This is a genomic window from Myxococcus sp. AM010, from assembly GCF_013372585.1.
In the GTDB taxonomy this organism is placed as follows: Bacteria; Myxococcota; Myxococcia; order Myxococcales; family Myxococcaceae; genus Myxococcus; species Myxococcus vastator.
On sequence record NZ_JABXEO010000045.1, the window covers coordinates 1 to 56,431 of the forward strand.

The 56,431-nt window shown below is 68.9% G+C and carries 48 protein-coding genes and 1 tRNA gene (1 of these 49 cut by a window edge); 28 read left to right on the forward strand and 21 right to left on the reverse strand.

The annotated features are described in order from the left end of the window. Positions 1–1,371, reverse strand: a 1,371-nt coding sequence (locus tag HV826_RS20580; protein ID WP_255217322.1) for a CpaF family protein, incomplete at its 3' end; no start/stop codon positions are given. A gap of 178 nt (positions 1,372–1,549) precedes the next feature. Here HV826_RS20580 and ung point away from each other — a divergent pair. Both ung and HV826_RS20590 read left to right on the forward strand, forming a co-directional pair. Continuing rightward, positions 1,550–2,227 carry a uracil-DNA glycosylase gene (gene ung / locus HV826_RS20585; protein ID WP_176418783.1) on the forward strand — a complete coding sequence of 226 codons (678 nt, stop codon included), beginning with the start codon at positions 1,550–1,552 and terminating at the stop codon, positions 2,225–2,227. Positions 2,228–2,296: 69 nt separating this feature from the next. After that, positions 2,297–3,109: an acyl-CoA thioesterase II gene (locus HV826_RS20590; RefSeq protein WP_176418734.1), complete on the forward strand. Its 813-nt coding sequence runs from the start codon at positions 2,297–2,299 to the stop codon at positions 3,107–3,109. A gap of 3 nt (positions 3,110–3,112) precedes the next feature. On the opposite strand, the gene HV826_RS20595 is transcribed toward HV826_RS20590, so the two are convergent. After that, on the reverse strand, positions 3,113–3,478 hold the full coding sequence (locus HV826_RS20595) for a response regulator (RefSeq protein ID WP_176418735.1): 366 nt from the start codon (positions 3,476–3,478) through the stop codon (positions 3,113–3,115). Between the two features lie 74 nt (positions 3,479–3,552). Further along, entirely contained in the window at positions 3,553–4,893 is a 1,341-nt protein-coding gene (locus HV826_RS20600) for a Xaa-Pro peptidase family protein (RefSeq protein WP_176418736.1), read from the reverse strand. A gap of 167 nt (positions 4,894–5,060) precedes the next feature. On the opposite strand from HV826_RS20600, the gene HV826_RS20605 reads away from it, so the two are divergent. Next, positions 5,061–5,894 (forward strand): M48 family metallopeptidase, encoded by an 834-nt coding sequence (locus tag HV826_RS20605; protein WP_176418737.1) that lies wholly within the window; start codon positions 5,061–5,063, stop codon positions 5,892–5,894. 168 nt (positions 5,895–6,062) lie between these two features. Beyond that, a complete protein-coding gene (gene gyrA, locus HV826_RS20610) occupies positions 6,063–8,885 on the forward strand; it encodes a DNA gyrase subunit A (protein ID WP_176418738.1) in 2,823 nt (940 codons plus the stop codon). Positions 8,886–8,952: 67 nt separating this feature from the next. Here the strand turns inward: gyrA and HV826_RS20615 are convergent, their stop codons facing one another. From HV826_RS20615 to HV826_RS20625, 3 genes are all read right to left on the reverse strand, one after another. Continuing rightward, positions 8,953–9,333 (reverse strand): DUSAM domain-containing protein, encoded by a 381-nt coding sequence (locus HV826_RS20615; RefSeq protein WP_176418739.1) that lies wholly within the window; start codon positions 9,331–9,333, stop codon positions 8,953–8,955. Between the two features lie 427 nt (positions 9,334–9,760). Continuing rightward, a complete protein-coding gene (locus HV826_RS20620; protein ID WP_176418740.1) occupies positions 9,761–10,597 on the reverse strand; it encodes a PfkB family carbohydrate kinase in 837 nt (278 codons plus the stop codon). A gap of 10 nt (positions 10,598–10,607) precedes the next feature. Continuing rightward, positions 10,608–11,225 (reverse strand): nuclear transport factor 2 family protein, encoded by a 618-nt coding sequence (locus tag HV826_RS20625; protein WP_176418741.1) that lies wholly within the window; start codon positions 11,223–11,225, stop codon positions 10,608–10,610. Between the two features lie 145 nt (positions 11,226–11,370). Between HV826_RS20625 and HV826_RS20630 the strand changes: the two genes are divergently transcribed. The 5 genes from HV826_RS20630 (at position 11,371) to HV826_RS20650 (ending at position 16,329) form a co-directional block, all read left to right on the forward strand. Then, positions 11,371–12,354, forward strand: a complete 984-nt coding sequence (locus tag HV826_RS20630) for an iron ABC transporter substrate-binding protein (protein ID WP_176418742.1) — start codon at positions 11,371–11,373, stop codon at positions 12,352–12,354. After that, the gene (locus HV826_RS20635) at positions 12,354–13,919 is read left to right on the forward strand and encodes an iron ABC transporter permease (protein WP_176418743.1); all 1,566 of its coding nucleotides are present in this window, start codon (positions 12,354–12,356) and stop codon (positions 13,917–13,919) included. Before HV826_RS20630 ends, HV826_RS20635 begins: the two co-directional genes overlap by 1 nt. A gap of 48 nt (positions 13,920–13,967) precedes the next feature. Continuing rightward, positions 13,968–15,026, forward strand: coding sequence for an ABC transporter ATP-binding protein (locus HV826_RS20640; RefSeq protein ID WP_176418744.1), 1,059 nt, complete (start codon positions 13,968–13,970; stop codon positions 15,024–15,026). A gap of 113 nt (positions 15,027–15,139) precedes the next feature. After that, positions 15,140–15,406, forward strand: coding sequence for a YkvA family protein (locus tag HV826_RS20645; protein WP_176418784.1), 267 nt, complete (start codon positions 15,140–15,142; stop codon positions 15,404–15,406). A 95-nt stretch (positions 15,407–15,501) separates the two neighbouring features. Beyond that, a complete protein-coding gene (locus tag HV826_RS20650; RefSeq protein WP_176418745.1) occupies positions 15,502–16,329 on the forward strand; it encodes an SDR family oxidoreductase in 828 nt (275 codons plus the stop codon). A gap of 6 nt (positions 16,330–16,335) precedes the next feature. Here HV826_RS20650 and HV826_RS20655 read toward each other — a convergent pair whose 3' ends face one another. The 3 genes from HV826_RS20655 to HV826_RS20665 form a co-directional block, all read right to left on the reverse strand. Beyond that, positions 16,336–17,448, reverse strand: a complete 1,113-nt coding sequence (locus tag HV826_RS20655) for a hypothetical protein (RefSeq protein WP_255217324.1) — start codon at positions 17,446–17,448, stop codon at positions 16,336–16,338. A gap of 70 nt (positions 17,449–17,518) precedes the next feature. Then, on the reverse strand, positions 17,519–20,092 hold the full coding sequence (locus HV826_RS20660; protein WP_176418747.1) for a VIT domain-containing protein: 2,574 nt from the start codon (positions 20,090–20,092) through the stop codon (positions 17,519–17,521). Then, a complete protein-coding gene (locus tag HV826_RS20665) occupies positions 20,089–20,574 on the reverse strand; it encodes a MerR family transcriptional regulator (protein WP_176418748.1) in 486 nt (161 codons plus the stop codon). The genes HV826_RS20660 and HV826_RS20665 overlap by 4 nt, the downstream gene beginning before the upstream one ends. 124 nt (positions 20,575–20,698) lie before the next feature. Between HV826_RS20665 and HV826_RS20670 the strand changes: the two genes are divergently transcribed. After that, complete coding sequence (locus tag HV826_RS20670; protein WP_176418749.1) at positions 20,699–21,160, forward strand: DUF2721 domain-containing protein; 462 nt, start codon at positions 20,699–20,701, stop codon at positions 21,158–21,160. 6 nt (positions 21,161–21,166) lie between these two features. Here the strand turns inward: HV826_RS20670 and HV826_RS20675 are convergent, their stop codons facing one another. The 3 genes from HV826_RS20675 to HV826_RS20685 are packed head-to-tail and all read right to left on the reverse strand — an operon-like array spanning position 21,167 to position 24,673. After that, positions 21,167–22,006, reverse strand: a complete 840-nt coding sequence (locus HV826_RS20675) for a slipin family protein (protein ID WP_176418785.1) — start codon at positions 22,004–22,006, stop codon at positions 21,167–21,169. Further along, positions 22,006–23,361 (reverse strand): nodulation protein NfeD, encoded by a 1,356-nt coding sequence (locus tag HV826_RS20680; protein WP_176418750.1) that lies wholly within the window; start codon positions 23,359–23,361, stop codon positions 22,006–22,008. Before HV826_RS20680 ends, HV826_RS20675 begins: the two co-directional genes overlap by 1 nt. A 1-nt stretch (position 23,362) precedes the next feature. After that, positions 23,363–24,673 (reverse strand): glycosyltransferase, encoded by a 1,311-nt coding sequence (locus tag HV826_RS20685; protein WP_176418751.1) that lies wholly within the window; start codon positions 24,671–24,673, stop codon positions 23,363–23,365. Between the two features lie 219 nt (positions 24,674–24,892). Here HV826_RS20685 and HV826_RS20690 point away from each other — a divergent pair, with 219 nt between their 5' ends. The 3 genes from HV826_RS20690 (at position 24,893) to HV826_RS20700 (ending at position 27,363) form a co-directional block, all read left to right on the forward strand. Next, a complete protein-coding gene (locus HV826_RS20690) occupies positions 24,893–25,114 on the forward strand; it encodes a hypothetical protein (RefSeq protein WP_176418752.1) in 222 nt (73 codons plus the stop codon). A gap of 216 nt (positions 25,115–25,330) precedes the next feature. After that, entirely contained in the window at positions 25,331–25,744 is a 414-nt protein-coding gene (locus tag HV826_RS20695; RefSeq protein ID WP_176418753.1) for a hypothetical protein, read from the forward strand. A 20-nt stretch (positions 25,745–25,764) separates the two neighbouring features. Further along, positions 25,765–27,363, forward strand: a complete 1,599-nt coding sequence (locus HV826_RS20700; RefSeq protein WP_176418754.1) for an amidohydrolase — start codon at positions 25,765–25,767, stop codon at positions 27,361–27,363. A gap of 17 nt (positions 27,364–27,380) precedes the next feature. Here HV826_RS20700 and nhaR read toward each other — a convergent pair whose 3' ends face one another. After that, on the reverse strand, positions 27,381–28,280 hold the full coding sequence (gene nhaR, locus HV826_RS20705) for a transcriptional activator NhaR (protein WP_176418786.1): 900 nt from the start codon (positions 28,278–28,280) through the stop codon (positions 27,381–27,383). 117 nt (positions 28,281–28,397) lie between these two features. Between nhaR and HV826_RS20710 the strand changes: the two genes are divergently transcribed. The 8 genes from HV826_RS20710 (at position 28,398) to dbpB (HV826_RS20745) (ending at position 38,905) form a co-directional block, all read left to right on the forward strand. Then, complete coding sequence (locus tag HV826_RS20710; RefSeq protein ID WP_176418755.1) at positions 28,398–29,192, forward strand: sigma-70 family RNA polymerase sigma factor; 795 nt, start codon at positions 28,398–28,400, stop codon at positions 29,190–29,192. Positions 29,193–29,280: 88 nt separating this feature from the next. After that, a tRNA-Phe gene (locus HV826_RS20715) sits at positions 29,281–29,353 on the forward strand. A 208-nt stretch (positions 29,354–29,561) separates the two neighbouring features. Next, on the forward strand, positions 29,562–33,428 hold the full coding sequence (locus tag HV826_RS20720; protein ID WP_176418756.1) for a DEAD/DEAH box helicase: 3,867 nt from the start codon (positions 29,562–29,564) through the stop codon (positions 33,426–33,428). Between the two features lie 259 nt (positions 33,429–33,687). Beyond that, positions 33,688–34,338: a 7-carboxy-7-deazaguanine synthase gene (queE, locus tag HV826_RS20725; RefSeq protein ID WP_176418757.1), complete on the forward strand. Its 651-nt coding sequence runs from the start codon at positions 33,688–33,690 to the stop codon at positions 34,336–34,338. Positions 34,339–34,405: 67 nt separating this feature from the next. Further along, positions 34,406–35,308 carry a hypothetical protein gene (locus tag HV826_RS20730; protein ID WP_368670961.1) on the forward strand — a complete coding sequence of 301 codons (903 nt, stop codon included), beginning with the start codon at positions 34,406–34,408 and terminating at the stop codon, positions 35,306–35,308. Continuing rightward, entirely contained in the window at positions 35,305–36,444 is a 1,140-nt protein-coding gene (dbpB, locus tag HV826_RS20735; protein ID WP_176418759.1) for a DGQHR domain-containing protein DpdB, read from the forward strand. The genes HV826_RS20730 and dbpB (HV826_RS20735) overlap by 4 nt, the downstream gene beginning before the upstream one ends. Then, on the forward strand, positions 36,441–37,703 hold the full coding sequence (gene dpdA / locus HV826_RS20740; protein ID WP_176418760.1) for a tRNA-guanine transglycosylase DpdA: 1,263 nt from the start codon (positions 36,441–36,443) through the stop codon (positions 37,701–37,703). Before dbpB (HV826_RS20735) ends, dpdA begins: the two co-directional genes overlap by 4 nt. Positions 37,704–37,729: 26 nt before the next feature. Next, positions 37,730–38,905 carry a DGQHR domain-containing protein DpdB gene (gene dbpB, locus HV826_RS20745; RefSeq protein ID WP_176418761.1) on the forward strand — a complete coding sequence of 392 codons (1,176 nt, stop codon included), beginning with the start codon at positions 37,730–37,732 and terminating at the stop codon, positions 38,903–38,905. 623 nt (positions 38,906–39,528) lie between these two features. Here the strand turns inward: dbpB (HV826_RS20745) and HV826_RS20750 are convergent. Together HV826_RS20750 and HV826_RS38110 are read right to left on the reverse strand one after the other, a co-directional pair. Then, positions 39,529–40,683 (reverse strand): DGQHR domain-containing protein, encoded by a 1,155-nt coding sequence (locus HV826_RS20750; protein ID WP_176418762.1) that lies wholly within the window; start codon positions 40,681–40,683, stop codon positions 39,529–39,531. Further along, positions 40,680–41,498, reverse strand: coding sequence for an HNH endonuclease (locus tag HV826_RS38110; protein WP_176418763.1), 819 nt, complete (start codon positions 41,496–41,498; stop codon positions 40,680–40,682). The genes HV826_RS20750 and HV826_RS38110 overlap by 4 nt, the downstream gene beginning before the upstream one ends. A gap of 439 nt (positions 41,499–41,937) precedes the next feature. Between HV826_RS38110 and HV826_RS20760 the strand changes: the two genes are divergently transcribed. From HV826_RS20760 to HV826_RS20770, 3 genes are all read left to right on the forward strand, one after another. Beyond that, positions 41,938–42,483 carry a hypothetical protein gene (locus HV826_RS20760; protein ID WP_176418764.1) on the forward strand — a complete coding sequence of 182 codons (546 nt, stop codon included), beginning with the start codon at positions 41,938–41,940 and terminating at the stop codon, positions 42,481–42,483. A gap of 104 nt (positions 42,484–42,587) precedes the next feature. Continuing rightward, the gene (locus tag HV826_RS20765) at positions 42,588–43,994 is read left to right on the forward strand and encodes a pitrilysin family protein (RefSeq protein ID WP_176418765.1); all 1,407 of its coding nucleotides are present in this window, start codon (positions 42,588–42,590) and stop codon (positions 43,992–43,994) included. Then, positions 43,991–45,460, forward strand: coding sequence for a pitrilysin family protein (locus tag HV826_RS20770; protein WP_176418766.1), 1,470 nt, complete (start codon positions 43,991–43,993; stop codon positions 45,458–45,460). Before HV826_RS20765 ends, HV826_RS20770 begins: the two co-directional genes overlap by 4 nt. A gap of 57 nt (positions 45,461–45,517) precedes the next feature. Here the strand turns inward: HV826_RS20770 and HV826_RS20775 are convergent, their stop codons facing one another. From HV826_RS20775 to HV826_RS20795, 5 genes are all read right to left on the reverse strand, one after another. Further along, positions 45,518–46,819 carry a DUF1615 family protein gene (locus tag HV826_RS20775; protein WP_176418767.1) on the reverse strand — a complete coding sequence of 434 codons (1,302 nt, stop codon included), beginning with the start codon at positions 46,817–46,819 and terminating at the stop codon, positions 45,518–45,520. 135 nt (positions 46,820–46,954) lie between these two features. Continuing rightward, positions 46,955–47,650 (reverse strand): hypothetical protein, encoded by a 696-nt coding sequence (locus HV826_RS20780; protein WP_255217325.1) that lies wholly within the window; start codon positions 47,648–47,650, stop codon positions 46,955–46,957. Positions 47,651–47,750: 100 nt separating this feature from the next. Continuing rightward, positions 47,751–48,560 carry a hypothetical protein gene (locus tag HV826_RS20785; RefSeq protein WP_176418768.1) on the reverse strand — a complete coding sequence of 270 codons (810 nt, stop codon included), beginning with the start codon at positions 48,558–48,560 and terminating at the stop codon, positions 47,751–47,753. A gap of 57 nt (positions 48,561–48,617) precedes the next feature. Continuing rightward, entirely contained in the window at positions 48,618–50,426 is a 1,809-nt protein-coding gene (locus HV826_RS20790; protein WP_176418769.1) for an acyl-CoA dehydrogenase, read from the reverse strand. A 21-nt stretch (positions 50,427–50,447) separates the two neighbouring features. After that, positions 50,448–50,753, reverse strand: a complete 306-nt coding sequence (locus HV826_RS20795) for a hypothetical protein (protein ID WP_176418788.1) — start codon at positions 50,751–50,753, stop codon at positions 50,448–50,450. A gap of 653 nt (positions 50,754–51,406) precedes the next feature. Between HV826_RS20795 and HV826_RS20800 the strand changes: the two genes are divergently transcribed. The 4 genes from HV826_RS20800 to HV826_RS20815 all read left to right on the forward strand — a co-directional run bounded on the left by HV826_RS20800 (position 51,407) and on the right by HV826_RS20815 (position 55,950). Continuing rightward, positions 51,407–53,989: a PAS domain-containing protein gene (locus HV826_RS20800; protein ID WP_176418770.1), complete on the forward strand. Its 2,583-nt coding sequence runs from the start codon at positions 51,407–51,409 to the stop codon at positions 53,987–53,989. Between the two features lie 3 nt (positions 53,990–53,992). Then, positions 53,993–54,451, forward strand: a complete 459-nt coding sequence (locus HV826_RS20805) for a response regulator (RefSeq protein ID WP_176418771.1) — start codon at positions 53,993–53,995, stop codon at positions 54,449–54,451. Further along, on the forward strand, positions 54,448–55,590 hold the full coding sequence (locus HV826_RS20810) for a hybrid sensor histidine kinase/response regulator (RefSeq protein WP_176418772.1): 1,143 nt from the start codon (positions 54,448–54,450) through the stop codon (positions 55,588–55,590). The genes HV826_RS20805 and HV826_RS20810 overlap by 4 nt, the downstream gene beginning before the upstream one ends. 153 nt (positions 55,591–55,743) lie before the next feature. Beyond that, complete coding sequence (locus HV826_RS20815; protein ID WP_176418773.1) at positions 55,744–55,950, forward strand: hypothetical protein; 207 nt, start codon at positions 55,744–55,746, stop codon at positions 55,948–55,950. Between the two features lie 28 nt (positions 55,951–55,978). Here the strand turns inward: HV826_RS20815 and HV826_RS20820 are convergent, their stop codons facing one another. Continuing rightward, positions 55,979–56,431, reverse strand: partial view of a DUF4202 domain-containing protein gene (locus tag HV826_RS20820; RefSeq protein ID WP_176418774.1) — the 3' portion only. Its footprint extends 414 nt past the window's final position; the window shows 453 of its 867 coding nt (coding positions 415–867); the start codon falls outside the window, past its right edge; its stop codon occupies positions 55,979–55,981.

The following is a 56,431-nucleotide window of genomic DNA, read 5'->3' on the forward strand; positions in this document are numbered from 1 at the left end:
CCCACGGCCGGGCGCGCGCCGGTGGCCAGGTTGGGCGAGGGCGCCCGCGAAGGCGGGGTGAAGGGCGGCGGCCGGCGCGGGCGGCGGAGGTGGCGCTGCGGCGGCCTTGCCGGCCTTCGCGTCGCGGGCGTCCTGCTTGAGGCGCTGCTCGAAGGCGGACCACTCCGTCTTGAAGTGGTCCGGGTCCGGCCTCCCCTGCTCGCGGTGCTTCAGGGACGGGGCCCAGCGCACCGAGTACGCCTCGCCCGCGTGGAAGGTGGGCGGCGGCGGCAGGCCGTAGGTGGCCGGGTCGAAGAAGGCCTCGTCCAGGTCGTTGAAGCCGTACGCGCGCGCCTTGCTGACGAAGTTGGGGATGATGCCGGTGGGCGCGTGGTAGCCCAGGATGTGGTCGTCCTCGTCCTTGGTGACGGGCGTGAAGACGAAGATGTCCTGGGTGCGGTAGTCGCCCTTCTCGTTGAGGGGCAGCACCTCCGACAGGGCAATCGTCTTGCGGCTGCCGTCGTGGAGGCGCTCACAGCAGATGATGAAGTTGATGGCGCTGGCCACCTGGGCGCGCACGGCGACCATGGGCAGGTCCACGCCGGACATGAGGCACAGCGACTCGATGCGGCGCAGCGTGTCCGTGGGCGTGTTGGCGTGCGTGGTGGCCAGCGAGCCGCCGTGGCCGGTGTTCATGGCCTGCATGAGGTGGAAGGCCTCGCCGCCGCGCACCTCACCGACGACGATGCGGTCGGGGCGCAGACGCAGCGCGGAGTGGAGCAAGTCACCCATGTCCACCGCGCCCTTGCCGAACTTGTCGGGGGGCCGGCTCTCGAAGGGCACGACGTGGGACTGGTTGAGCTGGAGCTCGGCCGAGTCCTCGATGGTGAGGATGCGCTCCTCGTCCGGGATGAGCGACGACACGATGTTGAGCAGCGTCGTCTTGCCGGAGCCCGTGCCGCCGGCCACCAGCATGTTGAGCTTGGTGGCGATGCCCGCCTCGATGAGGCGCGCCATCTGCGGCGTGAGTGAGCCGAACTTCATCAAGGATTGGACCGTCAGCTTCTCCTTGAAGAACTTGCGGATGGAGATGGTGGTGCCCTTGCGCGCGATGGGCGGAATCACCACGTGGATGCGGCTGCCATCCGGGAGGCGCGCGTCCAGGCGGGGGCGCTCCTCGTTGAGCATGCGGCCGACGAACTGGGCCATGTTGCGCGCGGCGCCGAGCAGGCCTTCGTCGGTGAACGATGCATCCACTTTCGTGAGCCGGCCCTTGCGCTCAATCCAGATGTCGGTCGGGCCGTTGATCATGATTTCCGACACGGCCTCGTCGTCCATGTAGGGCAGGACGGGCTTGAGGAACGCGCGGAGTGACTCGGTGTACATCGTCATGGCGCCACCCAGGCTAGCGCGCTCTGGCCCCAGGGCCCAAGAACCCGCCCCGCCTGCCTGGCTGCTTTCTGGGGCAGGGGCCGCCCGCAGACGGTTTCCGGCGTGGACAGGTGGAAAGCAGTGGGCCCTCTTGGAGCCCGGTGCTTCAATGCCGCCGCCGCTGGAACGGGAGGCGTTCATGCTCGCGGAAGGGCTGCCGGAAGATTGGAAGCAGGCGCTGCGCGCGGCGCTGGTGTCGCCGTCGTTCCAGGAACTGGAGCGCTTCGTCGAAGCGGAGCGGCGGGAGGCCACCGTCTTCCCGTCGGAGGAGGACCTCTTCTCCGCCTTCCGGCTCACGCCCTATGAAGACGTGCGGGTGCTGCTGCTGGGGCAGGACCCGTACCACGGGCCGGGACAGGCCCACGGGCTGGCGTTCTCGGTGCAGCCCGGGGTGGCGCCGCCGCCGTCGCTGGTGAACATGTTCAAGGAGCTGGAGAGCGACGTGGGCGTGCCCCGCCCGAAGGACGGCTCGCTGATTCCGTGGGCTCGGCAGGGCGTGCTGCTGCTCAACGCGGTGCTGACGGTGCGGCAGGCGAAGCCCAACAGCCATGCGGGGCACGGCTGGGAGGACTTCACGGACGCCGTCATCCGCGCGGTGAGCGCCAAGGATGACGCGGTGGTGTTCCTGCTGTGGGGCCGCTACGCGCAGAAGAAGAAGAAGCTCATCGATGCGAAGCGGCACGTCGTCATCGAGGGCACGCACCCCTCGCCGCTGTCGGCCAGCAATGGCTTCTTCGGCAGCCGTCCCTTCAGCGCCGTGAATGAGGCGCTGGAGTCCCACGGCCGTCCGCCCATCGACTGGCGCCTGCCCGCCTGAAGGGGCGGCGAGCCCGTGTGAAGCTCGGGCCGGACACCTCGGGGCAGCGTTGATACGCTGCGGCGCGACATGACCGCTGCCTTCCTCGCCGCCACCACCCCCGAGCCGCTCTCTCCCAACCGCTACGGCATCCGCTTCACCGCGCCCTGGTATCAGGGCAAGGGCGCCTATGGCGGCATCGTCGCGGGGACGACGCTGCGCGCGCTGGAGCACACCCTGGCGCAGGCCCAGCAGGTGGGGCGCCCCGTGCGCACCCTCACCGCGCACTTCTGCGCGCCGGCGGTGGAGGGCGACGCGGAAATCCAGACGCGCATCGAGCGGACGGGGCGGCTCGTCACCCACGCGACGGCGCGCGTCGAGAGCGCCGCGGGGGTGCTGTGCGTGGCCACCGCCACGTTCGGCGCGTCGCGCGGTGGGGTGACGGAGTACTTCGACGTGAAGCGCCCCGTCGTACCGCCGCCTCACGAGGTGCCCGCGGTGCCGGACGACGTGCCCATGCCCACCTTCTGCAGCTTCTTTGAGTATCGCTTCTGCGTGGGCTCGGCGCCGTACTCCGGCGCGGACGTGGCGGAGACGGGCGGCTGGATTCGTCCCAAGGACACGCTGGTGCTGGACGCGCCGCTGTGCGTGGGGCTGATGGACGCCTATCCGCCGTCGGTGCTCTCACGGGTGGACGGCTTCCACGCGGCGGCGAGCGTGGACTTCACCGTGCACTTCTTCCACGACCTGCCGCGGCCCGGCCTGCGCGAGGACGCCTACTTCCTGCGCACGGGGCGCTCACGGCAGGCGGCGGAGGGCTACTCAGAGGACTTCCAGCAGCTGTGGACCCAGGAGGGCGAGCTGCTGGCCCAGTGCCGCCAGTTGGTGGCGGTGCTGGGGTAGCGCTCAGGCCGCGGACGCGAGCTGCTTCACCAGCAGCCGCACCAGCTCCACGGGCTGGATGGGCTTGGGCAGCAGCTCCGCGCCGTAGCGGATGGCCACGGACACGAGGTCATCCAGGTCCTCGTGTCCGGTGAGGAAGATGAACGGCACCCGGCAGTCCTTCAGCTCACGCATCACCGTGAGCACGTCGGAGCCGTTCATGTCCGGCATGTTGTAGTCGCAGAGGATGGCGGAGACGCTGGACAGGTCCAGGTTGAACGCCTCGGCGGGTGACTGCACCGTCACGACCCCGTAGCCCGCGCTCTGGAGGATGTCCCTCACCACCGAGAGCACGAAGGCGTCGTCGTCAATCACCAGCACGTTCTGCATCGGGGCCATCTCCGCGAGCGGTTCCGCTCATCCTACCTGAGCATGTCCCGGGAGCTTGTCACGTCACACATGTCTCACGGCACGGGGCGGGACGGACCCGGGGAGGGGATGAGGACCAGGTCCTCCTGCGGTGGGATGAGGTACTCCGCGCCCGTCTCGGTGACGACGGCCATCTCCTCCACGGCGATGATGCGCTGGGCGCCCTCGCCGCCGTCCGGCCACGCGAAGAACCCGTCGAAGGCGAAGACCTGCCCGGGCCGGACGATGCGCGCCGCTTGCCCCGCCGCGGGCTTGCCCTGCTGTGCGCCGGAGAGCGCCGGGCCCACGTCATGCGCCCAGTAGCCGACCGGGTGCCCCGTTCCCCACATCACGGGCGCGGAGCCCGCTTCGCGCATCCAGTCGCGCTGGGCCTTGTCCACGTCCCAGCCGCGCACGCCGGGTTTCAGGGTGGCCAATGCAATGCGGCTGCCCTTCTTGCCCTTCTCCCACTTCTCCAGGGCCGCCTTGGGCGGCTGCGTCTCGCCCGGCGCCAGCACGTAGGCGAAGCGCTGGATGTCCGTCACCCACATGCCGCCCACGCGGATTCCGAAGTCCGTCTGGATGAAGTCACCCGTCTGGATGACGCGCTCGGTGGCGTGGGAGTGGCCGCGCGTGGGGCCGCTCTGGACGTTGGGGTTCTGCTCCGGCGCCCAGGCGTCGCCCACGCCCAGCTCCGCCATGCGCTGGCGGAGGAAGCGGGCCACGTCCACGTCGCGCGTCTTGCCCGGCACCACCGCGCGGTAGGCCTCGATTTCCAGCTGGGACGTCAGCGCGGCGGCCTTGCGGAGGATGTCCACCTCCTCGGGCAGCTTCACGGAGAGCCACTCGGAGACGAGGTCCTCGGAGGACACCAGCTTCTTGCGCAGCGCGGGCGTCAGGGCCTTCTCCAGCGCGGCGCGCTGCGTGGCGGACAGGCCATCCGCCACCGTCACCGACGTGGACGAGTTGACGGCGATGCGCTTCGGCTTCGCCGCCGCCAGCCGCGAGGCCACCTGCGCGTAGAGCTTCGTTCCGCGCGGCAGCGCCACCACCTCGTCCAGCGGCGCCACGTCGCGGAGCGCGGTGGCCTCGCCTTCGGGTGACAGGGCCACGCCGCGCACGGCCTCGCCTTGCTTGAGGAACAGGAAGGCGGCGGTGCCTCCGGCGTTCTCACAGCCGACGTGGATGGCCAGCGGGTCGTTGTCGTTCTCCCGGCAGATGACCACCCACGCGTCCACGTTGGCGCGGGCCATGGCCTGGGGCAGCAGCTTCTGGATGCGCTCCTTGCGGATGCGGGGCCAGGCGTCCTGGGACGCGATGGGGTCGGCGGGCGCGGCGCTGGCGATGGGGGCGGCGAGGAGCAGGGCGGGGAGCAGGGCGTGCCGGACGCGAGTCATGCGGGGGAAGGTCCTTTGAGGAAGAGGCCCCATCATCCCCGAGCGCCCGGCGGGAAGGGACTCGCGCGGCGTGAAGTCGTGTGGCGTGCGTGCGAAGAACCGTGCGAAGCCCGCCATCCGTCTGCGCCGTGCAAGCGTTGCCGCCGTGGCTCGTTTAAGGTGTGCCCATGGCCAAGCGCACGTCCCAGAAGCGTCCGTCGAAGGCGAAGAAGCCCTCCGCGTCGAAGGCAGCGGCGAAGGAGGCCGCCGCCCCGAAGAAGGCCGCTGCCCCGAAGAAGGCCGCCGCCCCGAAGAAGGCCGCCGCCCCGAAGAAAACCGCCTCCAGGACTCGCACCGCGCCCCGTCGCGCCAGCGCGCCGGTGTCCGAGCCCGCGGCCGAGGCGCCTCGTCCCCCCGTGCTGGAAGCCGAGCCCGTGCTGGAGGCCGAGCCCACGCCGCGCCGCCCTGGCCCCAAGGCGCTCCCGTCCGGCGAGCCCGCGGGCCGCGTGCTGCCCTTCGAAATCGACCCCAAGCGCATGGAAGAAGGGCTGCGCAAGCTCCAGGGGGAGATGGTCCACTGGGCCAACAAGGGCCGCTACACACGGGTGCGCTTCAAGTTCCGAGGCAAGCAGCTGCTCCCGGACCTGCCGCTGGCCGCCGTGGTGGCCGCGGAGGGGCTCACGTTCTACTGGGGCGGCATCTTGCGCGTGCTCGTCGCGAACGTGGTGGGCGGCAGCGTGTTCCAGGTGGAGCTCGTGAATGACGCGGAGAAGCGCGTCCAGGCGGGCAAGGAGGCCCTGCTGTCGGGCGACGTGGACCAGGCGCTGGTGCTCTTCCGGGAGGCCGTGGCCATGGACCGTGACGCTCCCTCCGCGCACCTCAACGTGGGCGTGGCCTTGAAGCTCAAGGGCGACCGGGAAGGGGCCCTGGCGGCGTTCGAAAAAGCGAAGGCGCGGGACCCGGAAGGACCGGTGGGTGCCGAAGCCGAGCGCCTGGCTGCTCCCTTGCGTCCGCAGGGCTGAAAAAGGCCCGCTCAAGCGTTCAAAAAAGAGTCCCATCCCGGCATCCCGCCGTTCGGGGCGAAAGCCCCTTGTTTCCCCTGTTGACGCTGGGAAATCCAGGGGTTACGAACGCTCACCCACTGGACGGCGGCCCCCATTCGCGGGCCCCTCCGCAGACTTCTAGAGCTCATGGCTGACGACACGACCGACAAGCCGGCACCGCCCTCCGCGCCTCCTCCCCCGGACAGCGCTGGAGAGCTCATTCCCGTCAACATCGAAGACGAGATGCGCCGTTCGTATCTCGACTACTCCATGTCCGTCATCGTGGGGCGCGCGCTGCCCGACGTGCGTGACGGACTCAAGCCCGTGCATCGCCGCGTGCTGTTCGCGATGAATGACCTGGGCAACCTCCACAACCGGGCCTACAAGAAGTCCGCCCGCGTGGTGGGTGACGTCATCGGTAAGTACCACCCGCACGGTGACTCGTCGGTGTACGACGCCATGGTGCGCCTGGCGCAGGAGTGGAGCCTTCGCTACCTGCTGGTGGACGGTCAGGGCAACTTCGGCTCGGTGGACGGCGACTCGCCAGCGGCCATGCGCTACACGGAAGTGCGCATGGAGCGGCTGGCGGAGGACCTGCTGGCGGACATCGACAAGGAGACGGTGGACTTCGGTCCCAACTACGACGACTCGCTGGAAGAGCCGCTCGTCCTCCCGTCGAAGTTCCCCAACCTCCTGGTCAACGGCAGCAGCGGCATCGCGGTGGGCATGACCACCAACATCCCGCCGCACAACATGACCGAGGTCATCACCGGCACGCTGCACCTCATCGACAACCCGGGCTGCACGGTCCGGGACCTGATGGAGTTCATCACCGGTCCGGACTTCCCCACCGGCGCCATCATCACCGGGCGCGAGGGCATCGTCCGAGCCTACGAGACGGGCCGCGGCCAGGTCACCATCCGGGCGCGCTCGGACATCGAGACCTCCAAGAAGGGGGACCGCGAGGCCCTCATCTTCACGGAGATTCCGTACCAGGTGAACAAGGCGCGGCTCATCGAGAAGATCGCCGAGCTGGTGCGCGAGAAGAAGCTGGAGGGCATCAGCGACATCCGCGACGAGAGCGACCGCCAGGGCATGCGCATCGTCATCGAGCTCAAGCGCGATGCGATTGCGCAGGTGGTGCTCAACAACCTGTACGCGATGACGTCGCTGGAGACGACCTTCGGCGCGGTGATGCTGGCCATCGACGGAGGCCAGCCGCGCACGCTCAACCTGAAGGAGATGCTGGACCGGTTCATCGCGCACCGCCGCGACGTGGTGACGCGCCGCACGCGCTACGAGCTGCGCAAGGCGCTGGCGCGCATGCACATCGTCGAAGGTCTGCTCGTCGCGCAGGACCTCATCGACCTGGTGGTCAGCCTCATCCGCGCGTCCAAGGACCCGGACGAGGCGCGCTGGGGCCTGATGCACATCCTGTCGCCCGCGCTGTACGAGCACGAGCGCTTCGTCAACCTCCAGCGCATCGACTACGACAAGGCGAAGGCGCAGATGGAGCTGCTCGTCTCCCGCGCGCGCAACGAGGAGCCCAGCTACGGGGGGCTCGCGCACAAGTACGAGGGCGCGGGCTTCAGCGAGGGCCAGGCGCAGAACATCCTGGAGATGCGCCTGCAGCGGCTCACCGGCCTGCAGCGCGAGGAGCTGTTCCGCGAGCTGATTGGCCTGGTGCGCGACATCGCGCGGCTGCGGGACATCCTGGCCAACGAGAGCAGCCTGCTCAACGTCATCAAGACGGAGCTCGTGGAGATTCGCGAGCGCTACGGCGACAAGCGCCGCACGGAAATCACCGGCGCCGTGGATGAGATGACCCGCGAGGACCTCATCGCCGAAGAGACGATGGTCGTCACGCTGTCGCACACGGGCTACGTGAAGCGCTCGCCGCTGACCGAGTACCGGGCGCAGAAGCGCGGTGGGCGTGGGAAGACGGGCGCGGCGACGAAGGAAGACGACTTCGTCAGCAAGCTGTTCGTGGCCAGCACGCACGCGTTCCTGATGCCGATTACCACGAAGGGCAAGCTGTACTCGCTGAAGGTGCACCAGATTCCGCAGGCCAGCCGCACGTCGCGCGGCAAGGCCATGGTGAACCTGGTGCAGTTCGGCGAGGGCGAGCGGCTGGCGCAGGTGCTGGTGACGCGGGACTTCCCGGAGAACCGCTACGTCTTCTTCGTGACGAAGCGGGGCGTGGTGAAGCGCACGGACCTGAGCGCGTTCGAGAACGTCCGCTCCAGCGGCATCATCGCGCTGGGCATCGACGACGGGGACGAGCTGGTGGCGGTGATGATCACCGACGGCAGCAAGGACATCCTGCTGTCGACGGCGTCGGGCATGAGCATCCGCTTCCCGGAGACGGAGGTCCGCTCCATGGGCCGCCAGGCCTACGGCGTGAAGGGAATCACGCTGGAGGACGGCGACCAGGTGGTGGGCGCCGACATGGTGGAGACGGACACGGCCATCCTCACGGTGACGGAGAACGGCTACGGCAAGCGGACGCAGGAGACCGAGTACCGGCAGCAGGGCCGTGGCGGCAAGGGCATCATCGACATCAAGACCACCGAGCGGAACGGCAAGGTGGTGGGTCTGCTCCAGGTGAAGGAGTCGGACGAGGTGATGATCGTCACCAACGGCGGCATGCTCATCCGCATGCGGGTGAAGGAGATCTCCGTCATCGGCCGCAACACGCAGGGCGTGCGGCTGATTGCGTTGGAGAACGAGCAGGAGAAGGTCATGGCCATCTCCAAGCTGCCCGAGAGCGATGAGACGGAGGAGAACGGCGAGGCGGTGACTCCCGTGGAGAGCGTGGACGCCACGGGTGAGGCCGCGGCTCCGGTGGAGGCCACGGGTGAGGCTGCGGCTCCGGTGGAGGCCACGGCTCCGGTGGAGGCCGCTTCCGAGCCGACCCCGGCGCCCGAGGAGGGTGGTACCCCGGGTGACGAGGAGCCCACTCAGGGCTGAGTCGTCCGTTGAATTGCCGGAAGGCTGACTGACGGGGACGCGGCGGAAGTCGCGTCCCCGTTGTCATTCAAGGCGCATCATCCAGCAGGTTGAGCTGACCTTGCGCAACGGCGCGGTAATGCGGGACCACCTCGGCGGCCAACACGTCCCGCATTTCCTGGCGGGCACTGTCGAGGTCACCCGCGCGCTTGTGTTGATACATCCGGTGAAGCGCATTCACCATCCGGCTGGAGCCTTCGCTGATGCGACGCGAGCACTCATGGAGGAGCTCCAGGGCGCTCGTGTCCGACGCAAGTGCCGCAGTCGCCTCGGCTTGGCTGATGCCCACTTCGCGAGCCGTTCGCGCCAGGAGTCCCCGCACTTCGATGGTGAGCATCAGGGGCTCTCCATCGCGCAGCACCCGGCGAGCAAGGGCGCGAATTGGATCCCAATCGAGTTCTTCAGCCATGCGCTATTTTCCCACGGGATAGCATTTGTCGCCGGGCCATTCGTGCTGGCCCTCGCAGAGTTGAAAGCAGGAGTAACAGGAGCCCTTCCAGCCATCCTGTTTGCAGTCGCCATAGGCACGAATGCACGTTCGCTTCCATTCGGGGAGGGCTGCATTATGCGAGTCATCCCACTCGACGGGTGTGGTGTCCGTGGCGATTTGGACGCCGGTCATGAGCACAGCGGCCTCGGCAGCGGAAAGCCCACATGCTTCGGGCATGCCGGGGAATCGCTGGAGGCAGCACGATACGGAATCGGAGCAGGAAGCCAGTGCGTACGGTTCGCCTCGTCTCCCGGTGGAGTGCGCGCCACTGGAACATCCCAGGGCAAGGCTTACGAGCACACATCCCAAAGGCGTGGCAGTGTTCTTGATTTTCATTGAATACTGCTCAGCGCAGTTCCGCAGGAAGCCGGCTGACATCCAACTTCGGCACACCGACCTGCGTCACCGCCTGCGCGCCAAACCAGTTCGCCAGCGCGGCGCAGCGATCAAACGGCAGTCCTCGCAGCAGCCCCAGCGTGAAGCCCGCGAGGAAGCAGTCCCCCGCGCCCGTGGCATCCACTTCCTCCACCGCCACCGTGGGCACGTCGATGCGCGCCTCCGCCGTGAGCACCGTGCAGCCCCGCGCCCCGCGCGTCACCACCAGGCACGTCCGTTGACGCACCCGCTCGATGTCCATCGCCCGGGCTTCCTCCTCGCTGGCCTTCAGCACCCGGAGCCGCTCCAGCAGCCCCGCGAAGGGCGTGTCCTCCAGGCGGAGGTTGAGCACCCGTCCGTCGTCATCGAAGGCCCGAAGCAACCCCTGCGCATCCGCCAGCACATGCCGCGCCCGCTCGGAGGCGCGGAGCAGTGTCTCCGGCAGCACCTCACCCGCCACCCCGCACGCCAGCGCCACGCGCGCGTCCACGGTGATGTCCGTGGGGAGAATCGGCTCCGCCTTCGCGCTGACGCGAAGGGTCCGCGCCTCCCCCTCGAAGTCCGCGATGAACTGCGTGGTGCGCGTTCCTGGCACGATGCGCGGCGGATACCGGACCGCGTCGCTGTAGCGGAAGTCCTCGCCAGCCACCGCGGCCACCGCGTACTCCAGCCCCATCGCCTCCAGGACGGACGCGATGTACGCCGCCGACCCGCCGAGCGCATGTGTCTGCCGCCCGGGGCCATGCCGGAGCAGGTCGTGGCAGTAGCTCCCCATCACCAGCACATCGCGCAGGGACGCGTCACCCATGACGCGCGTTCTACTTCCGGGTGAAGTCCTTCGGCACGGGAACCCCCGCGGCTTTGTCGTCCGTCCAGGCGATGTTGAGAATCCACCAGCGCTTCCCATCGAAGACGAGCTGCAAGCTGTTGACGCCCGTGGCCATCACCGGCCCGTCCGCGGCTTCACGCGTCTCATACGCGCTCAGCACCTGGACCAGGTCGCCATAACCAGACACCTGCCGGCGCGTCTCCTTCTCGAAGAACCCCCGCTTGTCGAAGGCCACCGAGGCGGAGGTGGCGTAGTCCTCCGGCGTGAAGGGCGTGGCCGCGGGCCCCTTGCCGTCCTTGGGCCGGCGGATGGGAATCATCTGCGCGCCCGGGTGGAAGAGGGCGCGGAAGCGCTTCCAGTCGCGCGCCTGTCCCGCCGGGCCGCTGATGACGTCGTAGAGCGCGGCGATGAGGGAGTCGATGGAGCGCACGTCCTCTGGGCGAGGCGCGGGGCCGAGCTGGAGCGCGCTCCGGGTTCGCTCGGCGGCGTCCTTCATCGGGTTGGGCGTGGAGATGGGAGGCTTCGGAGACGCAGGCGCCTGCGCGAGGGCGGAGGGCGCGGCGAGCAGAGCGGCAGCGGCACAGGCGGCGACGAGCGGGCGCGGCATGGTGTCTCCACGGTGGCGGGAGGTTGCGGCCCACGAGGCTACTCCGGGCCGCGAGGCAACGCTGTCGTCACCTGCGTCGCGCTTCACCGGACGCCCGCGCGCAATCGGTGGAAGCGGGGGAGGCCGTCCGTTAGGGTGCCGGCCCATGGTACGACTCCTCCTGGCCTCCCTGGTCCTGACCCTGGCCTCCCCCGCGCTCGCGGCGGAGACGCTCACCATCTACTCCGGGCGCAACGAGAAGCTCGTGGGCCCGCTCCTCAAGAAGTTCACCGCGAAGACGGGCGTCGAGGTGAAGGTGCGCTACGGCGAGACGCCGCAGCTCGCCGCCACGTTGCTGGAGGAGGGCGCGAAGACGCCGGCCGACGTGTTCTTCGCGCAGGACGCGGGGGCGCTCGGCGCGCTGGCGAAGGCGGGCCAACTGCAGCCGCTGCCCAAGCAGACGCTGGACAAGGTGGATGCGCGCTTCCGGTCGCCGGACGGCGTGTGGGTGGGCACCAGCGGCCGGGCGCGCGTGGTGGCCTACAACACGAAGAAGGTGAAGGCGGACACGCTGCCCAAGGGCATCCTCGGCTTCACGGACGCGAAGTGGAAGGGCCGCCTGGGCTGGGCGCCCACCAACGCCTCGTTCCAGGCCTTCGTCACCGCGCTGCGCCTGCTCAAGGGCGACGAGGCCGCGACGCAGTGGCTCAAGGGCATCCAGGCCAACGCGCCGCGCGTCTACAAGAACAACTCCGCCATCATCGAGGCGCTGGGGCGCGGTGAAATCGACGCGGGCTTCGTGAACCACTACTACCTGTTCTCCGCGAAGAAGAACAAAGCGGACCTGCCCGTGGCCAACTACTTCGTCGCGGCGGGGGACCCGGGCGCGCTGGTGAACGTGGCGGGCGTGGCCATCCTCAAGGGCTCGAAGAACACGGACGCGGCGAAGAAGCTGGCCGCGTACCTGCTGGACACGGAGGCGCAGGCGTACTTCGCGCAGGAGACGTCCGAGTTCCCCCTGGTGCCGGGCGCGAAGCTGGCCGAAGGCCTGCCCCCGCTCGACAAGGTGGGCTCGCCCGACCTGGACCTGTCCAGGCTGGATGACCTGCGCGGCACCGTGAAGCTGCTCCAGGACACCGGCGTCCTCTGATGCGCCGTCGTGCCCCGGTGGGGTTGTGGGTGGCCGGCGTGGCCATGGCCGCGCTGGCGCTGGTGCCCGCGGTGTACCTGGGCGTGCGCGCCGTGGAAGCGGACGCGGACGCCTGGGGCCTGCTGCTGCGGGACAGGACGTGGGGCCTGCTGGGCCGCACGTTGGGGCTCGCGGCGGCGGTGACGGGCTGCGCGGCGCTGCTGTCGCTGCCGCTGGCCTGGCTCACCGCGCGCACGGACCTGCCGGGGCGCCGGCTGTGGACGGTGTTGCTGTGTGTGCCATTGGCGGTGCCAACCTTTGTCAGCGGCTACGTGCTGCTGGCGGCGTTCGGCGTGGGCGGCGCGCTGGAAGAACCCCTGACGCGCTGGGGCCTCCCGGTGCCGCCCGTGTATGGCTTTCCCGGAGCGCTGCTGGCGCTGACGGTGTCGACGTATCCGTACTTCTTCCTCGCGCTGCGCGCCGGGTTGCAGTCCCAGGACCCCGCATGGCTGGAGGGGGCGAGGAGCCTGGGGCTCACGCCTGCTCGGGCCTTCTTTCGCATCACCGTGCCCCTGCTGCGCCCGGCCTTCGCGTCTGGCGCGCTGCTGGTGGGCCTGTACGTCCTCTCCGACTTCGGCGCGGTGGCGCTGCTGCAGTACGACGCCTTCTCGCGCGCCATCTATGTGCAGTACGAGGGCGCGTATGACCGCAGCTACGCGGCGCTGCTCGGGCTGGCGCTGGTGTCCGTGACGGTGGGCGTGCTGGCCCTGGAGCTGTGGCTGCGCGGCCGTGCGAGCTATCACCGCAGCGCGAAGGGCGCCGCGCGGGCCTCCTCGCTCGTCCTCCTGGGCCGCTGGCGCGTGCCGGCGCTGCTCCTGTGCGGCGCGGTGGTGGCGGTGGGCGTGGGGCTGCCGGTGGGCGTGCTCGTCTACTGGGGCGTGCGGGGGCTGTCGGTGGAGTCCGGGCCGATGATGGGGCCCGCATGGAACTCGGTGAGCGCCTCCATGCTGGGCGCGGTGGCGGCGGTGGTGGGCGCGTTGCCGCTGGCCTTCCTCGCGGTGCGCTACCCGAGCCGCCTCACGGTGGCGCTGGAGCGCGTGTCCTACGCGGGCTATGCGCTGCCGCCCATCGTGCTGGCGCTGTCGCTCGTCTTCCTGGGCGTGCAGGCGGTGCCCTTCCTCTACGGCACCCTGGTCATGCTGGTGCTGGCCTACGTGGTGCGCTTCCTGCCGCAGGCGGTGGGCGTGGTGCGGGCGTCGTTGCTCCAGCTCAACCCGCACCTGCCGGAGGCCGCGGCGTCGCTGGGCCAGCCTCCGTCCGGCGTGCTGCGCCGGGTGACGGCGCCGCTGCTGCGGCCCGGGCTGCTGGCGGGCGCGGCGCTCGTCTTCCTCACGGCGATGAAGGAGCTCCCGGCCACGTTGCTGCTGGCCCCCATCGGCTTCGAGACGCTCGCCACGCGCGTCTGGGGCGCCACGGCCGAGGGCCGCTTCGCCGAGGCCGCGCTGCCGGCGCTGGTGCTGATGGCCGTCTCCACGCTGGGTGTGGGGCTGCTGGTGTCGCAAGAGGGCAGCTCGTCTCCGGGTTGAGCCAAAGCGCCCGTGCCCGCGGGAACGCGGTAGGGTGCGCCGCGCGCCATGCCTCTGCTTTCGCTCGACGACGTCACCCTTCGTTATGCCTCCAGCGGTACCGCCGCGGTGGACGGCCTGTCCCTGGCGGTGGAGCCCGGCGAGGTGCTGGCGCTGCTGGGCCCGTCGGGGTGTGGCAAGACGACGACGCTGCGGCTGGTCGCGGGCTTCGAGCGCCCCAGCAGCGGCGCCGTCACGCTGGAGGGCCGCACCCTGGCCGGCTCCGGCGCCTTCGTTCCGCCCGAGCAGCGCAGCGTGGGCATGGTGTTCCAGGACTACGCGCTCTTCCCGCACCTGTCCGTGGTGGAGAACGTGGCCTTTGGCCTCACCGCGATGCCGCGCCAGGAGGCCCGTGCTCGCGCGAGCAACATGCTGAAGCTCTTCGGCCTGGAGGGCTTCGAGTCGCGCATGCCGCACGCGCTCTCGGGTGGGCAGCAGCAGCGCGTGGCGCTGGCCCGGGCGCTGGCTCCCGGTCCCCGGGTGCTGCTGCTGGACGAGCCCTTCTCCAGCCTGGACAGCGCGCTGCGGGCCTCCACGCGGATGGAAGTGCGGCGGGCGCTGAAGTCGCTGGGGGCCACGGTGATGCTCGTCACGCATGACCAGCAGGAGGCCATGGCCTTCGCGGACCGGCTGGCGGTGATGCGGGCGGGCAAGGTGGAGCAGGTGGGCACGCCGGAGGCCGTCTATGCCACGCCGCGCACGGCCTTCGTGGCGTACTTCCTGGGCGGCACCAACCTGCTGCCGGGCGTGGGCTTTGGCAATGGCGCCCGGACGCTGCTCGGCATCCTCCCGGTGACGGGCGCACCGGCGAAGGGCAACGTGCTGCTGTCGCTGCGGCCCGAGGCGATGCGACTGGTGCCGGACACGGATGGCGTCGCGCTGGGCGGCGCGCTGCGAGCGGAGGTCCTGACGCGCGAGTTCCAGGGCCCCGCCGCCGAGTTCACCGTGGCCTGCAACGGCCTGGAGCTCACCGTGCGCGGCGCGCCGGACCTGCCGCTGCGCGCGGGCGACCGGGCGCGGCTGGAGGTGGTGGGCCGGGCGATGGTGCTGGAGGACACTCCGGACTGAGCCCGGCTGTCCTCCGGGCGGCCGGACGACGTACGCTGGGTATGGGCTGGGGCCGCAATCACCCGGGCCCCTCGTGCGTAGAGGTAGGTATGAACATCGCAGGCCTTCGTGGAATGGGGAGCCGTTTCTTCCGGTACGTGCGCGACCCGCACGTAGCGCTCTGGCGGAAGCTCGCCGGGGTGATGGCGGTGGTCTACTTCCTGTCGCCCGTGGACGCGCTGCCGGACGTGATTCCGGTGCTCGGCTGGTTGGATGACCTGGGCGTGTTGTCCGCCGCCGCCTTCTTCATGGTGCGCGAGGTGCAGCGCCACCAGGTGGCCGTCGCGGGAGAGGATGCGCAGCCGGGTGTCGCCGCCGCGGCGCGCAGCAAGACTGTCTAGGTCGCCGGGCACCCCGTGACGCGGGGTGAGAGTCCCTTGTCGGGCCCCGGGCACCCGTGGTTTGTGCGCCAGGAAGACTGCCGCACGGAGCCTGGATGTCCGGTTCGCAAGGAAGGGTCGTTCTCATCACCGGTGCCTCGTCCGGCATCGGCAAGGCGTGCGCGGAGCTGCTGAGCGCGCGTGGCCACACCGTCTACGGCACCAGCCGCCGCCCCGTGGAGGCCGCGCCGCCGGGCTACCGGATGCTGGAGCTGGACGTCACCCAGGATGACTCGGTGCAGCGGGCCGTGGAGACGGTGCTGTCGCGTGAGGGCCGCATCGACGTGGTGGTGAACAACGCGGGCCACGCGCTCGCGGGCGCCGCCGAGGACACCTCCATCGAGGAGGCGCGCGCGCAGTTGGACGTCAACTTCCTGGGCGCGCTGCGCGTGTGCAAGGCGGTGCTGCCGTCGATGCGCGAGCGGCGCTCCGGCCGCATCATCCAGGTCAGCTCCCTGGGCGGGCAGGTGGGGTTGCCCTTCCAGTCGCTCTACAGCGCCAGCAAGTTCGCCCTGGAGGGCTTCACCGAGGCGCTGCGCCAGGAGGTGGCGGAGTTCGGCATCGAGGCGACGCTGGTGCAGCCCGGAGACGTGCGGACGCGCATCACCCAGAACCGCGTGTGTGTCGCGAAGGCGGGCGCGGGCTCCGCGTACCAGGAGCGCTTCGAGGCCGTGCTGAAGGCCATCGAGTCTGGCGAACGCGAGGGACTGGCCGCCGAGGACGTGGCGAAGAAGGTGCTGGAGGTGATGGAGCGCGGTGCCCCTCGCGTGCGCTACCCGGTGGCCCAACTGGCGCAGCGGGTAGCGGTGGTGGCGAAGGCCGTGCTGCCCTCGCGCACCTTCGAGCAGATGCTCATGTCCATCTACGGCCTGCGCCGTCGCTGAGCGCGGCTAGAACCGGCCCACCATGGACACGCCCGTGCCCCCGCGCGACGTGGTGAGCGGCGCCAGCGTCACCTGGGGCGCGTCCGGGAGGTCGAAGTTCCGGGTGAGGTACGTGGTGAGGGCCAGGCCGCCCAGCACGCCAATGCCGCTGCCCAGGAGGATGGCGTCTCCCGCGTCATCGCCCGCGGTGAGGTAGACGGCGCTCGCGCCCACCATCCCGCCGAGGATGCCGCCCGCGTCGATGAGGAGCATGCGGCCCCGGGACACCGGCACGTACTTCGACAGGATGGCCATCGACAGGATGCCCGCGGCGGTGGCGCCCAGCTCGGCGGCGAAGAAGCCCCGCGTGTCATTGCTGTCCGAAGTCGCCAGGAACAGCGCCGTCACCACGCCGGCCCAGAGGCCGCCCGAGTTGGCCAGGGACACCTGCCCCGACGTGGGGCTCACCAGGTGCGCCAGCAAGACGCCCACGCCGGTGAAGCCCGCCCCGCCGAGGATGGTGGCGCCCAGCGCGTTGTCCCCCTCCAAATCAAAGGCGAGCAGCGTCGCGACGCCGAACCAGAAGCCCCACACGGTGCCGGAGTTGATGACGGCGGCCTGCCCATCCGTCACGCCGCCCCGGGTGAGCAGCCACGAACTGGCGGCGCCCGCTCCGGCGCCCAGCAGTGACACCGCGGCGTAACCCTGGCCGCTGCAATCACCGATGGCGCACAGGAGCACCCCTTGGGCCGCGCCGTGCAGCGTCTGCACCACGACGAGCGAGGCACGCGCGGCGCTGGAGCGAGGCGCTCGCCCCACCTCGCTCGCGGCGGCGGTGGCCAGTCGACCTCCGGGCGCGAGCCGGGTCCGGGAGAGCCGGGCCAGCTCGGTGGCATGGGGGTGCCGCGGACAGGCCGCGAGCACCCGCTCGAACAGCGCTAGCGCCTTCGCGTCGTCGCCGCGCACGAGCGCGTCGAAGCCCGCCGAGTAATCCGCCTCCGAGCCGGGCGTACAGGCCTCGGGCGTGGACACCAGGGGCGGCGAGGTGACCGTCTCCGGTGCGGTGGCCTCGGGCGAGGGCAGAGCCTCCGGGGACTGAGCGGCGAGCGTGGCGAGCAGGAGGAGCGTGGCGAGCGTCATGTCGCCCGGCACTGTATGCCAGGCGCGACGGCGGCATGTGTCAGTCATGCCGCCGTCTGTTCGCGGTGCGTCAGCGCGCGGCCAGCGTGTCGACGTGCTCGCGCAGGGCCACCTCGTTGCCCAACCGGCCGTTGAGTCCGGCCAGCGGCTTCGCGGCCTGCTCGATGCGGCCTCGGGTGCGCGGGCCCGCCGCGGCCAGCCACGCCACGCCCAGCGCCAGCTCCGCCACCTGGGCATCGCCGCTCAGGCTGGCGGCCAGGGACAGCAGGGCCTCCACCGCCTTCTTCACCTGCGCGCCGTGCAGCGGGTGGCTGCTGGTGATGCCCTCGCGCAGCAGCGTCAGCAGGGCCAGCGCCGTGGCGCGTGCCTGCCGCACGGGCTCGGAGCCTTCGCCGGTGCCGTCCCAGAGCCCATTGGCGAGCTGCCGCGATAGGAGGCTCTCCGCGCCCATGTCGACGCCACCCTCGGCCGCCGGAGCCTCCGCGAGGTACGCGTCGGACTCCTCGGCCTCCGCCTCCTTCAGCGGCTCCGAGGCCGGCGCACCGTCAAAGAAGCGGGAGAGGATTCCTCCCTTGCCGCGCTTCTTCATGACGTCGGCCTTGCTCTGCTCACGCCGCTCGCTCCTCATGATCATCCAGTCCGTGCCGTCGTCATGGGCATCGCTGGAGGGCATGGCGGGGGCGGGCGGGGCCTCGGCAAGAGGCCGTGCCCCCGTCGGCTTGGCGACGCGCGCGATGACCGGGGCCCCCGGAGGCGGCGGCATTCCTCCCCTGGCGGCCATCCGTCCGCGCCGGGGAGCGGCGCCACCGATTTCGGCCTGCTCCTTCTTCGCGCCGCCGAACATGTCCCAGCCCGCGGGTGCCTCCACGGGGATGACGCGCGTGTTGGCCTGTCCAGAGGTCCGCCGCTCGCCCTTGCGCTCCTCCACCACGACGAACGAGGTGTACCGGGTGACAATCTGGTGCGCGACGGCCAGCTCGACGATGCGCTGCTTCATGGACTCCGCGCGGCGCCCGGTGAGCTGCGCGGCCTCCCAGCCCCGGATGCGCTCGGCGGCCCACAACTTCTCCACCGCCGGCCGGTCCGACACCGTGGGCAGGTCCACGCGGACGGTGAGCGAGAAGGGCTCCCGTCCCGAGCGCCCCCGTAGCGTCACCGTGCCTGTCCCGGGTGAGGCATAGCGGCCCAGCAGCGTCCAGGGCACGCCATCCACCAGGGGCGGCAGCTCGGCGGGCGCCAGCTCCACACACTCCACGCCGTCGAAGCGGACCTCCAACTCGGTGACACGCGGCGCCAGCGCGCGGGAGAACTGCGCCACCACCTTGTCGTCGATGCGCTCGCCCGGGTGGATGAACTCCACGTCGCCGCCCGTCTGCTTCGCCATGTCCCGCAGCAGCACGTCGCTGACGTTGGTGCCGATGCCGAACGAGTACACCCGCGCCGTCTTCCGCGCCGCGAGCACCTCGCGGAGGATTTCCGACTCGTTGCCTACCTGTCCGTCCGTGAGCAGCACGATGACGCCGTCGGGGGCCGCCTGCACCGCGGCGCGCATGGGCGCGAGCAGCTCCGTGCCGCCATTCGCGTTCAGCGCGGCCACCCAGCGGTCCGCCTCTTCCAGCGTGCGCTGCGTGAAGGGCACGGGCTCGGGCTGGAATGAGCGGAAGCGATTCTCGAACGCGATGACGTTGAACCGGTCACCCTCGCGCAGGTGGCGCAAGCACAGCCGGAGCGCGGCCTGGGCCTGGGGCAGGCTCTCACCGGCCATGGAGCCAGAGACGTCCACGACGAACACCACCTCCTGCTTGGGCGGCGCGGAGGCCATGGCCAGCAGGTCCGGCACCACGGTGAGCGCGAAGGTGCCCGGGCCTCCCTCCGCCTTGCGGTGCGTGACGAGCGGCGTGAACACCGCGCTGCTGTCCGAGCTGCGCAGGCTCAGCACCAGGTCGCGGTCCAGGGACACCTCGCCGCGCGAGAAGCCGACGCGCACGCGGGTGCCCTCCTCCCGGGTGGTGGTGATGGCGTGGGACGGGCTCTCCACCACCACCTCGCGGCCCAGGTCCACGAGCAGGTCCATGCGCAGCCCGTAGCGCACGTCGCCCACGGGCGGGGTGATGCGGTCCGCGTCTGGCACCTGGGCCGTGGGCTCTTCACGGCCGTGGCCGGTGCGGTCGCCCGTCGTCGCGCCGGGGATGTAGCGAGGCGCCACCAGCGTGGGCAGCATCCAGCGCACGCTGCCTTCCTCGGCGGTGACGGCCTGGAGGAACTCCACCTCCACCACCGTCTCCTCGCCGGGCAGCAGGTTGCCCACCTGCGCGGTGAAGACGTTGCGGCGCTCCTCGTCCAGCAGCGCCGCGCCGTGGCCCGCGGTGACCGCGTCGTCGTAGGTGCGGAAGGCCTCTTCACGCTCCCGCACCACGCCTTCGATGCGCCGCCCGGCGCACGTCATGGAGAAGGCGGAGAGGGTGCCATCGGAGGGGAGGGGGAAGGTGTAGATGGCCTCCACCGGCTGGTGCTCGTCGTTGCGATAGCGCTGGCGAACGCGCACGCGCGCATGGCCGCCGAGGAGCTCGCCCGTGACTTCAACACCCTGGAGGGGGACCTGCGTGCCGTTGCGCGTGTACAGCCCAGCCTTCTCGTGGGTCATGGCTTCTCCTTTTCCTGAAACTCCGCGATGAGGGCGCGAACGCGTTCCGCGAGCGCCCGAGTCTTCGTGTCCGCTGCTTCCGAGACGTGCAGCTCCAGCCCTGGGAGCAGCGCCCAGCGCTCGTAACGTTTCAGGCCCGTGGCCGGGTCTGGTGGCGCCACCACTGCGGGCCCCGGCGCCGGCTGCGCGTACACCGGGGGCGTGGGGGGCGCGTCCGAATCGGCGAGCTGGCGCAGCTCATCGAGGCTCAGGCGCTGCAGCTCCGCCTGGATGGCATCCAGGGGCAGGAACCGCGCCTGCAGGACGCGGATGGCCTTGAGCCGCACGAGGTGCGCTTCCCCGTACACGGTGTCGGGTCCCCGGAAGGGGGGCGCGGGAAGCAGGCCGCGTTGGACGTAGTAGCGCACCGTCCGCGGCGAGACGCCCACCGCCTCGGCCAGCTCCGTCAGCTTCCATTCGCTCTGTGTCTTCGGCGTGCTCACGGTTCAGACAGTATGACTCGACACTATCGGTGTCAAGTTGCCACTGGTGAATTGACAGCAGCGGTGGCGTGGGCGGTGCGCGGAGGTGTTGCGCCCGCTGGGGTGGGGTGGAACAGAGGAGGGCATGAATGGCCTCGCGGAAGTCGTGGACCTCTCTTCCATCCGGCTCATCGGCACGGCGGTGACGCCCGCGGTGATGGTGTCGGCGTGTGGCATCGTGGCGACGGGGTTGGACAACCAGATTGCGCGCATGACGGCGCGCATCCGGGAGATGGCGCGGGAGTGGCGGCTGCTGCCGGAGGGGCACACCCGGCGCGCGGTGCTGCGCCAGGAGGTCGCCATCCTGGACCGGCGGCACGCCATCCTCGCCCGGGCGATTGCCTTCACCTACACGGCGCTGCTGGCCTTCGTGGTGACGTCGCTGCTGTACCTGACGAAGCGGCAGACGCAGGTGCCTGAGACCCTGCCGGTGGTGACCTTCGCGGTGGGTGTGGTGCTGCTGGGCGCGACGGCGCTGCTCGTGTTGGCGTCGCTGCGGCTGAGCCGGCGGGCCATCAAGCTGGAGCGGCAGGAGCTCTTCGACTGACGGCGCTCAGGACAGGCCGCCCGCGGAAGGTCCCTCTTCTTCCTCCTCGGCGTAGCGCCGGTCCTCGTGTCCATCGTCGGCCTGCTCCAGGCTGGCCTTCACGCCGCTGAGCGTGCGCAGCAGGTCCAGCGGGATGGGCAGGATGGTGTGGTTGCCCCCAGAGGTAATCTCCACCAGCGTCTGGAGGTAGCGGAGCTGGAGGGTGGCCGGGTATCGCCCGAGGACCTTGGCGGCCATGGAGAGCTTCTCGGCGGCCTGGTGTTCGCCCTCGGCGGCGATGATTTTCGCGCGGCGCTCGCGCTCGGCTTCGGCCTGCCGCGCGATGGCCCGCTGCATCTCCGAGGGCAGGTCGATGTGCTTCACCTCCACGTTGGACACCTTGATGCCCCACGGGTCGGTGCGTGCGTCGAGCACCTGCTGGATGTCCTGATTGATGCGGTCGCGCTCGGAGAGGAGCTGGTCCAACTCCACCTGGCCCAGGATGGAGCGCAGCGTCGTCTGGGCGAGCTGGCTGGTGGCATAGAGGTAGTCCTCCACCTGGAGCACGGCCTTGTCCGCGTGGATGACGCGGAAGTAGACGACGGCGTTGACCTTCACGCTGACGTTGTCCCGGGTGATGACGTCCTGTGGAGGCACGTCGCGGGTGACGGTGCGCAGGTCGATGATGACCATGCGCTCCACGAAGGGGATGAGCCAGCGGAAGCCCGCGCGTTTGAGGCCCACGAACCGCCCGAGCCGGAACACCACGCCGTTCTGGTACTCGTTGACGATGCGCACCCCGGACAGGAAGAGCAGGAACACGATGGCGACGGGGATGAGCACTCCGAGCAGTCCGGTCCATTGCATCATGTCGGTACCTCGTCGACGAAGAGGGTGAGCCCTTCCATTCCGCGCACCACGACGTGCGCGCCGGAGCGGATGGGCGTGGTGGAGGTGGCGAGCCAGCGCTCTCCGTGGATGAACACCTCGCCACGCTCCGGTGTCACCGGGGCCAGGGCGGTGCCGCGCTCCCCCACGAGCCCCAGGTCGCCACCTCGCTGGGGAATCCGCCGCGTCTGCGCGCTCCGGTAGGCGACGTAGGCCGCCGCGCCCGCCAGCGCCACGGTGGTGGGCACCAGCCACGTCCACGACACGTGGAAGGAGCGGTCCACGAACCACTCCGGGTCGAAGCGGTCCACGAGGAACAGGCCGCCCAGGCCCAGCAGCACCACGCCCGCGGCGCCGAGCAATCCACTGGCGACGAACAGCTCCGCGATGATGAGGGCCGCGCCCACCAGCATCAGCAGCACCGCGCCCGCGCGCACTGGCAGCGCGGAGGACGCCACCAGCGCCAGGACGAGCGCCACCGCGCCGATGAGCCCCGGGACGATGGCGCCCGGGTGTGACAGCTCCACCACCAGTCCCAGCGCGGCTACCAGGAACAGCAGATAGACGATGCCGGGGTTGGCGAGCGCGTGCACGGCGCGCTGGGACAGCGTGGGCTCCAGCGTGACGAGGTGGGCATCCTGGGTGGAGAGCCGCACGGACTCACCACCCGCCACCGTCACGCGCCGCCCGTCCGCCTGCGCGAGGAACTCCGCTTCGGTGGGCGTGACGTACTCCACCACGCGCAGCGCCCGCGCGTCGTCCGCGGACACGCTGACGCTGTCGCGCACGGCGGAGGCGGCCCACTGCGCATTGCGGCCCCGCTGCTGGGCGATGCTCTCCGCGAACGCGACGGCGTCGTTCTCCACCTTGCGGGCCAGTTGCTCGCCGCCCACGGCTTCCGGAGACTGGCCGGAGGGGCCCACCACCGGATGCGCGGCCCCGATGTTGGTGCCCGGCGCCATGGCCGCGACGTTGGAGGCCAGGGTGATGAAGACGCCCGCGCTGCCCGCGTGTGCGCCGGAGGGGCCGACCCAGACGAGCACCGGGACAGACGAGGCCAGGAAGGCCCGGACGATTTGCCGTGTGGCCTCCAGCGAGCCGCCGGGGGTGTCCAGCCGGACGAGCAGCGCGTCATGTCCCGCGGCCTCGGCGCGCGCCACGCAGTCGGACAGGTAGCCGCTGGTGCCGGCGTCGACCACGCCCTCCAGGTCGCAGCGCGCCACGGTGGGCTGACCGGTCGTCGTGGGTGCCTCGGCCGCGGACGCGAGCAGGCCCGCCATGAGGACACACAGGAGGGCCGGGCCCGCGAGTCGCCATCGTGCCCGTGCGTGCATCTCACACCCCCTGGAGGCTGGCGGGGTTGAAGGAGACAGGGACGATGCCGCGCGGCGGCAGCGGGCGCACGGCGGCCAGGTGCTTGAGCAGCCGCAGGTGGTCCCTCAGCATCCGGGGCATGAGGAAGTGCTGACGCACATGCTCGTGTCCGCGCGCGCCCAGCAGCCGGGCCTCGTCGGGACGGCGGAGCAGGTGGAGCATGGCCTCCGCGCACTCCTCCACGGTGTCCACGAGGAAGCCGCCGGTGCCCTCGGGCATCTGAATGGGAATGCCGCCCACGCGGCTGCCGACGACGGGGGTGCTCTTCCACAGCGACTCCGCGACGACGAGCCCGAAGCCCTCGCGCAGGGACTTCTGGACGACGACGTCGGAGAAGGCCTGGAGCGCGTTGACCTCGATGTTCCCCACGCCGACCAGGTTGGTGAGGATGTGGATGAGGCTGTCGCCCGCGGTGGCGGCGCGGAGCTCTTCGTACACCTCCCAGCCCTCCGGGTCGTCCAGGGCCAGTGAGCCCGCGAGCGCGAGCTGGAGGTCGGGGACGTGGGGGCGCACGCGCTGGTAGGCGCGGACGACGCCGAGCGGGTCCTTCCACCGGTCGAAGCGGCTGACCTGGGTGATGAGCGGCCGGTGGGTGCGGATGCCAATCCACTCCAGCACGTCGCGCGCGAGTGACTCATGCAGCGGGTGGTTCTTGGGGCTGCGCGGGTCGATGGCGGGCGGGTAGATGCGGACGTCGGAGATAGGGAGCCGCGGTGGAATGAACTCTTGAAGGGTGAAGATGGCGGCGTCGTAGGCGTGCAGGTAGGGCGACAGGAAGTCCCAGAAGGCCGGGTTGGGGTGCGAAGTGTCGATGTGGCAGCGCCATATCCAGCGCGCATCGAGATGGGGGCTGAGCGTGGCGAGCACGGCGGGCTGCGGGTCATGGACGAAGACGAAGTCGTAGTTCTCCGAATCCGAGACGAGCCGGTGGGCGTTGAGCTGGGCGTTGGCCAGGTAGGTGGCCTTCTCGGACTCGGTGAGCTCGCCGGGCGCGCCTTGCAGGCCGTTGTGGATGCGCTTGGTGACCTGGAAGAAGTTGTCGTCGCCGTGGATGAGCTTCCAGTCCGTGACGAGGCCCAGGTCGTTGTAGAGCGGGACCAGGGAGCGGAGGATTTCGGAGACGCCGCCGCCGTAGGGCGTGGCGCTCAGGTGCATGCACCGGGCACCGCGCAGGTCCTCGGAGAGGCGGTGCAGTTCGTCGAGGATTTCGTCGGGAGCAATCCCTCGATAGGTGGCAAGCGAACGCTTGCCGACGTCGACGACGTCCAGCATGGCCTCGGCCTCCCAGGTGCGCGCTCCAGGCAACGGTGCGCATGGGCCGCGGCATCATCCCGCGCCCTGTGTCCGCCAGGCTGCTGTCCGGCCCTGGGGGCAAGCGCCCGAAGCCGTGCCCGGGCATCCGCTGGTGGACGCGCGAAGTCGTCGACAGATTGTCGCTGGAGGGCACGCTCCCTGGGGCCCGTCCGCGACTCGATTCGGTAAGGAGGCTACATGCGTCGTGCCGTTCTCATTGCCCTGGGCCTGGCGGTTGCCGCGCTTGCCTGCAAGACCACGCAGCCCGAAGGAACGGAGGACCGTCAGCCTTTGATGGGCCCGGACCAGATTCGCGAGCCCGTGCAGACCGTGGCGGACTCCCCCGCCGGCCCCGCGACGCCCCTGCCGGAGACCGACGCGGGCACGCCGGAGACCGACGCGGGCACGTCGGCGGAGTAGGCAGGGGCAGGGCTGTGTTGGTTGAGTCTTGGTATCGAGCGCTCCGCACGTCCGCGGGGCGTCGAGGCTCTCACATCTGGGTTCGCGGCCGCGCCATCATGAAGCTTCCACTGCGACAGTGGATCACGTCGGCCAGAAGGACTGCGGCACCCTCTACGCCTTGGGAGAAGGCGTAGAGTCATACTGCTGCATCAGGTGTCGATGCCTGGAGCCCTCATGCGCCGCGTGGTTCTTCTTCTCTCGTGTCTGTCGCTATCGGCGTGCTCGCTGTTTCAGCGCCCATTTCGCCCCGAGCACGCACCGCCCGAGGAGTCGGCGAGGTTCGTGTTTCCCTTGGGCTTTCCTCCGGGGGAGCACACCTTCATTCCAGCCACCCTCTCCACCGCGGTCGGGCTGGCGATGGATGACTTCTTGCCGAGGGGCGCGAAGCCTCCCAAGGACCCGACACCCGATGAGGTGTGCCTCGCGCAGCGAAGTTCATATGACGTGTTGGCGAAGGCGCTGTCCGACAGCGTCGTGTTGGTTTCGCCCAAGGCGGGGGCCTGTGTTCAAGAAGGCCTTGCCCTGGATGTGGGCGCGACGTACGCGGTCGATGTGGACGGCTGGCGCATCCTGGCCGTTCAGCGGTGAGGCACGCGGAGGGAGTCACGGTGCGGACGACAGTCTACCTGGCGGAGCGGGTCTGGACGTTGGATGCGGCGCGGCCACGGGCCCAGGCGCTGGCGGTGCGGGATGGGCGGCTGTTGGCCGTGGGGACTCGCGAAGAAGCGGAGGCCGCCGCGGGGCCGGATGCGCGCCTTGTGGACCTGGGCGCCGCCACCGTGGTGCCGGGCCTCGTGGACGCGCACGCGCACATCCACGGGCTGGGCCGGAGCCTGACGACGGTGCGGCTGGAGAAGGCGGGCTCGGTGGATGAGGCCCTCCGCCGGCTGACCCAGGCGCCCGCCTCCAGCTTCCAGGGAGACTGGCTGCTGGGACGGGGCTGGGACCAGAACGAGTGGCCCGGTGGCGCCTTCCCGGGCCGCGAGGCGCTGGACGCGCGCTTCCCCTCGACGCCCGTCTTCCTCACCCGGGTGGACCACCACGCGGCCTGGGTGAATGGCGAGGCGCTGCGGCGCGCCGGCATCACCCGCGACACGCCGGACCCGGAGGGGGGCCGCATCCTCAAGGACGCGCACGGCGAGCCCACGGGCGTGCTGGTGGACAACGCCATGGACGGGGTCGCCGCCGCGATGCCTCCGCCTTCCACCGCGCAACTGGAGACTCGGCTGCGGGCCGCGCTGACCCGCTGCGCGCAGGTGGGGCTGACCGGCGTGCACGACGCGGGCATGGAGCGGGATGCCTTTCGCGTGCTCCAGGCGTGGGACGCCGCGGGCACGTTGCCGCTGCGCGTCTACGCGATGGCGGCGGGCCAAGGCGACGAGCGGCACGCATACCTGGAGCAGGGCCCGTGGCAGGGGCGGATGCTGGCGATGCGCTCGGTGAAGTTCCTGTCCGACGGCGCGCTGGGGAGCCGCGGCGCCGCGCTGCATGAGGACTACTGCGACGAGCCAGGACAGCGGGGCCTGTTGCTGCTGCCACCCGAGGAGCTCGCCGCACGCGCCCAGGCCTTCATGTCCCGGGGCTTCCAGGTGTGCATCCACGCCATTGGAGACCGTGCCAATACCTTGGTGCTGGACGTGCTGCTGCGCGGCGCCGCGGAGACGGGCACGCAGGCGCTGCGGCACCGCGTGGAGCACGCGCAGATTCTCCGGCGCGAGGACCTCCTCCGTCTGGGGGCCGCCGGGCTGGTGGCGAGCGTGCAGCCCACCCACGCGACCAGCGACATGCCGTGGGCGGAGTCGCGGTTGGGCCGCGAGCGGCTGAAGGGCGCCTATGCCTGGCGCAGCCTGCGCGACGCGGGCGCGCACCTGGCGCTGGGCAGTGACTTCCCCATCGAGAATCCGGACGTGCTGGCGGGGCTGCACGCGGCGCGCACGCGGCAGGACACGGCGGGCTGGCCCGAGTCCGGGTGGAGGCCGGAGGAGCGGCTGACGGCGCGCGAGGCGCTGGAGGGCTTCACCACCGGGCCCGCCTGGGCGTCCTTCGACGAAGCCCGGCGCGGCAGGCTGGTCCCAGGGTTGGACGCCGACTTCGTGGTCCTGTCGGAAGACCCGCTGGAGGGGCCCGCCTCGGCGCTGGTGAAGGCCCAGGTCCTCGCCACCGTGGTCGCTGGCGCGGAGGTGTACCGCGCGCCGTCCGTGGCTTGAGCGCGGCGCCTCCCGGTTCAATCGCCGAAGATGTGCGAGCGCGCCGCCTCGGCGATGGTGACGACGGCGGGGTGGCGAATCTTCCGCTCGACGGTGATGGCGTAGAAGCAGGTCTCGATTTCGTCGGTGCGCCCGATGACGGAGCAGTTGAACTGACGCTCCACCTCCGCCTCGATGGCGCTGGGCATGGCGAAGACGCCGTGCCCGCGCTGGCCGAAGGCCTGGAGCAGCGCGCTGTCATCGAAGTCCCCCGCGATGACGGGGCGCAGGCCCTTGCGCTCAAACCACAGGTCCATGGAGCGGCGCGCGGAGGACTCGTCCGACGGCAACAGCACGGGCGCGCCATCCAACGACTGAGGGAAGTTCTCCTTGAGCTCGAGCAGCTTCCCGGCAGCGAAGAAGGACACGCCACACTTGCCGAGCAAGTGATTGAACGAGCGCACGCTCACGGGCTCCGAGCTGGGCGCGTCCGCGAGCACCACGTCCAGCTCATGCAGGGCCAGTGAGGCGAGCAGCTGCGGCAGGGGGCCTTCGCGGCAGATGATGCGCAGCGATGGGCCCGCCTCCAGCGCGGGCTTGAGGAGCTGCTCCGCCACCAGCTTGGGGATGACGTCGAGCACGCCGACGTTGAGCCGCAGCTGCTGTCCGGGCGGCAGGCCGGAGACGACGTTCTTCAGCTCATTGCCCAGGCGGAAGATTTCGTCCGCGTAGCGCATCACCGTGCGGCCCACGTCCGTGAGCACCAGCTTGCGGCCCTGGCGCTCGAACAGCTTGTGGCCCAGCGACTCCTCCAGGAGCTTGAGCTGGCTGCTGATGGTGGGCTGCGCCAGGTGCAGCTCCTCGCCCGCCTTGGCGATGCTGCCCGCCCTCGCAACCGTCCAGAAGTACAGGAGGTGGTGGTAGTTGAGCCAGCTCATATCCATAGAGATAGCCGAAGTATGTCAGTTAAACTACCTAATTTTCTTATGGAGCCCGGGCCTTTAATTTCCTCTGCGTCGCGCCGTCGTGTGGGCGCGTCCAACCGGAGGAGGTCCATGGAAACCATCAGCCTGAACGTGTCCGTTGAATCCCCTGAGCTCGTGGTTGCGGCCGAGGTCGTTGAAGCGCGCGTCCGTGGGCACCTGGAGTTGGTGCGGCGGTTGGCGTGGAAATACCGGTGGACCGGCCTGTCGATGGACGAGCTCGTGGCGGAGGGCAACGTCGGGTTGATGGAGGCGGCGGGGCGGTTCGAGGAGCGCGGGGTGCCGTTCGGGGCCTATGCCAGCCAGTGGATTCGCGCGCGCATCCGCGCCTACGTGGGCCGCAACTGGAGCATGGCGGGCGGCCGGGCGCCGTGGGTGGTGTTCCAGCTCCGGCGGGAGCGGGCGCGGCTGGAGGCCCGGTGGGGGGAGGGCCACCCGGAGGTGGAGCGGCGTCTGGCCGAGGCCCTGGGGAAGCGGGAGGACGAGGTGGCCCGCGCCATGGAGGCGCTGTCGCGGGACGTGTCGCTGGACGCGCCGGTGTCGCCGGACTCGGAGACCACACGGCTGGAGGGGCTGATGGCGGACACGGACTCGCAGGAGGACCTGGTGGACCGGGCGAAGTGGGCGCGGCGGCTCCGGGCGAGCGTGGATGAGGCCTGGCCGGAGCTGGACGCCCGGGAGCGCGCGCTCGTGGAGGAGCGGATGCTGGCGGAGGACGGGGTGAGCGCGGAGCTGCTGGCGCGCCGCTTCGGGGTGACGGCGGTGCGCATCCGGCAGATCGAACAGGGCCTGCGGGTGAAGCTGCGCCACAGGCTGACGGCCGGCCTCACGTCCTGGGACGGGGAGGCGATGTCCCTGGCGGCCTGACGCCCGCCTGCCCGGGCGGCGGAGAATGCAGTTGACGGAGGAGGGAGGGGCTCGCTATGAAGGCGCCGTTCCGCGCGGTGCCCCTTACGCCCAGGTAGCTCAGTCGGTAGAGCAGGGGATTGAAAATCCCCGTGTCGGTGGTTCGATTCCGCCCCTGGGCACTCAGCGGACATGAAGGCCTCTGGACCCAAAGTCCAGAGGCCTTTGTCGTTTCCGGCGCCGCGCTTGCTCGCGGACCCACCGAGTCTCCAAGCCACGCTCGCGCTCGTGTGCGTCTGGACAGGTGTGCCGCGCGGCCCCAGGTTGCGTCCAGCCGCGGGAGTGGAAATGACACGGGCACGACCTGCTGGGTGGGGATAAAGATCGCGGATGCTTGAAGTGGCTTCGGGGAATGCCCGCTCCACGCTGGGGCGGTGGCTGACGGATGCCCTGCTCCGTGAGGAGGCGGGTGAGGACCTCTACGAACAGGGCAAGGACCTGCTCGCCCGGAAGCGGGTGCTGTCCGTCCAGACACAAGGGGAGGTCGTCGAGGGGACTGTCGCCGTGGGGCGCCAGGGGCCGTACTCGGCCCGACTCTCGGCGAGCGGCGAAGGGGACGTCTTCTCCTGCGAGTGCGCCGACTTCCTGGCGCTGTCGTTCTGCAAGCACCTCGTGGCCGTGGGGCTCGCCTGGCTGCGCCAGTCGGACGAGGCGCTTGTCACCGGACGTCCCGACACCAGCGCCGCGCTTCGTGCCTGGATGGAGGCGCACCAGGTGGCTCACGCGGGGCTGGACCCCATCAGCGTGCTCGGCTCCCACCTGCCGGATGCCCTCCGGCGGCATGGGGCCCTCCAGCACCTGTCGAACACCTCCATCGAGACTGTCCTGGAGAGCGTCGTCGCCCGGGGCTACCTCAACGCCCATCACCGGGCCCTGCTGGAGGACGCGGCCTGGGGCCATGTGTGCAGGGAAGCGGAGCGGGTGCGCCAAGGCTTGGAGCGGGAGCAGGACGCCGCGCCGCGACCGCCGCCCACGGACGTCCGGCTGAAGCCGCTGATGGAGGCGCTCCTCCAGGAGCGTGAGCGCCTGCGCGCGCGGGTGCCTCCTCGCGTGCTGGAGACTCCACCGGCCATCCTCCTCCGGGAGCGCCCCGCGCGGCTGCTCGTGTCGGAGACGGGCGCGTTGCCAGCCCACCCCCTGCTCTCCGATGCGCACTTCCAGGGCGTCATCGTGGAGCCCCATGCGCTGCTGGATGGCGGGGCGGGGGTCCGCTGTCGGTGTACGCGGGGCTCCGGCGCCGGCTGCGTGCACGCGCTCACGGCGCTGGACGCGGTGCTGGACTCGCTCACCCAGGACGCCGATGCGGCGCGCAACGCCCGGCTGGCGGAGCTGCTCTATGTCGTCCCCGGGCAGTACATCCTCAAGACACTGGAGGACTCTTCGCTCGCGGCTCCCGCCGAAGACGCGCCCGAGTCCCAGGTGAGCTTCCGTCTGGAGCAAGGCACGTCGCTCGCCTTCACACTCCGCGCCTACCTGCACCGGCCGACGAAGACGGGGAAGCTCTCCAAGGGGACCCAGCTGGGCTGGAGGGACCGGCCGGCGGCGCTCGCCCTGCTCACCGCCCCCGGCGAGCGCGAGGCGCTGGCCTTGGTGGAGGCGAGCGCCTCGTTGGCGTCATCGGGATTCAGCTTCAATCCGTCCGCGGAGGAGGGGCATTGGGTGCTGCTGCTCCAGGCGCTGCGGGCGTTGACCCATAGCGCGCGGCTGCACCTGGCGGAGCGTCCCGACGCGCCACTCCAGGTCCGCGAGGCTCCGCTGGGCTTCCTCTTCGAGGAGCAGGATGACGGGACGCTGCGCGTGCGCCCCGCCGTCGAAGGCGCCGCTGTCCAGATGGGGGACCTGCATCCGCCCACGTCCGCGGCGAGGACGTCCCAGCCGTGGCTGCTGTTGGAGCGGGAGGTGCCTCGCGTCACTTTGCTCGCCGTGGCGCCGGAGGCGGGTGAGCTGCTCGCGACCCTGCGCGAGACGGGGGCGCGGCTCCCAGCCTCCGCGCGGGGCGACTTGCTGTCGCGGCTGTCCGGGCTGGAGGCCCGCGTGCCGTTGACGCTGCCGTCGTCGATGGAAGGGGCGGAGGTCGAGCCCGAGCGGGGCCTGTGGGTCCGGCTCCGGCCCGTGGGCGAGGAGGCGCTGGAGGGGACGGTGCTGGCCCGGCCGCTCCGGGAGGGGCCGCTGCTCGTGCCTGGAGAAGGCGCGCCCGTGGTGCGCGGGGTGCGTGGCCGCCAGCGCGTCCGGGTATCGCGGAACCTGGCGGCGGAGCGCGCCGAGGCCGCCGTCCTGCTGGAGCGCCTGGGGCTGCCTCACGGCGCCCTCCGCTTCACGCGGGGGGATGTGGCGTCCAGCCTGGCCTTGCTGGAGGCGCTGGCGCCCTTGGATGACGGGGAAGGGGTGCGGGTGGAGTGGGCGCAGCAGCAGCCCTGGCGGGTGTCCAGCACGCCCGACGCGTCGGCGCTGCGGGTGAAGGTGGGGAGTGGGCAGGACTGGTTCGGCGTGGAGGGAGAGCTGAAGGTGGACGGCGAGCGCGTGGCGCTGGCGGTGCTGCTGGAGGCCGTGCGCCGCCGCAGCCGCTACGTCCGGCTCGGGCCGGGGCGTTGGATGCGCCTCACCGATTCGCTGCGCGAGCGGCTCGCGCCCCTGGCCGACCTGACCTTCCCCACGCGCAAGGGCCTGGAGGTGAGCGCGGCGGCAGCGCCCGTGCTGGACGGACTGGAGGAGGCGGGCGCGCGGGTACAGGCGCCACCGGACTGGCGCAAGCTGGCCACCCGCATCCGGGAGGCGCAGGCGTCGAAGGTGGCGGTTCCCCGGAAGTTGAAGGCGGGACTGCGGGACTACCAGCGAGAGGGCTTCGCGTGGATGGCGCGGCTGGCCTCATGGGGCGGTGGCGCGTGCCTCGCGGATGACATGGGCCTGGGGAAGACGCTCCAGGCGCTCGCGCTCTTGCTGCACCGCGCGGCCGAGGGCCCGGCGCTGGTGGTGGCGCCCACCTCCGTCTGCTTCAACTGGGCGCGCGAGGCGGCGCGCTTCGCCCCCTCGCTGCGCATCCACTCCTACCGCGAGTCGGAGCGCGAGGCGCTGCTGGAGGTGCTGGGGCCCGGGGACGTGCTCGTCGCCAGCTACGGGCTGCTGGTCAAGGATGCGAAGCGCTTCGAGGACGTGTCCTTCGCCACCTTGGTGGTGGACGAAGCCCAGGCGGTGAAGAACCCGGACACCGCGCGCGCCCGCGCCCTGCGCACCGTGAAGGCGGACGCGCGCGTCGCGCTGACGGGCACGCCCGTGGAGAACCGCCTGTCGGAGCTCTGGAGCCTCTACGCGCTGCTCTTCCCGGGGCTGCTGGGCAGCCGTGAGTCCTTTCGTTCACGCTTCGCCGTCCCTATCGAGCGGGACAGGGACGCGGGGGCCCGGGACTCGCTGGCGCGGGTGGTCCGTCCCTTCCTGCTGCGCCGCACCAAGGGCGAGGTGGCGCGCGAGCTGCCCGCGCGAATCGAGACGGTGGTCTCCGTGGCCCTGAGCGCGGGCGAGCGCCGGCTCTACGACGACGTGCGGCTGGCCGCGCTGGCGCAGGTCGGGGATGCGCCTGGGATGGACGCTCGCTTCGAGCTCCTGGCCGCGCTCACCCGGCTGCGGCTGGCCGCGTGCCACCCTCGGCTCGTTGACGAGGACTCGGCCCTTCCGTCCTCCAAGCTGGAGCGGCTGCTGGAGCTGGTGGACACGGTGCGCGCCTCGGGGGGCCGGGCGCTCGTCTTCAGCCAGTTCGTGAAGCACCTGGCGCTGGCGCGCGAGGCGCTGGCGGCGCGAGGCGTGTCCATGCAGTACCTGGATGGGCAGACACCGCCGACGGAGCGGCAGGCTCGCGTGGAGGCCTTCCAGGGAGGGCAGGGTGACTTGTTCCTCATCTCGCTGAAGGCGGGAGGCACGGGCCTCAACCTCACCGCCGCGGACCACGTCATCCACCTGGACCCCTGGTGGAACCCCGCGGTGGAGGACCAGGCCACGGACCGGGCACACCGCATCGGTCAGACGCGCCCTGTCACCGTGTCCCGGCTCGTCTCCGAGGGGACCCTGGAGGAGGCCATCCTCGCGCTCCACGCGCAGAAGCGAGAGCTGGCCGACAGCCTCCTCTCCGGAGCGGACGGGGGCGCCGCCCTCTCTCCCGAGCAGCTCCTGGCGCTGCTGCGCTTCGGCGCGGCTGGGGAGGCGTGAGGGGGCGGTTCTGGGGACTTCGGAGCCCGCGGCCGTCCTGGGCTTCGTGGCCGCGATGGAGCGAGACCTCCGAGGGTGTTCGCACCTTCGGAGTGGGCGAATGTGGAAATTTCCCTTCGAGTAGGACCGGGCGTGGATGTAGATATCGACGCCATGTGCACTTCAGTAACTGCACATGGACTTCACACACGCGCCCTGCGGTTTCTCGGAGTAAGGAGGGACCCATGAGTGCTGCCCGATTGGAGCCAGGAGTCCCGCGATGAGCTACGCGGTCAAGGAGCTTTTCTACACGCTCCAGGGCGAAGGGGCTCAGGCCGGGCGCGCGGCGGTGTTCCTCCGCTTCACGGGGTGCAACCTCTGGAGTGGCCTGGAGCGCGACCGGGAAAAGGGTGCCGGGGGCTGTTCCCGTTGGTGTGATACCGACTTCGTCGGAATGGATGGGCCAGGCGGAGGCCGGTTCTCCTCAGCGGTGGCGCTGGCGGAGGCTGTCGCCGCTGCCTGGCCGCACTCGCACGCCGCGGGGCAATCGCCCATGGTGGTGTGTACGGGGGGGGAGCCGTTGCTTCAGTTGGATGCCCCGTTGATTGATGCGCTGCACGCCCAAGGATTCTTCGTGGCCGTTGAAACGAACGGGACACAGCCCGTTCCTTCATCCGTGGATTGGATCTGCGTGAGCCCCAAGGCTGGAAGCACGCTGGTCCAGCGCTCGGGGAATGAACTCAAGTTCGTATTCCCCCAACGGGGGTTCGACCCAGAGCGCTTCGTGGAACTGGAGTTCGCGCACTTCTTCCTTCAACCCATGGACGGGCCGACGCAGGCGGCCAACATGGAGCGAGCGCTCCATTACTGCCTGGATCATCCTCGCTGGCGGCTGGGACTGCAGATGCACAAGGTCGCGGGAATCCGCTGACCCTTGCGGTGCGACGATGACAGACCTCCACATCATCGCGAGCTGCACGGACCGTAAGAACCTCCCCGTGCCCGATTCACTCCGCCTTCGCAACGCGAATGCCGCGGACATCGCACAACGTGCGCGCGCGTGGTGGAGACAACTGGAGACGAGTACCTCCGAAACAAGAACCGCCGATGCTCTCTATGCCGGGGAACACTGGAGTGTGGTTCTCAGCCTTTCGGAGGTTGCCAAGGCCAACGGATTCACGCCGAACCTCTGGGTCGTATCCGCAGGCTATGGGCTCATTCCAGGAAGTGCGATGATTCGGCCGTACTCAGCGACTTTCTCCCGGGGGCACGTTGACTCCGTCGTCCACGACGCCGCGAGACGCGACACGGCCGCGCAACTCAAGGTCTGGTGGAGAACGCTCGCCACTTATTCCGGACCCAGTCGAAGTTCCGCACGAAGTATCAGTCAACTGGCGACTGAGCAGCCGCAGTCGAACGTCCTGATTGTTGCTTCACCCCTCTATGTCGCCGCAGTCGAAGACGACCTCGCTCAGGCGGCCTCTCGGCTCCAGTACCCTGAGCGCTTGGTGATCGTGTCCTCACTGGCACCGTTGGCCAGCGGGGGCTTGGCCAGGCACTGGATACCTTCCAGCGCCCAGCACCAATCCCGCTTGGGCGGTTCTCGGCTCTCGCTGCATGCCCGCGTTGCTCGGGAGATTCTCCAGTCGTCACGCACGCCCTTTTTGAACGCAAGAACGCTCCAAGCGAAGTACGAGCGTTTGATTGAGCAGAGTGCTCCACTGCGGCAGTACACGCGAAAGCCGCTGACAGATGCTGAAGTGCGCATCTTCATTCGCAAGGCACTGTTGCAAGGAGCAAGCTCGTGGAGCGCGTCGTTGCGCATGCTGCGGGCTCAGCAACTTGCTTGTGAGCAAAGCCGATTCAAGAGTCTGTTCTTCCAGGTCCAGGGGGGATCATGAAGAAGGTCAAGCGCAAAGTCATCGAGCGTCGTGCCATTCGCGTCATCCAGACGCCACAGCATCCACTGTTCCTTTTTTCGTTGAGTGCCAAGGAACTGCTGCAGGTGGCGGAGGTTTCGCGTGTGTCCCGCGACTCTGAGGGACGCCTCCTTGGATATCAACGGCCCGAAGTGAAGCGGCACGTTCGCAACATCGTCGATTACCTTGATAGTGAAGAGGTGATCTTCCCCAACTCCATCATCCTTGCGCTCTCGTCATCGATTGGGTTCAAGAAGGTGCGAGGGCCTCGGGTCGATGACAAGTGGGCTGAGGCTGGGATGTTGAGCATCCCCGTGCCTCGGGCAGGGCAATCCAAGCCCGCTTGGATTGTGGACGGGCAGCAGCGGGCATTGGCGCTATCTCAGTGCCGGCGACAGGATCTGCTGGTCCCTGTGAATGCCTTTATCGCGGATGAAGTTGACCTCCAGCGTGACCAGTTCTTGCGGGTCAACAACACCAAGCCGCTGCCTCGTGGCCTCATCACGGAACTTCTTCCGGAGGTGTCAACCCTCCTGCCTCCGAACCTGGCGGCGCATAAAGCCCCAGCAGCTCTCTGTGACTTGCTGAACCGAGATCCGGAATCGCCCTTCAGGGGGCTTATTCGCCGCCCGTCAATGGATGCGATTGCGCGTCGCAGCGCGATTGTAACGGATATGGCGGTGGTGAAGATGATCAAGGACAGCTTGTCGGGGATGACAGGCTGTCTCTTCCCCCATCGAAATGTCGCTACTGGAGAGACGGACTTTGATTCGGTCCATCGCGTTTTGCTCCTCTATTGGACGGCGGTGAAGGACATCTTTCCTGGGGCGTGGGGGCTCCCACCAGCGCGGAGCCGCTTGATGCACGGGGCAGGCATCGGCGCCATGGGGCGACTGATGGATAGAATCATGAGCAACATCGACATCACGGATGCTCAGGCACCGCGATTGGTCCGCTCGGAGCTCTCGCGGATTCGTGCAGTATGTCGTTGGACGGATGGGCAATGGGACGAAACAGGGATGGCGTGGAATCAAGTCCAGAATACGCCCCAGCACATCCGCCTTCTTTCAAACGTTCTTCTTCGTGCGTACACGACTAACCGCCGGACGGCAGCGTGAAGTTCTTTTTCCCCGATAGCCAGGACTTGATTGACCCAAGCTTTGACTTCGTGCGTGAACGGCGGTCGACGACACGCAAGCGGCAGAGAGATGACCTCTATGCCCACGAAGTCTTTGCTTCGACACCCTTTGATGGGTTTCTGGTTTCCAAGGGCATCGTGGACGGGTATGGCGCGCTCGGCAGTCGCTACACGCTCGCGCAACGCCACAGGTTGCTGCGCTTGGGCGCCCCTGAATTCTTCCGCATTGACCAGGCCTCCCGGAAACTCTCGATCATGGGCGACTGTGGTGCCTTCACCTATGTGAAGGAGGATGAACCGCCCTATTCCGTAGAGGAGGTGCTCGACTTCTACGGGAACTGTCGTTTTGACTATGGGCTCTCGTTGGACCACGTCATCCTGCTCTACAAGCCAGAGGCAGATGCTCGGGGTGCATCCAGAGACCTTGTTCCCGAGGCCATGCGGGCGCGGCGGGAGTTGACGCTGCGGCTTGCGAGGGAGTTCCTTCAGAAACACAAGTCTGGGAAATACTCCTTCGAGCCCATGGGCGTCGCCCAAGGATGGAGCCCGATGTCCTATGCGAGTTCGGTCAAGGACCTGCAGAAAATGGGGTATCGCTCAGTCGCACTTGGAGGAATGGTTCCGCTGAAGACTCCAGAGCTTCTTTCGTGCCTCCAGGCCATCCATGACGTCGCCAAGCCAGGATTGCAACTCCACTTGCTGGGGATTACCCGGACCGAGCATCTGAAGGAGTTTGCCAGGTTGGGTATCACGTCCTTCGATAGCACTTCGCCCCTGCGGCAGGCGTTCAAGGACGACAAAGATAACTACTATACGCCCGGGAAAAACTATACGGCGCTTAGAATTCCGCAGGTCGAGGGTAATCCTGCACTACAGCGGAAGGTCTCCTCGGGTGAGGTGTCTCAGGATGTCGCACGAAGGCTGGAGAAAGCCTGCCTCGAAGTCATGAGATTGTTCGATGCGGGCCAGCGTTCGGTGGAGGAGGCGCTTTCGGTATTGATGGAGTACGAGCGCTTCTATGATCCGGGTTCAAAAAAAATGCATGAAGCGGCCTACCGGGAAACGCTGACGGACGCCCCCTGGCGCAAGTGTCCCTGCGATGTCTGCCGCGAATTGCGCTACCACGTCGTGCTCTTCCGCGGTGCTGAACGGAATCGTCGGCGCGGGTTCCACAATGTCTGGACCTTCCATCGGCAACTCGAGAAGCAGCTCGGACTGCGCCAGGGCAGTGCCGCCTGAAGACAACGAACTGAATCGGACTTGCTATGCGAAACGAATTGAGGCTTCCCGCCATTGAAGTGAAGCAATCCCCGGGGAAGACGCTGTACACGTTTGCAGTTGATGGGAAGTTGGTTCCCAAGTTCGCGGCGATCTCACGGGTTCGGCGCAAGGATGATGGGGGGTTGACGGGATATCAGCGCCCAGAGGTGCTCTCTCATATTGATGAGATACGCAACTATCTGGAGAGTAGCTCACCCATGATCCCTAATGCCGTGGTTGTTGCTTTCGACTCACGGGTGAAATTCAGGCCAGACCCCAAAGCGCTGGGCTCTAAGTATGCTCGCCCCGGCGTTCTCTCCATACCCTTTGAGGAGGATGCTCCAGACGACAAGAAGCCGGGGTTTGTGGTTGATGGACAGCAACGACTGGCAGCCATCCGTGAAGCACTTATTGAAGAGTTCCCTGTTTGCGTGACGTCGTTTGTCACGGATGATGTGAGCCAGCAAACCGAGCAGTTCATCCTGGTCAACTCGACGAAGCCCCTTCCCAAGGGATTGATCTATGAACTGCTTCCGGGGACGAGTGCTCGCCTTCCGTCAGCGTTGGATCGGCGCAGGCTCCCGGCGTTGTTGCTGGAACGCATGAACCTGGACGAAGGCTCCCCGCTGCAGGGGATGATTCAGACGGCCACGAATCCGCGTGGGCTCATCAAGGACAACTCGATCCTCCGCATGCTGGAGTATAGCCTGAACGACGGCGTGCTCTATCGGTTCAGCTTGTCTGAGGACGGGCCTCCCGACGTTGAGAAGATGCTGGAAGTCCTCCACGCATTTTGGACGGCGGTCAAGGAAGTCTTCAAGGCTGCGTGGGGGTTGCCTCCAAAGAAGTCGAGACTGATGCATGGCGCAGGCATCATCAGCATGGGGCTGCTCATGGACGCCATCAGTGATCGATACCGTGATCGACGTCACCCGAGCGCTGCGCAGTTCGCTACAGACTTGCTTCCCTTGAGAGATATCTGCAGGTGGACGACAGGATTCTGGGACTTTGGTCCTGGGCAGCAACGGAAATGGAATGAGGTCCAGAATACGTCGAAGGATATTGAGTTGCTTACCAACTACTTGATGGTGCAATACAAGAGTTTGGTTTGGTCGCGTACGGCGTTGACAGCAGAATCGCCCACTTCAAAAGCAGAAAGAGTGCCCAGGACGCGCAAGTGAACTTGTGTTGAATTGGTGTCGGCCACGAAGGCTGCAGGTGGGAGTCGTGCGCGTTTCTTCGCGGGGGGCACCTACAGAGGGCTCCCATCCTACTTATGTTGCGCGCTGTTGGCCCGCCTGTCTCTCCTCTCCAGTCCACAGTCCCTGAACAGTCCGCTCCCTGCGTCGCTCGTCGATTACGGTCCTCGTCCGTCATCATGCCTCCTGCTACCACGACGCCCACTGGACGGTTATGAAGTGCGCGCTGCCGCTCCTGGACGCCATCCAACCAGTCCACAACGGATGCCGCAGTCGGCCTCGGAAGAGGCCAAAGAAGGGACACTGCGACAAGGGGTACGACTACCTGAACATCCGACGCGGCCTTCGAATGCGCGACATCATCCCACGCATTGTTCGCAAAGGCATCGAATCGAGCCAGCGATTGGGGCGACAGCGCTGGGTTATGGAGCGCGCGCTGGCGTGGCTCCATAACCTCAAGTGGGTACGCATCCACGAAGAGCGCCGGGACGACATCCACCTCGCCCTCCTTCACCTGGGCTGCTGCGGAGGCTTGCCGGCCATTATTGAAACGATTTCAGACGTCCGTCATGCCTCCCTCCAATGCAGAAGTCTCCGAGGGTATGCTATGCCCCGGCCGAGAGCACATCTAGCCCTGTTGACCACGTCAACTTGTCTTTCTTGTTTCTGCGAATCTGGCGCAAGTCGTTCTTGAGGATGTCTCTTCCAGAGGATGTGTCTAGGCTCTTGAGTTGCCAGTCTGAAGTCCAGAATTCAGAATTGATTTGGCTAGCGATTTTCTTTGTCGTGGCACTCACGTCGGAGGCATCTGAGATATTGACGAAATCTGAAGCAGAGAGGGTGTCCAGTTCATCGACAATGTGCTCGAAGTATGCCCGAAAGCCGGCGTTCGAAAATAGGTTGTTGTCTGGTTGGGGCCAGAGCTTGGGATATGCATCTCGAGTGCCGCTCCACACTGCAAAGAAAACCGCGATAAGCGCATCGTCATCGTCATCCAGGGCAGGGAGTCGCCGTCGCGCATAGGAGAGGCTGCCCTCGATTGCAGCTGGCTTGATGCAAGGATTTCCCTTGCCTCTGCGGCGCTCCCAGTCGACCATTTCGTGGAAAGGGCTTTCGGGATCATCATCAATGACGGCAACAAGAGATGCTCGCTCACCCAGCGAGACGCGGGCAGATCGTAGCCGATCATTGAGATTTTCTTCGTCGAAATCGACAATTAAAGACTTGACTAGGTTCGGAGGGACCTTGGAAGCTTTGTTGTTTATGACGACGAAGTGAAATGCCTGCTCATTTGAGTCCGCATCCAGGAGTGCGGAGATCGGGATCGGGAGGTCCTCTGCCTCCACTCGAGTCATTCCGTGAAGTCTGTGTTGTCCGTCAACGACGAATGCCGGTCTGGTGTGGTGTGGTGCCGCTGGATTGAATTGGAAACTGAGACTTCCCCACTCCACCCCTGCGATTTTCGGAGTTGGTTGTTTTGGGGATTTAGTAAATTTTGTTGATTTTGGCTTGAATGCAATTGTGGTGCTTGTTGGGATCGTGTTGTCCTTGTTTAACTCGAAGTATCTGGCGATTGCATTCGCCTTTGCATCATTCAGTCGACGCTGAATCCCCCCCGGCTGTTCTTCAAGGCGTGAAATGAAGGACCACGACAGGACGTCTTTGGCCGTGTCGACAAAAATGAAAAATGACTTATCGCTGCCTGGTCGCTGCTTGACTCTGAATCCAAAAAAAGTCCGCTTTTCAATTTTTGATTTCATCGCTTGCACTCAATGCAGATTGCCATGCTGTTGAAGAAGTTGTGACTTTCGTGCCGCGAGCGTACTTCAAGGCGCAGCCCATCGGGAAGACGAGACAGTGGCAGTTGGCAGCGACTGCACTGGAATCCGGATTGGTAGTTTACTGCGAGGCGGAACATTCGATTTGCCTCAAGCAGAAATGACGGGTCGCCTTCCGGAACCTTTACGTGGAGGTGCTCGTAGTGTGTGTCGGCTGCGCTTGCGTAGTCTTGTCGAAATGAATTACATTTGATGTGGGTGATTCTTAGGTTTGATTCGTCGCTATGTCCGCCGAGAGATCGTGGCCAAATGTGATCAAGAGAGAATCTGGATTCGTCATTGGGATTTGATGAGTGGTAATTTATGAGTTCTCCGCATAGCCCGCAGTGTGTGTTTCTTTTCTCCCCTCTCTCCTTCATTTTCTTGATTGTTGACTGGGGGATATTTTGCTTCGAGGCCTCAAGGGCCTTGAAGGTGAGATTGGAAACGGCCCTTGCCTCTTGGGGAGGAAAGGTGAGGTGGTGTCTTAGGTAATCATTTTCGAATCTTTCTTCAAATTTTTCAACATGTTGTCGTCGATACCATTCTGCGTTTGTTATGAGGCGCCGCAGGAGCATTAGGATGGTGCTTTGGTGTATGGTTGCCTCCAGGCTGTGGAGATTGAAGTCGGATGCTATGGTGTCGATCCATAGATTCTCTTTGCGCGGAGTGATGGGATAGCGGTTGAGCAGCCAGCGGTGAAGTTGCTCGCCTGGAGTCAGGGCGTGGTTGGGTCGCCAAGTTATAGGGCGTGTCATGCATCTGTTTTACTGTTGTGGTGCTGCTGCAGTTCTTGGGGGAGTAGGTTGATTGGGGTGCCGACTGTTCGATGTGCTTGTGGTGGCATCTTTTGCTGTTGGGCTGCTTTGGCTGGCCGAGTTTGGTTTTCTTTTAGCATCGACGCCGTGGCGTATCAATCTGCTGCTCTGTTGGGCCGGTGCGCAATGCTGCCAGGTTGAGGGTGCCCTTTGACTCCCTGGGTGAATCAACTTAATGGCTTAGGTGGTTTTTGCTTTCACGGAGATGGAGTTGCTCTGACTCATGTGGTAGTACCTGGACTGTGAATTTTGGGGCCGGCGGACAATGCAGTCCGCGTGCTGTCCAGCACCTACCGCCGCTTCCAGACGCTGCCCCACGATGCCGGGTGCACGGGCTGCCCGGAGCAGGGTAGAGAGGGAGCCGGAGGAGCGAAACGAGATGGACGCGAACGCAGTGGCGGAGCTCGAGAAGGCGGGCGTGAAGGTGGATCAGCCCGAGCGCCTGTACGTGGCGGTGGAGTGGGACGAGGACGGCAAGCACGTGCGTCCGGTGGGGGAGCGCGTCCAGCTTCGCGCGGGCGAGCAGCTGGCCCACGTGACGCTCAAGCCCATCTCCCAGCTCTTCGTGGGCGACGTGAAGCCCCCCAGCTTCGCCAAGGCGCCCCCGGACGAGTACCAGGCCTTCTTCCTCCTCATCGAGGCCACCGCCGCCGGCTACTGCCGCGCCGTGCGCAACACCGAGACGGACCAGGAGTTCGAGCGGCTCTACCGCCACCTCCTGCGCCGCCCCGACGGCACCGACCGCAACCCGCTCTTCTCCCACCTCCAGGGCGCCGTCCGCCTCTACATGTCCCTGCGCGACGTCAGCCAGGCGGAGTTCGAGGCCGTCATCCACCGCCTCCACCAGTCCGCCCGGCACTTCCAGACGCACACCGGCAGCATCAACTACTTCCAGGAAGTGCTCCGCGGCGTGCTCGGCGCCTGAGGCGTCCGTCAGCCCCACCGCCCTCCTGGTCAACCCAGGAGGGTGGCACCTGGAATATCGTGCCCCGCCGCCCGTTCCCGGGCGTTCTTCCGACAGGAGCACGGATGTTCCGTCAGTCGTTACTCTGGACCTCGTGTCTGGCCCTGCTCTCCGGCCCCGTGGCCTGTGCGCAGACGCAGGCCAGGCCGGTGGCGAAGTCCGCCGTGGCCGCCGCGCCCAGGCTCGGCGCCGGCATCGAGTCCCGCACCCTCAAGAACGGGCTCAAGGTCATCGTCTGGCCCAACCACGACATTCCCAGTGTCGTCCTCTACAACTGGTTCCGCGTCGGCAGCCGGAACGAGTACCCCGGCATCACCGGCCTGTCCCACTTCTTCGAGCACATGATGTTCAACGGCGCGAAGAAGTACGGCCCCGGTGAGTTCGACCGCGTCATGGAGGCCAACGGCGGCGCGAACAACGCCTTCACCTCCGAGGACGTCACCGTCTACATGGACTGGTTCCCGCGCTCCGCGCTCGACGTCATCTTCGACCTCGAGGCCGACCGGCTCCAGCACCTGGCCATCGACCCCAAGGTCACCGAGTCCGAGCGCGGCGTCGTGTACTCGGAGCGCCGCTCCGCCATCGACAACGACAACATGGGCGCCCTGATGGAGCAGGTGCAGGCCACCGCCTTCGTCGCGCACCCGTACCAGTTCCCCGTCATCGGCTGGCCGTCCGACATCGAGTCGTGGCGCATCGAGGACCTCCAGCGCTACTACAAGACGTACTACGCCCCCAACAACGCCACGCTCATCTTCACCGGCGCCGTGACGCCCGCCGAAATCTTCGCGCTCGCGGAGAAGCACCTGGGGCCCATCCCCTCCCAGCCCGCGCCCGAGCCCATCCGCACCAAGGAGCCCGAGCAGCAGGGCGAGCGCCGCATCGTCGTGAAGAAGCAGGCCCAGGCCCCACTCATCCAGTTGGCCTACCACGGCATCTCCGGCAAGGACGCGGACGTGGAGGCGCTCACGCTGCTCCTGGGCATCCTCGCCAACGGTGAGTCCTCGCGGCTGCACCGCCGCCTCGTCGAGGAGGAGCGCGCCGCCCTCCGCGTCAACACCCACTTCAGCCCGGGCTTCGACCCGTCGCTCGTCTGGGTCTACGCGGACTTGCCGCCCGGCGCCGACGTCGCTAGGGTGGAAGGCCTGCTCACCGAGGAGCTGGCCCGCGTCGTCAAGGACGGCGTCAGCGACGCCGAGCTCAAGAAGGCGCGCAACATCACCCTGTCCCAGTTCTGGCGCAGCCTGGAGACCAACAACGGCCGAGGCCGCGCGCTGGGCGCCGCGGAGACGTTCCGCGGTGACTACCGCCAGCTCTTCGACGCGCCTGAGCGCTATGAGCGCGTGACGCGTGACGATGTCCGCGAGGTCGCCGCGCGCATCTTCAACTCGCAGCGCCGCACCGTGGGCTGGCTCGTGCCCGCCGACGCGCGGGCCGCCACCCCCGACTCCCGCAAGGAGGCCTCGCGATGAGCGCCCCCCTCACCTGGAAGGCCGCGTTCACCACGCTGCTGCTGTCCTCCGTCCCCGCGGCGGCCCAGGGCTCCGCCGCTGCTCCGAAGGCCGCCGCGGCGGCCCCGGCACAGCAGGGCGTGACGCTCCCCAAGGCCACCACCGTCACGCTGAAGAACGGCGCGAAGCTCCTGCTCGTGGAGCGCAAGGAGCTGCCGCTCGTCTCGTTCAGCGCGTGGGTGCGCGGCGGCGCCCTGGGCGACCCCGCCGGCAAGGAGGGCCTGGCCTCGCTCACTGGCGAGCTGCTGCAGAAGGGCGCTGGCGGCCGTGACGCGCGTCAGTTCGCCGAGGCCGTGGACGGCGTGGGCGGCGACATTCAGGTGGCAGCCAACCTGGAGGCCCTGGTCATCAGCGGCCAGTTCATGTCGCGCGACACCGGGCTGATGGTGGAGCTGCTCACCGACATGCTCACGCGCCCGCGCTTCGACGCGAAGGAGCTGGAGAAGGTCCGCGCGCGCAAGGCCTCTGAAATCACCGCCGCGAAGGATGGCGACCCGCGCATGCTGATTGGCGCGTACTTCCAGGCCTTCCACTTCGCCGGGCACCCGTATGGCACGCCCGTCAACGGCAGCGAGGCGTCCCTGCCCGGCCTGTCCCGCGAGGACGTGCTCGCGTACGCGAAGCACCACCTGGGCGCGGACCGGCTCATCCTGTCCGTGGTGGGTGACTTCGACGCGAAGGCGCTCGCGAAGAAGCTGGAGTCCTCGCTCGGCGGCTGGGCGCGCGCCGCCGCGCCCGCGCCCACCGTGTCCGCCACCGCCGCCTCCAAGGGCCGGCGCGTGCTGCTGGTGGACAAGCCGGACGCCACCCAGACGTACTTCTGGATTGGCAACACCGGCATCTCCCGCGATGACCCGGACCGGGCCGCGGTGCGGGTCGCCGAGACGGTGTTCGGCGGGCGCTTCACCTCGCTGCTCAACACCGAGCTGCGCGTGAAGTCCGGCCTCAGCTACGGCGCCAGCTCCGTGTTCATCCGCCACACGCGCCCGGGGCCCGTCATCATCGCCTCGTACACGAAGACGGAGTCCACGGGCCGCGCCATCGACCTGGCGCTGGAGACGCTCGCCGGCTACCGGAAGGCCGGCATGGATGACGCCATGCTCGCCTCCGCGAAGTCGTATGTGCTGGGGCAGTTCCCGCCCACGCTGGAGACCGGGGCGCAGGTGGCGGGCAAGCTGTCGGAGCTGGCCTTCTACGGCCTGGACGCCAGCGACGTGGACGGCTTCGCCAGCGCCGTCTCCGCCACGACGCGCCAGGGCGTGCACGGCATCATCCAGCGCAAGCTCCCCGCGCCAGAGGACCTCACCTTCGTCCTCATCGGCAAGGCGTCGGACATCCGGGAGGCGGCTCGCAAGTACGGCGCCGTCACGGAGATGAAGATCTCCGACGAGCGCTACTCGCCGCCCTCCGCGCCCGCGAAGCCCTGAGCCCCGCCGCGCACCGCCGGCTCCGGAAGGAATCGGACCGGCGGTGCCTGGCGCTCTTCACTCCTTCGCCGTCAGCGCGCGGTAGCGCGTCATGCAGTTCTGGAAGCGCCGGTCCACCGAGCGCGCGAACCACGCGGTGGTCAGCTCGCGCTTCAGCTTCGGACTGTGGAGCGTCACCCGGGGAAGCTGGGCGTAGGACGGCGCTTCGCCCGTCTCCCGCTGGTAGACGCGTTTCACCGCGCGGAACGTGTCGGTGGATTCGAAGTCCAGCGCCTTCTCCTCGCGCACGTCGCGGCGCACCTGCCGCTCGCTGAGCTCCTCCGGGGCGAAGCGCAGACGGAAGGCCAGCAGCGCCAGCAGCGACTTGCTGTCCTCGTCGCGCGGCTGCCCCTGCTTGTCATAGAGCTGGAGGTCTCCGTCGGGCGCCAGGGGATGGCCGGTGAGGCGGCTCACCTGCGACTGGAGCGCGGCGTTGCGTGAGGCATAGACGCCCGCGTTGTAGTCCGCGAAGCGGAAGAGGGGCTCGGGGTAGGCGGCCTCGTAACCCAGCAGCCGCGCGGTGCCGTAGCGCACGCCGCCCGCGCGGGTGTACATCGACTCGCGCACCTCGGCCGGGTCCGCGTCCTCGCCCGCCTTCTGCATCGCGTAGCGCACGCTCACCTGCATGGAGCCAGCGGTGGTGACGGGGTTGAACGCGTTCAGGTTCCCCGAAGCGAAGACGCCGCTGGCGAAGTCCACGACCTTGAAGGCGCTCGGGTATTCGTTCTCGTAGTACGCGAGCATGTCGCGGAAGAGCCGGTCCAGGTCGCGCTCGGTGCGCAGCGCGCGCAGCCGCTCGTCGAACGTCTTCTTGCTGCCCTTCGCCCGGCCTTCCAGCACCGACGCCAGGACCTTGCGGCCCAGCGGGCCCAGCTTGTTCGCGTGTTCGTCCAGACGCGCGCGGACCATCTTCGGGAGCCCCGGGACGGCCGGGTCGACCTTGTAGCCGGACTCCTGTTCGATGACGGCCAGCACCGAGCACACCGCGGGCGGTGACGGGGCGAGTTCCTCCACCTCCAGCGCGGCCAGCACGTCCCGGGCCCAGCCCTCGCGGTCCTGGAGCCGCGGAGGCATCAGCCTGGCGACCTGTGACGCGGAGAGCTGTGGCAGCGCTGGAATGGAGGGCTGGGCCGAGCCCGCTCCGCGCGTCGCGCATGCGGTCATCATGCCCAGCGCGAGCAGCATCCCCAGCCGGGCGCGGCCACGGCCACGGCGGGGCGCCTGTGTCCAGGTGGGCTTCGCGGCGAAGGTCACCCACAGGCCGCGCCACGCACGGCGCCAGCCGGACGTGGGGGACCGCGGTGGAAGGGGCTCCTGCATGCGCTCGCCTCCGGGGCTTGGGCCCCGATATCTCAGGAGGCGCGCGGCGCTGGCGAAAGCCATGAGCCCTTGCGCTTGCCCGGTGTCCGGGCAGGGCCTCCCTGGTGGCATGCCCTACCACGGCGCGAGCCCACCTCAGCGACGGATCTGCACGTCGCGCGCGACGGTGCGGCCCCCCATGAGGACGAACTGCGCACGCACCGGCGTGCCTTCCCGCAGCTGCCGCAGCGGCACCTTTCGTCCCTGCCGCAGGCCTCGGCTGCGCTGGTCCAGCTCCAGCTCGTAGACGCCGCCCTCCCGGTCCTTCACGGTGAGGGTGTTCCGCTTCACCTGCGTGACGCGCCCACTCACGGAGCTGGAGGCGATGATGACGTCCTCCAGGGGCGCGTTCCCCGCGCCGCCCTGGCCCGTCTCCACCGTCGCGTGCTGCGCCGCGCGCGCCGCGCCCAGGTACCAGTCCTCGTCCTCCCGGGCCTGGACCGCCTCGGAGCCAATCATCACCCGGCTCGCCGCCGCCTGCTGCTGCGTCCGCGGCGCGGCGGACTCCGCCACCGGGGCCGGCGCGCGCACGGGTGCGCCCTCCATCGGAGCCACGGACGTGTCGCTCATGGCCGTGGGCGCTCGCGCCAAAGTGTTCTCTCCGGGAGCCTGTTCCCGCACCGCCGTCGCGGGCTGGAGCGCCGCGGGCGCTGTCGCGCTGTCCACCTCCATCACGGGCTCGCGTTCAATGGCCCCGGCCGCCGTGTCCGCTTCCATGCCGCTGGGCGTCACCACCGCCGCCCGAGGCTCCCGCTCACGGCAACCCGTCGTCATCGCGAAGAGTCCCAGCATCCCCACCCACGCCCATCCTCTTCCCATACTGTTCCCCTCGAGTTCCCAGTCGCTCCGTTTCGCGGCTTCCAATGCAAGCGGTGTGCGCAGCCCCTCCGCGTCACGCAGGCAGCGCGCGGGCCACGGCCTTCACGTGTGAGCGCACCAACTCGCGGGCGCCCATCAGCTCCGTGGCGTCCCGCGGCGCATAGCCCAGGCACAGCACCACGTCGTCCTCCGGCGCCGTCCGCACGCCCAGCTTCACGTAGTCCAGGGTGCGCGGCACGGGCTCGCCGTCGGCGTCCCGGTTGAAGCGGCCGAACACCGTGGCATTCGTCCCTCGTCGCGGCGCCGTCTCCTTCAGGGCGAACATCCGCCGTATCGCGGCGAGCGCCTCCGGCTGCCCCATCAGCACTTCCGGACGCGCGGGCCCGCCCAGCTCCCACTCCAACAAGCGAAGGCAGCCTCGGACGAACTCCACGTCGGTGATGACCAGCCCGTACAGGTACCAGTCCGCGCAGGCCACCTGCACCAGCCTCGCCTGGGCGTCCGTCAGCCAACCGAACGAGGGGCAGGTGAACGTCTCGCACACGGATGAGCGGTACACGCCGCAGTCCCGCAGGTCCGTGCCGCCCGTCACCAGCGGGTGGGCAAGGCAGCCCACCTGCTTGCGCTCGGAGTCCAGGAAGCCCAGCAGGGGGCACACCCGCACGGCGGAGAACATGGGCTCGGCGCGACGGGCCGCCAGCAACTCACGGGCGGCTTCGCGCCACGCCGAGGCTTCCCACGGCACGCGGCGCAGCCGCTCCGTCTGCATGGAGAGCTGCTCCGCCACGGCCAGGCGGGAATGGTCCCGGAAATTGTAGAGGCCGCAGCAGGCTCCACACGACGCGCCTCCACCGGGCTGGCACAGGTGGAAAGAAACAGTCACCCTTCACATCTTACGAGCTCAAACGATTCATGCAGGAGAATCGTCCGAGGCGTCTCCTCAGAACCACTCCGGGCGCATGCGCGCGTAGGAGTCCTCTCCTGTCCGGCAGAGCCGGGCGAGCAGCGGTACCCGAGGCAGCTCCACCGCGAACCAGTACTGCGCCGCCGCCAGCTTGCCCTCGTAGAAGTCGGGCGCGGGGTCGCCACGCCCCAGCGCTTCCTTCGCGGCCGCGGCCTGGGCCAGCCAGCGCCAGGCCACCGCGAGCACGCTGAACAGCTCCAGGAAGTCCGCGCTGTGGCGCAGCATCAGCTCCACCTCGCCGGACATGCCACGCGCGCCCAGCTCCGTCACCACGGTGGTGGTCTCCGCCAGGGCCTGTTCGAGCGCCTCGCCCCACTCCGGCGTCACGCCCGCCGCGCGCGCTCGCGCCACCGTGGCGCCCACCTCCTCCGTGAAGGCCTGGAGCGCCGCGCCGCCGCCGGCCACCACCTTGCGCCCCAGCAGGTCGAGGCCCTGGATGCCGGTGGTGCCCTCGTGGATGCTGTTGAGCTTCTGGTCTCTCAGCCAGGCCTCGGGCAGGTACTCGCTGGAGTAGCCGTAGCCTCCATGCACCTGCACCGCGAGCGCGTTGGCCTCGAAGCCCCGCTCGGCAGGGAACGACTTCGCCACCGGCGTCAGCAGGTCCACCAGCAGGCCCGCGCGCTGGCGGGTGGCGTCGTCCTGGCCATGCTCCGCGAGGTCCGCCTGGTACGACGCGGCGAGCAGCAGCGACAGGCCCCCTTCGACGATGGCCTTCTGCCGCAGCAGCATCCGCCGCACATCCGCGTGTTCGATGATGGGCGTCTGCGGCCGCGTGGCGTCGCGCACGCCGGCGGGCCGGCCCTGGGGACGCTCACGCGCGTAGGCCACGGCCTCGTGGTACGCCACCGTCGCGGTGGCCACCCCGTTCATGCCCACCATGATGCGCGCCTCGTTCATCATCTGGAACATGCACGCCAGGCCGCGTCCCGGAGGCCCCACCAGCCAGCCGTGGCAGTCACCTGATTCACCGTAGTTGAGGGCGAGGCTGGGGATGCCCTTCCAGCCAATCTTGTGGATGACGCCCGCCACGCGGACGTCGTTGTCCACCAGCGCGCCGCCCTCCGGCCGCCGCGAGGGCACCGCGAAGAGGGAGATGCCCCGCGTGCCGCCCTCCGCGCCTTCGATGCGCGCCAGCGTCAGGTGCACCACATTCTCACTGAAGTCCTGGTCCGCGCCGCTGATGAAGATCTTCGAGCCCTGGATGCGCCAGCTGCCGTCCGGCGCGGGCGTCGCGCGGGTCCGCACGTCCGCGAGGCTGCTGCCCGCCTGCGGCTCGGTGAGGGCCATGGTGCCCGTCCATTCGCCCCGGTACATCGGCTCCATGAAGGCCGCCTTCACCTCCGGCGTGCCGAACACCTCCAGCAGGTGCGCCGCGCCCAGCGTCAGGCCCAGCCAGGCGTAGACGCTCAGGTTGGCCGCCATGAGGTAGGCGGTGGACACCGCGTGCACGGTGAGCGGCAGCTGCTGTCCTCCGACGTCGGGCGGGCGCGAGGCGGTGAGCAGGCCCAGCTCCACCAGGCGCGGGTACAAGTCGCGCATCAGCGGGTGGACGTGGACGCGCCCGTCGCGGAAGGACGGGGGCTGGGCGTCCATGGCGCGGTAGGTGGGGTAGAGCACCTCGCGCGCGAAGCGGCGCGTGCTGTCCAGCAGCAGGGTGAAGGTGTCGCGGGAGTGCTCCGCGAACGCGGGCAGGGCGCACAGCGCCGTGGCATCCAGCACCTCGTAGAGCTGGAAGTCCACGTCGCGGTCCGACAGCAGCGGATTGGGGCGGGGCGCGGTCGTCATGCCCCGGTGTTAACAGGCGCGCTAGTAGGACGCGAAGGCGGACTCGAAGTCGAGGTCGTCGTCCGGAGCCTCGCCCCGGATGTCGCGCACCGCGTCGGGCCGGGCGGCCCACTCCGGGGGACTGTCGCCACCCACCAGGGGCATGACGGACACGCCGAGCAGCGCCGTGGTCAGGGCCGTCTCCATGGACTCCATCAGCGGCTCCTGGGAGCGGTGCCACCAGCGGTGGTGCCCCCGCTTCCGCCGGCGCAGCCGCTCCAGACACGAAGGGCCCAGCACCTGGACGCCGGCGCCGCCCAGCGCCGCGAGCGCCCATCCACAGGGCATGGAGGACACGCCCTGCGGCCGTCTCCGGTAGGGACGCGGCGGTGCGTGGATGTCCAAGGGCCGGGACGTCGCCAGGGGCCGCGCGGGTGCGCGCGTCCCACCCCGCACGCGCCACGGCGCGGGACGGACTCGACGGGGAGATGGGCTCCACATGGGGGTGTCACGCTCCTCACGCGGCCTATCCCTCTCAGGCGACATCCGCTCGCGGAAGGTGGTGTCCCCTCCCTGAACCCGCCATGTGGGAGTTGCTCGCTCCCTGGCCGGAGGGTGGCAGTGGGGATGAGACGAAGAGGGCCCGCCTGCCCGCCTGCCCGGGCTGCGTCCTGAGCGTGCGACGGCCGAAGCGCCTCACCCTCGCTGAGGGGCCGATTCCAAGGAGCCCTCGCGGTGTCCTGGCATCCGCGCCCGTGCCTGAGGGCTTCGTAGGTCAGGTTGTTGGTGACGTCTGTCATTGCGGGCGGTGTGTCTGTCTGGTTTGTTCGTGCAATGGCAGGCATCTGCGGTGGCGGGGCATTGACAGGGAATCCACGACGCCCGCCTCCCTGACCGCCCGGCGTGAGACCTGCCCTTCCTGGGGACTGTCCGCTGCTGAAAAGCCGTCTCCCGCCAGGAGGGTGTGGCCCCGTGCGGGCTGTTAAGGTCGAGTGCCTTCCATGACGCACCCCCTCCGTAGTCCTCCGGATGCGGCCCCGGAGTCCCAGCGCCCGGTTCCGGTGCTCCCAGGCGTGGACGCCTTGCAGTTGCTCTCCGAGAGCATCCCCCAGCTCATCTGGGTCGCCCGCGCGGACGGCCATCACGAGTACTACAACGCCCGTTGGTACACCTACACGGGCCTCACCCCCGAGCAGGCACTGGGGGCGGGCTGGCGGTTGGCCTTCCACCCCGATGACCTGGAGGAGGCGGGCCGGCGCTGGGCGGACTCCCTGCGCACCGGCGCGCCCTATGAGGTGGAGTACCGCTGCCGCCGCCATGACGGCGTGTGGCGCTGGCACCTGGGGCGGGGGCACCCGGTGCGCGACGACAGCGGGCGCATCGTCAAATGGTTCGGCACCTGTACGGACATCGAAGAGCAGAAGCGCGCCGCGGAGTCCCTGCGCGTGCTGGCCGAGGCGGGCGCGCTGCTGTCGTCGTCCTCGCTGGATTACGAGGCGACGCTCTCGGCGCTGACGCGGCTGGTGGTGCCGTCGCTGGCGGACTGGTGCGCCATTGAAATCGCCTACGAGGATGGCTCCACGCGCCAGGTGGGCGTGGCGCATGTGGACCCGGAGAAGGTGCGCTACGCGGAGGAGCTGCGTGTGCGTTACCCGCCGCGCCATGAGGACCCCTCCGGCGTGCTGTCCGTCATCCGCACAGGGGTGTCGGTGGTGCTGCCGGAGGTCCCGGATGCGCTGCTGGTGGCCGGGACCCGTGACGCGGAGCATCTGCGCATCGCGCGGGAACTGGGGCTGCGCTCCGCCATGCTGGTGCCCCTGACGGCGCGTGGCCGCACCATTGGCGCGCTGTCGCTGGTGCACGCGGAGTCAGGCCGGCGCTTCGCCCAGACGGACCTCCTGCTGGCCACGCAGCTGGCCGAGCGCGCGGCGGTGGCGCTGGACAACGCCCGGCTCATCAAGGACGCGCGGCGGATGGAGCTGCGCTTCCGCTCGCTGGTCACCGCCTCCACCCAGGCCGTCTGGGTGACGCGCCCCGACGGCGACATCGAGGAGGACAGCCCGTCCTGGCGCGCCTTCACCGGCCGGACGTACGCGCAGTGGCGGGGACACGAGTGGCTTTCGGCCGTGCATCCCGAGGACCGGGACACCGCGGCGCGGAGCTGGTTCGCCACGGTGGAGCAGCGCCGCCCCTATGACGCGGAGTACCGCCTGGCCCGCCCGGACGGGCGCTACACCCCCGTGCGCGTGCGCGCGGTGCCGGTGCTCAACCCGGACGGCGGCGTGCGCGAATGGGTGGGCACCACCACGGACGTCTCCGCCCAGCGCCAGGTGGAGGACGCCGCCCGCCGCCTGGAGCGCGAGGCGGCCGCGCGCCGGCTGGAGGCGCTGCGCGCGGAGGTGAGCCTCGCCCTGGCGCGCGAGGACGCCCTGGCGGAGATTCTCCAGGACTGCGCCAGCGCACTGGTGACGCACCTGGGGGCGCGGACGGCGCGGCTGTGGCTGTACTCGCGCGACACCCACACCCTGGAGCTGGCGGGCAACGCGGGCCCCAACGCGCCGCCGCGCGACAAGTGGGCTCGAATCCGGGTGGACGGCCCCAGCCTGGTGAGCGAGGTGGCCCGCCTGCGCGCTCAGCTCCGCGTGGATGACCTGACAGGCGACACGCGCGTCCTGGACGGCGGCTGGTTGAAGGAGACGGGCGTGCGCGCGTTCTCGGGCATGCCGCTGATGGTGCGTGGGCAATTGGTGGGAGTGCTCGGCGTCTATGGCAGGGAGCCGCTGGGCGAGGACGCGGCGGTCGCGCTGGCGGCGGTGTCGGACGCCATCGCCCAGGGCGTGGAGCGCCGCCGCGCCGAGGAGGGGTTGCAGCAGCGCGCCCAGGAGCTGGCCCGCTCCAACGAGGAGCTCCAGCAGTTCGCCTACGTGGCCTCGCACGACTTGCAGGAGCCGCTGCGCATGGTGGCCAGCTATACCCAGCTGCTGGGCCGGCGCTACAAGGGCAGGCTGGACGCGGACGCGGACGAGTTCATCCACTACGCGGTGGACGGGGTGAATCGCATGCAGCGGCTCATCCAGGACCTGCTGGCCTATTCGCGGGTGGGCACGCGAGGCTGGGACAGGCGCCCTTGCGACGCGGGACGGGCGCTGGAGCGGGCGACCGCGAACCTGCGGGCGGCCATCCAGGAGACGCAGGCCTCGGTGGAGCTCGGCCCGTTGCCGGCGGTGCTCGCGGACGAGACGCAGCTCACCCAGTTGTTCCAGAACCTGGTGGGCAACGCGCTCAAGTTCCACGGCGCCGCGCCGCCCCGGGTGCGGGTGAGCGCCGAGCCGCGGGGAGCGGCGGTCCGCTTCACCGTGCGCGACTGGGGCATTGGCATCTCCCCCGAGTACTTCGAGCGCATCTTCGTCATCTTCCAACGGCTCCACGGCAAGGAGGAGTACCCGGGCACGGGGATTGGCCTGGCCATCTGCAAGAAAATCGTCGAGCGCCATGGGGGCCGCATCGGCGTGGAGTCCCAGCCAGGTGAAGGCACGGCCTTCTGGTTCACGCTGCCCGCCGTACCGTCCCATCCGGAGTCTTGAGACATGCGCCACGACGCGACTGGCAGCCCGATTGAAATCCTCCTGGTGGAAGACAACCCCGGCGACGTGCGGTTGACCATCGAAGCCTTCAAGGAAGGCAAGGTGAGCAACCGCCTGTCGGTGGCGCGCGACGGCGTGGAGGCGCTGTCCTTCCTGCGGCGCCAGGGCGCGTACGCGGACGCCGCCCGGCCCGACCTCATCCTGCTGGACCTCAACCTGCCTCGGAAGGACGGACGCGAGGTGCTGGCCGAAATCAAGGTCGACCCGGCCCTGCGCCGCATCCCGGTGGTGGTGCTCACCACGTCGAAGGCGGAAGAGGACATCCTGCGCACCTACGACTTGCACGCGAACTGCTACATCGCCAAGCCGGTGGACCTGGAGCAGTTCATCTCCGTGGTGCGCTCCATTGACGACTTCTGGTTGTCCGTCGTCCGGCTGCCCCCCAAGCCCGAGGCTTCATGAGCGACCGGAGCGTGGACGGGCGCCCCCTGCGCCTGCTGCTGGTGGAGGACAACGCGGGCGACGCGCGGCTGCTCCAGGAGGAGCTGAAGGAGATTGCCACCGCGCGCTTCGACGTCCTCCACGTGGAGCGGCTGGCGGACGCGGTGCACGTGCTGGGCAGCGCCGACGTGGACGCGGTGCTGCTCGATTTGTCGCTGCCGGACGGGCAGGGGTTGGCCAACATCCCCCGCCTGCTCAACGCCGCGCCGTCGGTGCCGCTGGTGGTGCTCACCGGCACGGACGACGAGCAGCTGGCGGTGCAGGCCGTGCACGAGGGCGCGCAGGACTACCTGGTGAAGGGGCAGGTGACGGGGGCGCTGCTGGTGCGGGCGCTGCGCTACGCCATCGAGCGCAAGCGCGTGGAGGAGGGGCTCAAGCGCGAGGAGGCGGCGCGGCAGACGGCGGTGTTCCGCGAGCAGTTCCTGGGCGTCCTGGGACATGACCTGCGCAACCCGTTGCAGGCCATCTCCGGCAACGCGGCCCTGCTGCTGCGCTACGGCGTGCTGGCGGAGCCGCAGCGCAAGGCCGTCAACCGCATCTCCATCTCCGCGGACCGGATGGCGCGGATGATCAACGACCTGCTGGACTTCACGCGCACCCGGCTGGGCGGCGGCTACCCGCTGACGCGCGCGCGGGTGAACCTGCATGACGTGCTGCGGCAGGTGGTGGAGGAGCTGGAGGTGGCGCACCCCATGCGGCGCTTCGAGCTGACCCTGTCCGGCAAGGGCTGGGGTGAATGGGACGCGGACCGCATCGCCCAGGCGGCCTCCAACCTGGTGGGCAACGCCGTGCAGTATTCCCCCGAGGACACGTCCGTCTGCGTGTCGGTGCGCGACGAGGAGGGCGGCGTCCGGATGGAGGTGCACAACTGGGGTCTGCCCATTCCCCAGGAGCGGCTACCTCACATCTTCGACCCCTTCGTGCGCGCACAGGACATGCGCAGCGCGCAGCGCAACGGGCTGGGGCTGGGGCTCTACATCACCCATGAAATCGTGCGGGCCCACGGCGGCCTGTTGCGGGTGACGTCCACGCCGGAAGAGGGCACGCGCTTCTGGCTGTGTCTGCCGCGCTTCGAGAAGCCAGACATGCTTTCGCGCTAGGCAGCCTGCCCGCTGGGCGGGCGGACATCCATGGCGGGGACGGCCGGGGAAGCAGCGCCGTGAGCGGCGGGACGACACACCTTTCCAGGGTGAAGCCAACGTGGCCGTGTTCGCCTCCGTGGCGCGCGGCCCCCCGCAAGCGAGGCTCAGCTCATGGTAATCCTTGGCGCCACCATCCTGGGAGTCGTCATCTTCGCCGTCCTCATCATGGCCGTGATTCTGGGCGGAGCCATGGGCAACAAGCAGGAGCGCAACCTGCGTGAGGTTACCGAGCGGCAGCGGGCCGCCGGCATCACGGGCGACGTCACCATGAACGACAACGCCCTGGGCGGGCTGCCGGACCGGACCGTGCACGCGTAGCGGTGGCGGCCCGCGCGCGCCGTCCCGCTCAGGCCGTGCCGTCCACTGGAAAGTGGGCGGCGAGCAGGACCTCGAGCTGGCCGCGCACGGCCGGCGCCAGGCGCATGTGTCCCAGCCAGCGCAGGTGTTCGGGCCGCAGCCGCGCGAGCATCCGGGCCACCTGCCGGCGGCGGTGCTCGGGCGCGGCCTCCCGGAACCAGGCGGAGGACTCCCGGCAGAAGAACGCCAGCGCATCCGCGGAGTCCAGCAGCGACACGTCCCGCGCGTTGGCGGGGCGCGCGTCGCGCTTCAGCAGCTCCCGCACGCGCCTGCAGGTGGCGTCATCCGCGCCGGCCTCCTCCAGCACCTGCACCGCGCGGTCCGCGCGCGCCTGTGTCGTGGGTTGCTCCCCTTCCTGTTCATGGAAGAAGGCCGCGGCCTGCGGCGGGAGGTCCACGTCCGGCCGCAGCCGGAGCGTCCATTGCCAGGCATCCACCGCGCG

Bases quoted from the DNA above. Each gene is read 5' to 3' on its own strand.
- HV826_RS20780 (WP_255217325.1), bottom strand. From the start codon at position 47,650: ATGCTGGGACTCTTCGCGATGACGACGGGTTGCCGTGAGCGGGAGCCT.
- HV826_RS20600 (WP_176418736.1), bottom strand. From the start codon at position 4,893: ATGACTCGCGTCCGGCACGCCCTGCTCCCCGCCCTGCTCCTCGCCGCC.
- dbpB (WP_176418761.1), top strand. From the start codon at position 37,730: ATGCGAAACGAATTGAGGCTTCCCGCCATTGAAGTGAAGCAATCCCCG.
- HV826_RS20635 (WP_176418743.1), top strand. From the start codon at position 12,354: ATGCGCCGTCGTGCCCCGGTGGGGTTGTGGGTGGCCGGCGTGGCCATG.
- HV826_RS20650 (WP_176418745.1), top strand. From the start codon at position 15,502: ATGTCCGGTTCGCAAGGAAGGGTCGTTCTCATCACCGGTGCCTCGTCC.
- HV826_RS20765 (WP_176418765.1), top strand. From the start codon at position 42,588: ATGTTCCGTCAGTCGTTACTCTGGACCTCGTGTCTGGCCCTGCTCTCC.
- HV826_RS20590 (WP_176418734.1), top strand. From the start codon at position 2,297: ATGACCGCTGCCTTCCTCGCCGCCACCACCCCCGAGCCGCTCTCTCCC.
- HV826_RS20815 (WP_176418773.1), top strand. From the start codon at position 55,744: ATGGTAATCCTTGGCGCCACCATCCTGGGAGTCGTCATCTTCGCCGTC.
- HV826_RS20685 (WP_176418751.1), bottom strand. From the start codon at position 24,673: ATGCTGGACGTCGTCGACGTCGGCAAGCGTTCGCTTGCCACCTATCGA.
- HV826_RS20800 (WP_176418770.1), top strand. From the start codon at position 51,407: ATGACGCACCCCCTCCGTAGTCCTCCGGATGCGGCCCCGGAGTCCCAG.
- HV826_RS20630 (WP_176418742.1), top strand. From the start codon at position 11,371: ATGGTACGACTCCTCCTGGCCTCCCTGGTCCTGACCCTGGCCTCCCCC.
- HV826_RS20675 (WP_176418785.1), bottom strand. From the start codon at position 22,006: ATGCAATGGACCGGACTGCTCGGAGTGCTCATCCCCGTCGCCATCGTG.
- HV826_RS20680 (WP_176418750.1), bottom strand. From the start codon at position 23,361: ATGCACGCACGGGCACGATGGCGACTCGCGGGCCCGGCCCTCCTGTGT.
- HV826_RS20695 (WP_176418753.1), top strand. From the start codon at position 25,331: ATGCGCCGCGTGGTTCTTCTTCTCTCGTGTCTGTCGCTATCGGCGTGC.
- HV826_RS20710 (WP_176418755.1), top strand. From the start codon at position 28,398: ATGGAAACCATCAGCCTGAACGTGTCCGTTGAATCCCCTGAGCTCGTG.
- HV826_RS20640 (WP_176418744.1), top strand. From the start codon at position 13,968: ATGCCTCTGCTTTCGCTCGACGACGTCACCCTTCGTTATGCCTCCAGC.
- HV826_RS20615 (WP_176418739.1), bottom strand. From the start codon at position 9,333: ATGGCTGAAGAACTCGATTGGGATCCAATTCGCGCCCTTGCTCGCCGG.
- dbpB (WP_176418759.1), top strand. From the start codon at position 35,305: ATGAAGAAGGTCAAGCGCAAAGTCATCGAGCGTCGTGCCATTCGCGTC.
- HV826_RS20810 (WP_176418772.1), top strand. From the start codon at position 54,448: ATGAGCGACCGGAGCGTGGACGGGCGCCCCCTGCGCCTGCTGCTGGTG.
- HV826_RS38110 (WP_176418763.1), bottom strand. From the start codon at position 41,498: ATGACACGCCCTATAACTTGGCGACCCAACCACGCCCTGACTCCAGGC.
- HV826_RS20770 (WP_176418766.1), top strand. From the start codon at position 43,991: ATGAGCGCCCCCCTCACCTGGAAGGCCGCGTTCACCACGCTGCTGCTG.
- HV826_RS20805 (WP_176418771.1), top strand. From the start codon at position 53,993: ATGCGCCACGACGCGACTGGCAGCCCGATTGAAATCCTCCTGGTGGAA.
- HV826_RS20790 (WP_176418769.1), bottom strand. From the start codon at position 50,426: ATGACGACCGCGCCCCGCCCCAATCCGCTGCTGTCGGACCGCGACGTG.
- HV826_RS20750 (WP_176418762.1), bottom strand. From the start codon at position 40,683: ATGAAATCAAAAATTGAAAAGCGGACTTTTTTTGGATTCAGAGTCAAG.
- HV826_RS20595 (WP_176418735.1), bottom strand. From the start codon at position 3,478: ATGCAGAACGTGCTGGTGATTGACGACGACGCCTTCGTGCTCTCGGTG.
- HV826_RS20775 (WP_176418767.1), bottom strand. From the start codon at position 46,819: ATGCAGGAGCCCCTTCCACCGCGGTCCCCCACGTCCGGCTGGCGCCGT.
- HV826_RS20605 (WP_176418737.1), top strand. From the start codon at position 5,061: ATGGCCAAGCGCACGTCCCAGAAGCGTCCGTCGAAGGCGAAGAAGCCC.
- HV826_RS20625 (WP_176418741.1), bottom strand. From the start codon at position 11,225: ATGCCGCGCCCGCTCGTCGCCGCCTGTGCCGCTGCCGCTCTGCTCGCC.
- ung (WP_176418783.1), top strand. From the start codon at position 1,550: ATGCTCGCGGAAGGGCTGCCGGAAGATTGGAAGCAGGCGCTGCGCGCG.
- HV826_RS20660 (WP_176418747.1), bottom strand. From the start codon at position 20,092: ATGACCCACGAGAAGGCTGGGCTGTACACGCGCAACGGCACGCAGGTC.
- gyrA (WP_176418738.1), top strand. From the start codon at position 6,063: ATGGCTGACGACACGACCGACAAGCCGGCACCGCCCTCCGCGCCTCCT.
- HV826_RS20670 (WP_176418749.1), top strand. From the start codon at position 20,699: ATGAATGGCCTCGCGGAAGTCGTGGACCTCTCTTCCATCCGGCTCATC.
- HV826_RS20720 (WP_176418756.1), top strand. From the start codon at position 29,562: ATGCTTGAAGTGGCTTCGGGGAATGCCCGCTCCACGCTGGGGCGGTGG.
- HV826_RS20655 (WP_255217324.1), bottom strand. From the start codon at position 17,448: ATGACGCTCGCCACGCTCCTCCTGCTCGCCACGCTCGCCGCTCAGTCC.
- HV826_RS20620 (WP_176418740.1), bottom strand. From the start codon at position 10,597: ATGGGTGACGCGTCCCTGCGCGATGTGCTGGTGATGGGGAGCTACTGC.
- HV826_RS20645 (WP_176418784.1), top strand. From the start codon at position 15,140: ATGGGGAGCCGTTTCTTCCGGTACGTGCGCGACCCGCACGTAGCGCTC.
- nhaR (WP_176418786.1), bottom strand. From the start codon at position 28,280: ATGAGCTGGCTCAACTACCACCACCTCCTGTACTTCTGGACGGTTGCG.
- HV826_RS20690 (WP_176418752.1), top strand. From the start codon at position 24,893: ATGCGTCGTGCCGTTCTCATTGCCCTGGGCCTGGCGGTTGCCGCGCTT.
- HV826_RS20795 (WP_176418788.1), bottom strand. From the start codon at position 50,753: ATGCCCTGTGGATGGGCGCTCGCGGCGCTGGGCGGCGCCGGCGTCCAG.
- HV826_RS20760 (WP_176418764.1), top strand. From the start codon at position 41,938: ATGGACGCGAACGCAGTGGCGGAGCTCGAGAAGGCGGGCGTGAAGGTG.
- queE (WP_176418757.1), top strand. From the start codon at position 33,688: ATGAGCTACGCGGTCAAGGAGCTTTTCTACACGCTCCAGGGCGAAGGG.